Below are 57,671 nucleotides of genomic sequence, written 5' to 3'. Positions count from 1 at the left end.
TGGTGGTGACCCGCTGTTTCAGGTGGTCGGTCAGCCTGAGGGCCAGCGCCACGATGGTCAATGTGGGATTGATGTTGCTGCCGGTCGGAAAGACGGAGCTTCCGGCGATGTAAAGGTTGTCCATCCCGTGCACCCTGCATTGGCGATCGACGACCCCTCGCAGCTCGTCGTCCGCCATCCGGGTCGTGCCCATGTGGTGATAGCCGATCACCACGTCAGGGCTCCAGCTGTTCGCCCCCTCGGCGAGCCAGGACTCCATCCGGAACAGGCCCAGGCCCATCCGGGCCAGTTCCGCTCCCAGCAATTTGGTCTGGACATGAAGCGATCTCTTTTCCAGTTCGGACAGCCGCCAGTCCAGGACCATCTGCCGGCCGCCCAGGGCGTTGCGCTTGTCGGAGAGCATGATCCGGCTGTTCGGGTTCGGAGCCTGCTCCGCCTGGAAGGTGAACAGCACTTCGGTGACGCTTGCGGGCTTCGGCACGATCGGCAGGTCCGCGATCATGCGGCGATAGAGATTGTAGGCCACGATATCGGCATTCAATAGAAGCTCACCGACCGTTTCGAGCGGCCTGGACGGCACCTGCCCCGCCGCCACCGCCCTGCCCACCCGCTGGAGCATCGGCAGCGTATTCTCGGTGGTCGTGAAGCGGAGCTGGATCCGACTGTTCAGGACCTGCTCCCTCTCCATCGCCGTCTCCGTCAGGACGACCGATGGGAAGTAGAAATACTTGCCGCGGCGGCTGGTCCGAAGCGCGTCGATCAGCTTCATGGGATCGCTGGTGACGATGCTGCCCACACGATCCAGCGGATGGTCCATGAAATAGCGGCCAACCAAATCATGCCGATTGCCGATGCCGTTGGGCTGGACGCGATCGGAGTCCAGCATCAGCCGGGCATTCTCCATGCCGCCGCACGCCAGGACGACGAAGCGCGCCCGTGCCGTCGTCACGCGGCCTTTCAGGGAACGGAGTTCGACCGAGGTGATCACGCCGCCGGCCTCGTCCGTCCTCAACTCCGTGGCGTTGGCGTTGAAGACGACGCGGATGTTGGGAGCTTCGCGCAATTCAGCCCCGTAGGCCTCCCCGAAACGGATCGGCGGCCCGGCGATCTCCCAGAAATGATATTTCAGGCGGGATCCGTCGAAGGGGAGGGGAGGAACCCCCATGTTCTCCTGGATCCATTCGGTCGAGCGGCGCGGCGGCAGCCCGCAGAGCGGGCGTGCGCGATCGTAATAGGGATAAAGTTCCTCGATGCCGAAGGGCCATCCGCTGTCGGGTACCCAGGACCGCTGCCGGAAATCGATCGGCTCGAACTCCCCGCACCAATTGTCCCAGTGGTTTGACGATCCGCCGAAATAGCGCAACCGGCTCTGGTCCAGCGCGAAGTACGGGATGCCGATGCTCTCGCTGGCATAAAGCTCCTGGGTATCCCCGTCGAACTCCAGTTCCCCGCTTTCAAGCAGGAGAACCCGTACCGGGGTGCCGATCAGATCGCGGGCCATGCTGATGCCGGCGGGCCCGGCGCCGATGATGCAGATGTCGGCCTCAAGCTCGGCGTGCTCGTCCAGGCCGTTGATGTCGATGAACATTGCAGTCCCTACGCCAGTGACACGGCCGAACAGGTGAGGGCGATCGAGCGGGGCAGGACCCAGCCGTCCACCACCACGACATCGCCGTCTTGCAGATCCTGCCGGATGCATCGCGCTGTGTGGCCGAGCATGGCGTCCTGCCCCGCGCCCTCGAGGACGGCCAGCCAGGATCGGACCGCGGCCATTTCCTCGGGATGCAGTTCCAGAAAACGCCGCCCGAGGGCGCGCATGGCCTCGACGTCCCCGAAGGCCGATGAGAACGGGTCCGGCAACAAGGCGGCGACGGGCTTCACCGCCGCCAGGGGCAGCCCCGTGGCGCAGAAGGGCAGGGGAAGCAGGTACAGGAGGAAGGACCGGCGGCGCATCACGCGGTCTCCGCGCCGCGCCGGCGGACGGCGGGTTCCGGCCGGGCGGCATGCCGGCCCGCAATTCCCCCGGGATAGGCGTCCGGCTTGGCGGGGCGCGACAGCACGTACCAGTAGATCGCGACCACATTGAGGACCGGCACGAGCACGAGGAGGGAAAGCCAGCCTGGTCGTCCCGTCCGCCGGCAAAGCTTCCAGCAGGCGATCAGGGGCACCGCGATCAGCAGGGACAGCGTGGCGAGAAGGAGCGCCTGGAAGGCTTCGAACGACAACATCATCAGGAATTCCCACGGGATTGCGCTTTTCCGCCTAAGCCGATCCTGCGGAGCGGGCCGCGCGGCGCGGTTGCAGGAGGATCATGAGGAACACGACGAGGCCGAAATAGGGAACGACCAGCCACAGGGACAGTGCCGGCGGATATCCCCAGCGGCGGCACAGGAGCCAGCACGGAGGGATGATCAGCGGAACCATCACAAGCCATCCCAAAAGGACGAGCAGCATCAAGGCGATCAGGACAGACATGGCGGGCATTGTGGGCCAGGGATGAAACCATTTCCATAACTGTCTGCGTCATAACGCCCATGCATCATGCTGCGGCGCAACATCCGGCCGGCCGAAAGCCGGTGCGCCGGTGACTGGACCGTCTTCGCGGATATGGAGTATCAATGCATTCCGGACCGCGGGTTCCGGGCGCCTGCCGCACCGCTCCCAGGGGAGGGTTATCTTGACTCACTGGCCAGACCGTCGCGTCCTCGACCTTTTCGGCATCGAGCTTCCGATCATCCAGGCTCCCATGGCCGGGGCGACCACGCCGGAAATGGTGATCGCGGTCAGCGAGGCCGGCGGGCTGGGTTCGCTGCCTTGTGCTATGTACAGCGCCACCCAGGCGCGCGAGGCGCTGGACACGATCCGCCGGGCAACGTCGCGCCCGATCAACCTCAACTTTTTCTGCCACACGCCGCCGGCGGAGGATGGTGCCCGCGCCATGGCTTGGCGGGCGCGGCTGGCGCCGTACTATGTCGAACATGGCCTCGATCCCCAGGCACCGGTCCCGGTTTCCGACCGCGCGCCGTTCGACGGGGAGTTCTGTTCCCTGGTCGAGGAGTACAGGCCCGAAACCGTCAGCTTCCATTTCGGTCTTCCCGAGACGACGTTGCTGGAGCGGGTGAGGGCGACGGGCGCCCGGATCATCTCCTCCGCGACCACCGTCGCCGAGGCCCGATGGCTGGAGGAACGGGGCTGCGACGCCATCGTTGCCATGGGCATGGAAGCCGGCGGGCACCGCGGAACCTTCCTGGGAAAAGACCTCATGGCCGACATGGATCGCCAAGTCGGCACCTTCGCGCTGGTGCCCCAGGTCGCCGATGCCGTCCGGGTCCCGGTGATCGCGGCCGGCGGGATCATGGACGCGCGCGGGATCGTCGCCGCCTTCGCGCTGGGTGCCTCCGCCGTGCAGATCGGCACGGCTTACCTTTTCACGCCGGAGGCGAAGATCTCCGCCATGCACCGCGAGGCGCTCAGGACGGCGGCGGCCGATGACACCGTCGTCACCAACGTCTTCACCGGGCGCCCGGCACGCGGGATCGTCAATCGCATCGTCGCCGAGGTCGGGCCGCTGTCGCCGCTCGCACCGGATTTCCCGCTGGCCGGCGGAGCCCTGGTGCCCCTGAGGGGACTGACCGAGCCGGCCGGCTCGCCGGACTTCACCAACATGTGGGCAGGGCAGGGGGCACCGCTGGGCCGCGAAATGCCGTCCGGCGACCTGACGCTTCATCTTGCGGCGGAAGCCTCGAAGAAGGCGAGCTGGGAATGACGGGCGCCCGAAGGGATTAGCTCTCTGGGGGTCTTGCGGTGCGAGCCCAAGCAGTTTCAATTGGTTAGAAACCAATTGCCCGAAGCGAGCGGGTCTCCACCATGCACGGAATATCCCACAGTGACTGTAAAGCCATCGGGCTGGGCGGCCGTCCGCCTTCAGCCCCCCGTATCATGAATGTCTGATGCCCTGAGGCGCTTTGCCGGCAACCGCATCGCCATGGCGGGGCTGGTCCTGATCACCGTCATCGTCGGGGCTGCGCTGTCGGCGCCCCTGCTGGCCCCGTTCGATCCCAACGAGCAATTCTTCGAAGGACTGACCCTGGAAGGGGCGCCGCTGCCGCCCAACGGAACCTTCTGGCTGGGAACCGACCAGCTCGGCCGCGACCTGCTGTCCCGCCTGATCTACGGCGCGCGCACCTCCCTGGTGGTCGGCGTGTTGGCGAACGGGGTGGCCGTCCTGGTCGGCACGCTGCTGGGCGTCGTCGCCGGCTATGCGCGAGGGGTGGTCGGCGCCGCGCTCATGCGCTTCACCGACCTGATGATGGCGTTCCCCGCGCTGCTCCTGGCGATCGCGCTGGCGGCGATCTTCAGCCCGTCGCTGCTGATCGTGGCCCTGGTCATCGCCATGGTGAACTGGGTGCAGATCGCCCGCGTCATCTATACGGAGACGACGGCGCTGGCCGAGCGGGACTATATCGAGGCGTGCCGGGCGCTGGGTGCCGGCTGGCCGCGCATCCTGTTCCGCCACATCGTGCCGCATCTGGTCCCGACCGTGCTGGTCTATGCCACGCTCGGCATCGCCACGACGGTCCTGCTGGAAGCGACCCTGTCGTTCCTCGGCATCGGCGTCCGCCCGCCGGAGCCCTCCTGGGGCAACATCATCTACGAGAACCAGACCTATTTCGCCAACGCGCCCTGGCTGGTGTTCATCCCCGGCGCCGCGATCCTGCTGCTGGCGCTGGCCTTCAACCTTGTCGGCGACGGGCTGCGCGACGCGCTCGACCCGACCCAGCGGGGCCGGTGACCATGGCGGGATATCTTGCCCGGCGCGTCGTCCAGGCGGTGCTGATCCTCCTGGGCGTCACCTTCGTCACCTTCATCCTGCTTTACCTGCTGCCGGCCGACCCGGCGCGCCAGATCGCCGGGCGGTCGGCGACGGCGGCGACGGTGCAGTCGATCCGCCAGCAGCTCGGGCTCGACCTCCCGCTGTGGCAGCAATACCTGCGCTATCTCGGCAATCTGGCACAGGGCGACATGGGGCGTTCCTACATCCAGCGGACGGAAGTCGCTTCCCTGGTCTGGAGCCGGCTGCCCGCGACCCTGCTGCTGATGGCCGGCGCCATCGTCTGCGAACTTGTGATCGGGCTGACGGCGGGCATTCTGGCGGCGGTCAGGCGGGGGCGGCCGACCGACACGGCCATCATGGTGGCATCGTTCCTGGGCGTATCGGCACCCCAGTTCGTCGTGGGGATCCTGCTGCTCTACGTGTTCGCGGTCCAGCTCGGCTGGTTCCCGATCGGCGGCTACGGCACCTTCGCCCATCTGGTGCTGCCGTCGCTGACCCTGGGGATCCTGGGCGGCGGCTGGTACAGCAGGATGGCCCGAAGCTCCATGGTGGATGTGCTGCGCCAGGACTATATCCGGACCGCACGCGCCAAAGGGGCGGGAAGCCGCCGCATCGTCTTCATCCACGCGCTCCGCAACGCGGTACTGCCGCTGATCGCCATGATCGGCCTGGATATCGGCATCTTCATGAGCGGCGCGGTGGTCGTGGAATCCGTGTTCGGCTGGCCCGGCATCGGCCAGCTGACGTGGCAGGCGATCCAGCAGGTGGACATTCCCGTGATCATGGGCGTCACGCTGACCGCCGCCGTCTTCATCGTGCTCGGCAACCTGCTGGCGGACCTGATCGCGCCGCTCGCCGACCCGCGCATCAAGCTGCGCTGACCCCATGGCTCGAATGAAAAAATCACAAGACGAACAGCTACAGGAGGCTTTACGGACATGCGTACCCTGATGCTTGCCGGCGCCCTCGCGTCGTCCCTGCTGTGCGGAACCGCACTCACTCAGGCAGCCGGCGCCGCCGACATCAAGAACGGCGGCTCGATGGTCGTGACCTACAAGGACGACGTCGCGACGCTGGACCCGGCGATCGGTTACGACTGGCAGAACTGGTCGATGATCAAGGCCCTGTTCGACGGCCTGATGGATTACGAGCCCGGTACCACGACCCTGCGGCCCAACCTGGCCGAGAGCTACGAGATGTCGGCCGACGGCATGACCTACACCTTCAAGCTCCGGCAGGGGGTCAAGTTCCACAACGGGCGGGCGCTCGCCGCCGACGACATCAAGTATTCGATCGAGCGCACCGTCAACCCCGCGACCCAGAGCCCGGGCGCCGGCTTCTTCGGCTCGATCAAGGGCTTCGAGGAGGCGACGGCCGGCGACGGCAGCCTGTCCGGCATCACGGTGGTCGACCCGCAAACCGTCAGGATCGAGCTGTCGCGCCCCGACGCGACGTTCCTGCACGTGATGGCGATCAACTTCTCCTTCGCCGTCCCGAAGGAGGAGGTCGAGAAATCCGGCGCCGATTTCGGCAAGCAGCCGGTCGGCACGGGCGCCTTCAAGCTGGCGGAGTGGGTGCTGGGCCAGCGCGTCGTGTTCGAGCGCAACCCCGACTATTTCGAACAGGGGCTGCCGCACCTGGACCAGATCACCTTCGAGATCGGGCAGGAGCCGACCGTTGCCCTGCTCCGGCTGGAACGGGGCGAGGTGGACGTGCTGGGCGACGGCATCCCGCCGGCTCGCTTCCTGGAAGTCCGCGGCAACGCGAAGAACAAGGACCTGATCGCCGAGGGCGGCCAGCTCCATACCGGCTACGTCACGATGAACGTGACGATGAAGCCGTTCGACGACGTCCGGGTCCGCCGGGCCGTCAACATGGCGATCAACAAGGACCGCATCGTCCGGATCATCAACGGCCGCGCCGTTCCGGCGACCCAGCCGCTGCCGCCGACCATGCCCGGCTATGCCAAGGACTACCAGGGCTACGCTTTCGACCAGAACAAGGCCAAGGCGCTGCTGGCCGAGGCCGGGTTCCCCGACGGCTTCGATACCGAGATCCTGGCCAACAACACCGACCCCAACCCGCGCATCGTCCAGGCGATCCAGCAGGACCTCGCCGCGGTCGGCATCCGGGCGGCGGTCAAGACGCTGGCCCAGGCCAACGTGATCGCGGCCGGCGGGGAGCCGAAGGGCGCCCCCATGATCTGGTCCGGCGGCATGGCCTGGATCGCGGACTTCCCCGACCCGTCCAACTTCTACGGCCCGATCCTGGGCTGCGCCGGCGCGGTGCCGGGCGGCTGGAACTGGTCCTGGTACTGCAACAAGGACCTGGACGCCAAGGCTGCGGCGGCCGATGCCATGGTCGATCCCGCGAAGGAGGAGGAGCGCACCGCCGCCTGGCGCGACATCTACCTGAAGATCATGGAGGACGCCCCCTGGGCTCCCGTGTTCAACGAGCAGCGCTTCACCATGCACAGCGCCCGCATGGGCGGCCCGGATGCGATCTTCGTCGATCCCGTCCATATCCCGGTCAACTACGAGCAAGTGTACGCAACCGATGTCCAGTAACCACACCCATGCGCCCGGCCACACCATCCACCGTCACTGCCACCACCATGGCTGGGACAATTCCAACGCCCCGGTCCTGACCATCGCCCCGGGCGAGACCGTGGAGTTCGAGACGGTGGACAGCTCGGGCGGGCAGCTCGGCCCCGGCAGCGTGCTGGACGACCTGCTCCGGCTCGATTTCGGCAAGGTCAACCCGGTCACCGGCCCGGTCCATATCGACGGGGCGGAGCCGGGCGACGCGCTGAAGGTGACCCTGGTCTCCTTCAGGCCGTCGGGCTGGGGCTGGACCGCCAACATTCCCGGGTTCGGGCTGCTGGCCGACCAGTTCACCGAGGCCGCGCTGCACATCTGGAAGTACGATCCCGCCAGCATGGCGCCGGCCCTCTACGGACCCGGCGGCCGGGTGCCGCTGAAGCCCTTCACCGGCACGATCGGGCTGGCGCCGGCCGAGCCGGGGCTGCACAGCGTGGTTCCGCCGCGCAGGGTAGGGGGCAACCTGGACGTCCGCGACCTGTGCGCCGGCACCGAGCTGTACCTGCCGGTCGAGGTGGCGGGAGCCCTCTTCTCCGTCGGCGACACCCACGCGGCCCAGGGCGACGGCGAGGTCTGCGGCACCGCGATCGAGAGCCCGATGGACGTCACCCTGAAGTTCGAGCTGGTCAAGGGCGCCGACCTGGCCTTCCCGCGCTTCCGCACCCGCGGGCCGGTGACCCGCCACCTGGACGCGGAAGGGTACGAGGTGACCACCGGCGTCGGCCCCGACCTGATGGAAGGGGCGCGGGCCGCCGTGTCGGGCATGATCGACCTGCTGACCGCCCGGCACGGCATGTCGGCGGTGGAGGCCTACATGCTGTGCAGCGTCTGCGGCGACCTGCGCGTCAGCGAGATCGTGGACATGCCGAACTGGGTGGTGAGCTTCTACTTCCCGCGGGTGGTGCTGTCCTGACCACGTCCGAAACCAGGCCGCTGCTGGAGGTGCGGGACCTGACCGTCAGCTTCGGCGGGCGGGACCGGAGCGATGCCCGCGCCACCGTGCTGGACGGGGTCGGCTTCACCCTGAACGCCGGCTCGGTGGTCGGGCTGGTCGGGGAATCCGGCTGCGGCAAGAGCGTCACCGCCATGTCGATCCTGCGCCTGCTGCCCTCTCCGCCGAGCCGGGTGGAGCGGGGCAGCGTGCGGTTCGACGGCACCGACCTGCTGGCCCTGGACGAAGGCGCCATGCGCGACATGCGGGGCAACCGCATCGGCATGATCTTCCAGGAGCCGATGACCAGCCTCAACCCGACCTTCACCGTCGGCTGGCAGATCGACGAGGCGCTGCGCCTTCACACCGCCTTGAACCGGGCGGAGCGGCACCGGCGCTGCCTGGAACTGCTCCGCCTCGTCGGGATCGGGGCGCCGGAGCGGCGGCTCGCGCAGTTCCCGCACGAGCTGTCCGGCGGCCTGCGCCAGCGCATCATGATCGCCATGGCGCTGGCCTGCGAGCCGCGCCTGCTGGTGGCCGACGAGCCGACCACGGCGCTCGATGTGACGATCCAGGCGCAGATCCTCGATCTGCTCTCGGGCCTGCGCGAGCGGCTGGGCATGGCGATCCTGCTGATCACCCACGACCTGGGCGTGGTCGCGGAGCATTGCGACGAGGTCGTGGTGATGTATGCCGGCCGTGTGGTCGAAACGGCGCCGGTCCGACCGCTGTTCGCCCGTCCGCGCCACCCCTACACTGCGGGGCTGCTCGACTCCATGCCCAGGCTCGACGGCGGCCGGGGCGTCCTGCCGACCATCCCCGGCATGGTGCCCAGTCCCGGCAAACGCCCGCCGGGGTGCCCCTTCGCCGACCGCTGCCCCAACGTCCTGGACCGCTGCCGGGCCGAGATGCCTCCGCTGGTAGGCGGTCCGGACGGCCACGCCTTCGCCTGCTGGAACCCCGTTCCATGACGAACTCCCCCGACGACCTGCTGACGGTCGAGAACCTGACCAAGCATTTCCCGATCAAGGGCGGCGGCGTGATCCATGCCGTCAACGGCGTCAGCCTGAGCCAGCGCCGCGGCGAGACGATCGGCATCGTCGGCGAGTCCGGCTGCGGCAAGTCCACCCTGGCGCGGCTGTGCCTGCGGCTGGTGGAGCCTACCTCCGGCGCGATCCGGTTCGACGGCGAGGACATCGGGGCCTTGCCGGCGCGTGCGCTCCGGACCAGGCGCCGCGACATGCAGATCATCTTCCAGGACCCCTACGCCTCGCTCGACCCCCGAATGAGCGTCGGCGACATCATCCGGGAGCCGCTGGATATCCACGGCATCGGCAGCCGGGCCGAGCGCCGGGCAGAGGTCGCCCAGCTCCTGGAGAAGGTCGGGCTTCCGCCGGACGCCGCCCGGCGCTACCCGCACGAGTTCTCCGGCGGGCAGCGCCAGCGCATCGGCATCGCCCGGGCGATCGCGCTGAAGCCCAAGCTGGTCGTCGCGGACGAGCCGGTCTCCGCCCTGGACCTGTCGATCCAGTCCCAGGTGCTGAACCTGCTGGTGGCGCTGCGGGCGGAGATGAACCTGTCCTACCTGTTCATCTCCCACGACCTCGCCGTGATCCGCTACATCAGCGACCGGGTCGCGGTGATGTATCTGGGCCGGATCGTCGAGCTGGCCGACGTCGACGCGCTCTATGCCGAGCCGGCGCATCCCTACACCCGGGCGCTGCTGTCGGCGATCCCGCAACCGGACCCGGAGCGGCGTCGCGCCCGCACCGTCCTGGCCGGCGACCTGCCCAATCCGGAATCACCGCCGCCCGGCTGTCCCTTCCACCCGCGCTGCCCCGCCGCCATGGACCATTGCCGCAGCATCGAACCGGCGGAGCGGAACATCGGCACCCCGGACAGGCCGCATCTGGTGAGCTGCCATCTTTACGGGTGAAGCCACTGGCGTTGAAGGCGGTGCTACCGGGTGGTAGCATATGAACGACACGGACATCGGCTTTCGGGATTTTGACATGACGGTCAAGACATCGATTTCCTTGACGGATGAGCAGGAAGCATATGCCCGAAGCCTTGTGACCGCCGGTCGGTATTCCAGTCTCAGCGCGGTGCTTCAACAGGGACTCGAACTGCTCAGGCGCGACAACGAGGCGCGCGATGCGGAAATCACCGGCCTGCGGGCACTGATCGAGCGGCGCCATTCGGAAAGCTTCGTCTCTCTCGAGGAAAGCGAGCGGGACATCGACGCGATGCTTGACAACAGAAGACAAGATCGTGCGGATCTATGACGTCCGTCCGGCCAGGGGCGTCGTCCGCGACTTGGCGCTGATTGAAAGCTTCCTCTTCAAAACATTCCGGAACCTGGGGGATAGCCCCGAGGATGCCGGCGACCGTGCCGCCGCCCGCGTCAAAGCTGCCGCCGCCTATATGCGGACATTCGACAGAAACCCGCATCGGGGTACCGAGCATCCCGGAATATGGCCGGGCCTGCGCACTGTGACCAAAGAAAAGTTCATCTTCTACTTCGAGATCGACGAGGTCAGGTCGGAAGTCAGGATTCTTGCCGTCTTCTTCGGAGGAGAGGATCACACGCAGAGGATCATTGACCGGCTCCAATACTGAAGCGAGGCGCCTTCGTCTACCGCTGCTCCTGCGGCGGCCGGGCCAGCTTGGTCAGGGAGTCAAGGTTGCTGACCAGATGGTCCATGGCGAGCGACAGGGCGAACACCCGCTCCGCCTCGTCCGCCGGGAGGCTGCGGGTGGCGCCCTGCCGGCGGACCTCGGCCAGGGCGATTTCCAGCGCATGCCTCGCGTCCCGGACGGCGTCGATCCGGGGCAGGGGATCGCCCGACCGGATCGCTTGGGAGAGCTCCAGGAGATGGGCGCGGGCGGCTTCGGATAAACGGTACAGGGGGTCCGCCAGCGGTTCGCGCGGCCCGGAAGCCAGCGGGCCTCCGCCGGTCCGCTGCGCAAAGACGATGGTATGCCACAGATGCTGGGCGCACCTCACGATCCTGACGGGATCGTTGATCCGGTCGTGACTCCGCCGTCGGCGTTCGATCGGCCGGCGCGACTGCGACGCCGAGCTTTCGGCCGCCTGCAAGGCTCCCAGGATCTGGTCGTCCAGCTCCGCGATCCGCGACGGCTCCTTCTGCCGGCCAAGAAGCTCGTCGGTCACCTCCCCCAGCAGGTCGGCGCACAGGTCGAGGGCGCGCGAGACGTGCCGCGCCGACTGGCGATGGGCCGAGGCCGGAAACAGCAGGCGCGACGTGACGGTCGCGATCACCGCCCCCAGCACGATCTGGGTGGCCCGCCCCGCCGCGGTCGCCAGCACGTCGGCCTCGTCGGGAGGCGGCGCCAGGATCAGGATTGCCGCGGCGATCGCGCCGAACCTCAGCCCGGGCCAGATCCCGGCGATGAAGACCAGCGCCGTCCCCACGACGAAGAGCGCCACGGCCTGGGGCAGGGGGTGGCCGGAACGATCAGCACGGCCGCGACGCCGGTCTGGATCGCCATCCGCGTCGGGTCCCGGTAGCGCCCCAGCTTCTTCCGCATCGTCCGTCCGGTCTTGGTCCGAGTGTCGGGCGGATCAACCCGAAAGTCGTGGAATCGTTGCGGGACGGAAGGGGAGAAACGTCTTCAAGGCGGGGCTGGGGGACTGCATACTGAAGGCCCGGACAGCGGCAATAATCGAAGAGGCACGGCGATGACCCTTCAGGCGATCATCTTCGACGTCGACGGCACCCTCGCGGAAACCGAGGAGGAGCATCGCCGGGCCTTCAACGAGACCTTCGGCAGCTTCGGCCTGGACTGGCACTGGGACCGCCGGCTCTATGCCGAGTTGCTCAGGGTGACCGGCGGCAAGGAGCGCATCCGCGATTATGTCGGCCGCCACCGCCCGGCGGAGGCGGGCAGGGTGGAGCCGATCGTCGGCGAGATCCACAAGGCCAAGACCGACCGCTACGTCGCCAACCTCGCGGAGGGCGGCATAGCGCTCCGCCCCGGCGTGGCGCGGCTGATCCGGGAGGCGGCGGACGCCGGCCTGCGGCTCGCCATCGCGACCACCACCAGCCTGCCCAACGTGAAGATCCTGCTGAGGCAGGCGCTGGGGCCGGACGCCCTGGGCCTGTTCGAGGTGATCGCCGCCGGCGACATGGTGGCGGCCAAGAAGCCGGCGCCGGACGTCTACCTGCTGGCGCTCGACCGGCTCGGGCTTCCGGCGGAAGCCTGCGTCGCGATCGAGGACTCCTACAACGGCGTCATGGCGGCGCGGCGCGCCGGCATCCCGACGCTCGCCACCACCAGCGACTATACCCGCTTCGAGGACCTGCGCTACGCCATGGGCGTGCTGTCGGACCTGGGCGAGCCCGACGCGCCGTTCCTGCACCTCGGCGGCATCGGCGCCGGGGAGCGCTGCGTCACCGTCGAGATGCTGAGGCGCTACGGCCGAAGCACGACCTTGAGCGCCGGGTAGAGCGCCTTGTAGGAATCATAGACCGGCCGGTACGCCTCGTAGCGCTTCATGTCCGGCTCGACCGTCCGGACCACCTGGACCATGCGGCCCGCCGCCGTCGCGATATCGTCGTAATGGCCGGCCCCGACCGCGGCCAGCACGGCGCTGCCCAGCATGGGCGCGTTGGCGATGCGGGTCAGCTTGAGCGGCAGGCCGGACACGTCGGCGTGGATCTGGATCCACAGGTCCGAATTGGTCGCCCCGCCGCAGACCACCACGTCCTCCGGCTTGAAGCCGGCGGCGCCCATGGTCTCCAGGATCAATTCGGTGCCGAAGGCGACGCTCTCCATCATGGCGCGGAAGATGTGCGCCGGCCCGTGGCGCAGGGTCAGGCCGGTGATCGCCCCGCGCGAGGCGGAGTCCGTGTAGGGCGTCCGGTTGCCCTGGAAATGGTCCAGCACGACCAGACCTTCCGACCCGGGCGGCAGCTCCGCGGCCTCGGCGTTCAGGCGCTCATAGGTGATGCCGGAATCGATCAGGCGCTTGAACCAGGCGATCACCGACCCGGTGGAGGTCTGGCCGCCCTCGATCGCATGCAGGCCGGGGATCACCGCGTCGGGATATGTTCCCCAGAAGCCGGCGCCATGGACCTCCTCGCCCACGAAGCCCAGATGGTTGTGGGAGGAACCGGTGATCATGGCGAGCCGGTTCGGCTGGACCACGCCCAGTCCGATCATCCCGATGAACGCGTCCGATCCGCCCTGGGCGACCGGAAGGCCGGCGGGAAGTCCCAGATGCTCGGCGGCGGCCGGGGTCAGGCCGCCGATCACCTGGCCCAGCGGCAGCACCTCGCGCGGCCAGCGGTCGAGCAGGGCGGTCAGTCCGAGCTTGGACAGCAGGCCGGCGGCGTAGCCGGTCCGGCTGTCATAGTGCCAGCGGGTCGAGGCGCTGGTGATGTTGGCGACCATGCGGCCGGTCAGGTGGAAATTGATGTAGTCCTGGCAGTCGCAGACATAGTCGGCCTGCTCGAACAGGTCGGGCTGGTTCTCGGCCATCCAGAGCGACTTGGGGATCATCCACTCGGCCGAGACGGGGCCGCGGCCGGCATTGTTCACCTTCAGCGCCGGGTCGTCCAGCGCCGCGATGCGGGCAGCCTGGGGGGCGGCCCGCATGTCCATCCAGATGATCGCGGGGCGGAGCGAGCGGCCCCGGTCGTCCATCGCCACCACCGTGCAGCAGGTGGTGTCGGCGGCGAGGCCGACCACCTGGTCGGGACGGATGCCGGCCTTGCCGACCGCCTGGCGGACCGAGGCGCCGAGCGCCCGCCACCAATCCTCCGGACTCTGCTCGGCCCAGCTGGCCTGGGGAAACCGGGTCTCGATCGGCGTCACGCCCTCGGCGACCAGACCGCCGTCCAGGTCGAAGACGCCCGCCCGCATGCTCTCGGTGCCTGCGTCGATGCCGATCACGTAGATGTCTGCCATCACGCACCTGCTCTCGGGAAAAGGGGAGGGGAGGCGGGCAGCCTCAAGCCGCGACCGCCGAGTGCCGCGCCAGGTGCGGCAGCGCCAGCCCGGCCTCGTCGAACAGATGGCAGCACCGGCCCGACACGCCGATGCTCAGTTGTTCCCCCGCCTTCACCGGGGAATTGCCGTCGCCCTTGACCATCAGCTCGCTGCCCTCCGCGGTCCTGGTATAGGCGAAGGTCTCGCCGCCCAGATGCTCCACCACCAGGGTCTGGCCGACGATCCGGGCTTCCCCCTGGCCCTGGTCGGACAGATCCTCCGGCCGGAGGCCGAGGGTCAGCCTGGCCCCGGGTGCCACGCCGTCGGGCCTGACCGGCACCGTCAGCCGGTCGCCGCCGGGCAGGGTGACGGTCACGCCGCCGGCCGCGGCCGACGCGGCCTGGACCGGCAGGAAGTTCATCTGGGGCGACCCGATGAAGCCGGCGACGAAGCGGTTGACGGGGTGGCGGTAGAGCTCCAGCGGGCTGCCGACCTGCTCGATCCGCCCCTTGTTCAGCACCACGATCTTGTCGGCCAGGGTCATGGCCTCGACCTGGTCGTGGGTCACGTAGATCATGGTCGCCTTGAGGTCGGCGTGCAGCTTGGCGATCTCGATCCGCATCTGGACCCGCAGCGAGGCGTCCAGGTTGGACAGCGGCTCGTCGAACAGGAAGACGTCGGGCTCGTGGACGATGGCGCGGCCGATGGCGACGCGCTGGCGCTGGCCGCCCGACAGGGCCTTGGGCTTGCGGTCGAGCAGCGGCTCCAGCTGGAGGATGCGGGCGGCGTTGCGGACCCGGTTCTCGATCTCCGCCTTGGGTGCCTTCTGCATCTTCAGGCCGAAGGCGATGTTGTCGTAGACCGTCATGTGCGGGTAGAGCGCGTAGGACTGGAACACCATCGCGACCCCGCGGTCCGCCGGCTCCAGGTATGTCACGTCCCGGCCGCCGATGGAGATCCGCCCCCGGGTGATGTCCTCCAGCCCCGCGATGGTCCGCAGCAGCGTCGATTTCCCGCAGCCCGACGGGCCGACGAACACCACGAACTCGCGGTTCTCGATGTCCAGATCGATGTCGTGCAGGACCTTCACATCGCCGTACGCCTTCTCGACGCCGCTCAGCTTGACCTCGGTCACTTGCTCTCCCCTCCCCAAGTTTCTCGTTCTCGCACCGGTGCTCGTCCCCAACCCTGGCTAAGCCGAATAAATGTATTGTCGGAATTACAAAAGCTTGACACTCTTAGTTTCCTCACAATACGATATTTGTAAATTCATTCTTACAAAAGTCAAGGAGGAGACCCAGCATGCGCGCCGCGTACATCCACGGGATCCGGGATATCCGGGTGGGCGACAAGCCGACCCCCCGGCCCGCGGGCAACGAGGTTCTCCTGAGCGTCAGCGCCGTCGGCGTATGCGGCAGCGACCTGCATTACTACAAGGAAGGGGCGATCGGCTCCGCCCGGATCAGCCAGCCCTTCGTGCCGGGGCACGAGTTCGCCGCCCGCGTGATCGAGGACCGGCCGGACCTGGGCCTGAAGGCCGGCCAGCTGGTCGCGGTCGATCCGGCGAAGCCCTGCGGCCACTGCGAATGGTGCGAGCGCGGCCACGTCAACCTGTGCCCGAACGTCGAGTTCATGGGCGCGCCGCCGACCACCCACGGCGCCATGACCGAGCTGATCTCCGCCGCCCCCAGCCAGATCTTCCCGGTGCCGGACGATTTCACCGACATCCAGGCGGTCATGCTGGAGCCGCTGGGCGTCGCGATCCACGCCATGGACCTGGCCAAGATGAAGCGGGTGCTGGAGACCGTCGCGATCATCGGCAGCGGCCCGATCGGGCTGTGCCTGCTCCAGCTCGCCAAGCTGATGTGCAAGGACAAGGTCTACGCGATCGATCCCGTGGATTACCGCTCCAGCCTGGCGAAGAAGCTGGGAGCCGACGAGGTCGCCGACAGCCACGCGGCGATCGCCGACTGGACCGGCGGCCGGGGCGTCGACCTGGTGCTGGAGGCGACCAACTCGCCCATGGGCTTCCAGATCGCGGCCGAGTCCGCCCGGATCGGCGGCCGGGTCGTGCTGGTCGGCATTCCCGACGGCGACCAGTACGTCCCGCTCAGCGCGTCGCTGCTGCGGCGCAAGGGTCTGGACATCAAGATGTCGCGGCGCATGGGCCATGTCTACGAGCGCGCCATCAAGCTGGTCGCCGACGGCCGGGTGGACGTGGATACCATGGTGACCCATCGCTTCGCCCTCGAAAAGGCCGACGACGCCTTCAGCTATCCGGCCGAATTCCACGACGGCGCGGTGAAGACCATCATCCTGCCGAACCAGACCTGACCTGCGGATCAAACAGCATTCCATCAAAAACATCCTGGAGGGAACGTGATGAGGAAAAAGCTTGCGTGCGCCATCGCCTTCGCGGCGGCGCTCGTATCGTCCACCAGCGCCATGGCCTGGACGCTGGAACAGGCGGCGGAGCCCTACAAGGGCACCAGCATCAAGGCGATCTTCCTTGACCGGCCCGGCTACGCCGCCGCGATCAAGCTGCTGCCGGAGTTCGAGAAGAAGACCGGCATCAAGGTCAATTACGAGATCGTTCCCTACGAGAACAGCCGCGAGCGGCAGGTGCTCGACTTCACCGCGGGCGGCGAGATCGACGTGGTCCTGACCGACGTGGTCTGGATCGGCGAGTTCGCCGGCAACGGCTGGCTGGAGCCGATCAAGACCTTCACCGACGACGAGGACCTGGCGGACCCGAACCTGAAGCTGGACGGCTTCTTCCCGATCCTGCTGGAATCCTTCGGCACCTGGGGCGACGAGGTCTACGGCCTGCCGTTCGACAATTACTCGGGCCTGCTCTATTACAACAGGTGCATGCTCCAGGAGGCCGGATTCGACAAGCCGCCGGCGACCTGGGACGAGCTGCTGAACGTCTATGGTCCCAAGCTGACCGACCAGGCGAACCGGAAATACGCCTTCGCGCTCCAGTCCCGCCGGGGCGAGACCCAATCGGCCGACAGCTTCATGCGCGTGCTGTGGCCGTTCGGCGGCTCGCTGCTGGACGACCAGTTCAAGTCGAACCTGAACTCCCAGGAGTCGCAGGCCGGCCTGAAGTTCCGCCAGGACCTGATGAAGATCATGCCGCCGGGCATCGTCGACTATGACCATGCCGAGGCGGTCAACGCCCTGGCCCAGGGCAACGTCGCGATGATCACGGAATGGTCGGCCTTCTACAGCACGCTGGCCGACCCGACCAAGTCGCGCATCACCGACTGCCTCGCGGTCGCCACCGAGCCCGCCGGACCGGCCGGCCTGAAGCCGGCGCTGGGCGGCTTCTCGCTGGGCGTCAACGCGCAGTCGTCGGACGACAAGAAGGCGGCCGCCTGGCTGTTCATCCAGTGGGTGACATCCGAGGAGATGGCGAAGCCCTATGTGGAGGCCGGCGGCGTCAGCGGACGCACCTCGGTCTACAAGGATGCCGACATCCAGAAGCGCTATCCCTTCGTCCAGCCGATGGTGACGTCCTGGGACGGCGGCGTTCCCGACTTCCGCCCCCGCTTCGCCGAGTGGCCGGAAATCTCCGAGGTGGTCGCCGAGTGGGGCACCCGGATGATGCTGGGCAATGTCGGCATCGAGGAAGGCGCCCGGTCGATCGGCACCCGGGTCGAGGAGATCCTGGGCCAGGCCGGCTACTATGACGGCAGCAAGCCGCTGCGGAAGTAACAGGATGGGGCGGCGGGACGCCGCCCCTCCATCATCTATCGAGGGAGATCCGCGTCCATGCCCAGCGGAACCAAGCCGGCCGTGTTTCCCACGCTCTGGAACAACGGGCGGGCGGCCTTCGCCTTCCTGGCCCCGGCGGTGGTGGCGCTGGCGCTGATCGGGATCTTCCCGACGGTGTTCGCGCTGGTCAACTCGTTCCGGCGCTACAACCTGGCCCGCCCGCGCGACGCGACGCCCTTCGTCGGGTTCGACAACTACCTGACGGTCTTCTACGACCCGTCCTTCTGGGGCGCGCTGGGGCGGACCTTCACCTTCCTGGTCACCGTCGTGCCGATCCAGATCGCGCTGGGGCTGGCGATCGCCCTGCTGCTTCACAAGCCGGGCCTGTCCGGCTTCAAGCTGCTGGCGCGGCTGAGCCTGGTGATCCCGCTGGCGACCGCGCCGGCCGTGGTCGGGCTGATCGGAAGGCTGATCTTCAACCGCGATTTCGGTGTCGCCAACGCCCTGCTGACGCTGGTCGGGAGCGGCCCGGTCGAGTGGCTGGGCGACACCACCAACGCCTTCATCGCGGTGGCGCTGATGGACATCTGGCAGTGGACGCCGTTCTGCGCCCTTGTCCTGCTGGCCGGCCTGACCATGGTCCCGACCGAGATCGAGGAGGCGGCGAGGCTGGAGACCCGCAGCCGCTGGCAGATCGTCCGCTACGTCCAGCTGCCGTTCCTGCTGCCCAGCATCACGGTGATCCTGATCCTGCGGACGGCCGACATCCTGAAGATGTTCGACACCGTCTTCACCATGACCCGGGGCGGGCCGGGGGCCGCGACCGAGCTGGTCAGCGTCTATATCCAGCGGGTCGGCTTCCGGGTCTTCGACCAGGGGGTGGCGTCGGCGCAGGCGATCCTGCTGCTGATCCTGACCATCATCCTGGCCCGCCTCTACATCAAGTTCGTCTACCGGGAGATCTGACCCATGGCCGTGGCAACCGCCGACAGCGCCGTCCCGGCGACGTTCCAGCGAAGCAAGCCGAAGCGTATGGTGACCGCCTGGCACCTGGTCGGGCTGCTCGCGATCTTCCTGTTCGCCGTGTTCCCGTTCTACTGGATGGTGGCGACCAGCCTGAAGACCCAGGCTGAGGCCCTGGCGTCGCCGCCGATCTGGGTCTTCACGCCCCGGCTGGACAATTACTTCGAGGTGCTGTTCAACCGCGACGTCCTGTCCAGCCTGATCAACTCGATCATCATAGCGGTCTCCACGACGGTGCTGGCAGTGGGGCTGGGCACGCCGGCGGCCTATGCGCTGGCCCGGTTCGAGTTCAAGGCCAAGGGGGAGCTGTGGTTCTGGTTCATCACCAACCGCATGCTGAGCCCGATCGTCGTGGCGCTGCCGATCTTCCTGATGGCGCGGACCTTCGGCATGATCGACACGCATCTCGTGCTGATCCTGGTCTACCTGACCTTCAACCTGCCGATCGTGGTGTGGATCTGCACCGACCAGTTCCGCGGCGTTCCGAAGGACCTGGACGAGGCGGCCCGGCTGGCCGGCGCCTCGCGCTTCACCATCTTCTGGCGGATCGCCTTGCCGCTCGCCATGCCCGGCGTCGCCGTGTCGGCGATCTTCTCCTTCATCTTCTCGTGGAACGAACTGCTCTATGCCCTGGTCCTGACGCGCAACGCGGCGCGGACGGCCCCGGTGGCGGCGACCAGCTTCATGAGCGGCTACGACCTGCCGTGGGGCGAGATCATGGCGACCGGCACGCTGATCGTCCTGCCGGTCATCGTCTTCGCCCTGATGGTGTCCAAGCACCTCGTCCAGGGATTGACCATGGGAGCGGTGAAATAGGATGTACTGACAGGGGCCGGTGACAGTCCGACGATGGACGGTCCGACGATGCGGGAAGGAAAAGCCGTGCAGACCAGGAGCCTGGACGACGATGTGGCCACCAGCTCGGACGAGCAGCTGAACATCCGCATCGCGTGGTATTACTATATCACCGACATGACCCAGCAGCAGATCGCGGACCGCTTCGGCATCACGCGGGTGCGGGTCAACAAGGCCCTGGCGACCAGCCGGGAGACCGGCGTCGTCCAGATCCGGATCAATTCCAAGTTGGCCTCCTGCATCAAGCTGGAATACGAGCTGGAACAGCTCTACGGCCTGTCGCGGGTGACGGTCGTGCCGACTCCGGAGGACGACCGCTTCATCTTCCGCGTCCTGGGCGTCGGCGTGGCGCCCTATATCCACGACCAGGTGTTCGACGGCTGCACCCTGGCGGTCGGCTGGGGGCGGACGTTGCGGCAGGCGGTGCGCGAGACGCGCGGCCGGTCGCTGCCCAACATGACGGTGCTGTCGCTGCTGGGCGGCCTGCATTACGGCTCGGCCAACAACACGGCGGAGATCGCGTCGAGCTTCGCCAGCCTGTTCGGCGGCTCTTATTATTACCTGGCGGCCCCGGTCTATGCGAGTTCGGACGAGTACCGCGACATGATCCTGGCCGAGGCCTCGGTCCAGGACGTGCTGGGCAAGGCCCGCACCGCCGACATCGCCCTGGTCACCGTCGGCGACCTGACCAAGCGGTCGCTGATGATCGAGCTGGGGCTGGTCAGCCCGGAGGACGCCAAGACCCTGAAGGCCGCGGGTGCTGTCGGCGACCTGCTGGGCCACTATCTGAACAAGGACGGCGAGGAGGTCGACCACCCGCTGAACCGCCGGGTGATCGCGCTGGACCTGGAGGACCTGAAACGGGTCAGGAAGGTCGTCCTGGTGTCCGGCGGGCCGTACAAGGCCGACATCATCCGCGCCGTCCTGCTGCGCAACTTCGTCCACGAGCTCGTGATCGACGAGGCGACCGCCGAACGGCTGGTCAGCCGCCAACCCCGGAAATGACCCCCGAATTGACCCCGGAAACGACCCAGGAAATGATATGACCGAGAGCGTTGCAGCACTGGCTTCCCAAGCCTGCGCCGAGATCGCCGCGACCTTCCGGACGATCGACGAAACGGCGGTGGCGGAACTGGTCGAGGCGATCGCCGCCGCCCGGCGAATCGTCCTGCACGGCGTCGGCCGGGAAGGGCTGATGATGCGGGCGCTGACCATGCGCCTGTTCCACATGGGCCTGGACGCCCATCCCGTGGGCGACATGACGACGCCGGCGGTCGGCGCCGGCGATCTGCTGGTGGTCAGCGCGGGGCCGGGGGAGTTCGCGACGGTCAATGCCCTGATGGTCGTTGCGAAGGCGGCGGGCGCCCGGGTCGCGGTCGTCACCGCCCAGCCCGGAGGCGGTGCGGCGCGCGCCGCCGACCTGGTGATGTGCCTGCCGGCCCAGACCATGGCGAACGATTCCGGCCCCGCGGCCAGCGCGGTGCTGTCCATGGGAAGCGCCTTCGAGGGCGCGCAGTACGTGTTCTTCGAAGTGCTGGTCCTGCTGCTGCGCCAAAGGCTGGGCATCGGCGCGGAGGACATGCGCGCGCGGCACACCAACCTGGAGTGACGGAACCGGCGCGGTGTGCCGTAGGTCGGCCTTCGCCCGTCAGGGCGAACGCCGACGCCTCGCATCAACGCTCCGGCGATGGTGTCGGCGTCGGCCTTCGGCCGAGGCCGACCTACGGCGACCCGACCAAAGCTACTGCGCTGGTCCACCGGCCGGGCTGGGTCAACGAGGTCGAGGTCAGCGAGGTCGAGGTCATCAAGGCGGGTGCCCGGCGCGGGGCGAAGGGGGCCGGCTTGGGAGCTGTCTTCGATCGCGGCGCCGGGTCACTATTCGAGGTCACTATTTCAACGGCCGCGCCGGCCATGCGCCCGTCGTTCTCCTCGGCCGGGTCGAAGTCGTGCGCCTCCAGGTCGGCGTCGGGGTGCGGGGCGGCCGTGAACAGATGGGGGATGCGCTTGTCGAGCATGATGCCGCACAGCTTCAGGCGCAGCTCGACGGCGCGCAGCGCCAGGGCGCACTGCTTCTTCTCCATCGCGTCGGCGATGATCGCCTTGACCGTCTCTGCCGCTTCCTTCAACTCGACCTCGATCCCGGCGGAACGGGCCGCCCGGAGCTGATCGACGCGGATGCGGATCTCCGGCCGGGCCATCAGGTACGCCCCGCGCTGCTTGGCGCCTTTGGGCGAATAGCCGGCCCGGCGCGCGGCCTCGGCCCCGCCGACATTGGCGGCCATGGCCTGACAGAAAGCCTCGTGCCGGGCGGTGAGGCGGATCACGGGAGTTGCATCGGACATGGCGGCGGCCCTCGGCGGTAGATGGTGCCGGGGAGCTTACAGGAAAATGGGGAACAAATACAGAACAATGTGTCCTGGCCATTGGTAATTCACGTCCGTCCGCCACGTCGCTCGAACCGGTCATCGCCTTGTTGTCTTCGCATTTGAAGAGAAGATCCTGGAATTTACCCGAAACAACCCGAAGTTGGTTGATGCTGTTTCAAGTCAATAAGTTGTCCACAGATGAACGCAGATGGGCGCAGATAAGGCTTGGATAATCATTTCCGTCTGCAATCATCCGGCACCCGCGGTTCACGAGACGCGCACTCTCCGACAAGGTCTTGTCTCGATGAGAGCGTCTCTGTCTGTGGGGAGACTCCAGACTTTCATATGCCATCTTCCACCGTGGGTAGACAGTCCGCACATGATGGCGGCAAGATCATCCTAGCTAACTTGACTAACCTAGGCGGGCTGACTAGAGTGTCCCTCCTGTCAGGAGGGGCTGGAATGAAGCAAGTTACCATTCACGCTGCCAAGACCAACTTGTCCAAGCTCATCGAGGCGGCGCTGAGCGGCGAGGAAATCGTCATCGCCAAGGGCAGCAAGCCGGTTGTCCGGCTCGTTCCGGTCTCGCAAGGATCGTTCAAGATCGGTCTGCTCAAGGGTAAGCTTGGCACCGGTCCCGACTTTTTCGAGCCGATGGACGAGAGCGATCTCCATCTGTGGGAAGGGGGCCGGTGACGGCGATCCTCCTCGATACCCATGCCTGGGCCTGGAGCCTGGCCGGGGACGGACGCCTGACGAAGCCGGCCCTTGCCGCCATCGAGGCGGCTGACATGGTGCTGGTCAGCCCGATAACGTTCTTTGAAATCGCGCAGAAGGTCCGGCTCGGCAAATGGCCGGAGATGGAGCCCTTCGTCGGCCAATTGGCGGCACTGCTGGACGAACAGGGCGGATCGGTCGCAGGCTTCGATCCAGCGATCTGCATTGCGGCAGGCATGATGCCCTGGACTCACCGCGATCCGTTCGACCGATTGCTGGCAGCCACGGCAATGCACTACAACTTGCCTCTGGTGTCGGCCGACACGGTTTTTGACGGCATCGTGACACGCCTGTGGTAATCGGCGTTTCACGCTAACGCTGCCCCGCCCGGCCGATGGCGCGGAAGGACAGCCCGATGCCGACAATGATCAGTCCGGCGACGATCACGGAATCGTAACCCACCTCCTCGCCGAACATGTAGGCTTGGTAATCGAGCCGGAGGTTCAGGACCGCGACCTTCTGGCTGATACTGTCGGCGGTGGTGGGCAGGATCAGGAGCGGCAGCAGCGCGCCCCAGATAACCAATAGCTTCCCGAGAGTGCGCATTCATTGACTCCGTTCAGGCCGGGGCAACCGGGCAGGAGCGACGTTCGAGCAACGCCGAGCTTTCGAAATGCATAGGTTTTCCAGACATGGGAGATCGCTCCGCGCATCCGGCCGCAGGGGCGGGGAGGGCGCGATGCTGAAAAGAGCGAGTTGCGGGACGGCACCGAGCCATCCCGGGCGGGATCAGGTCAGGCCCGAGCGGGTCGGGAGCCGCGACGGCGGACGCGGTGGTCAGGCGGCCGGGCGCATCCGACGAAGTGGCGCTCCGCCGATCGGGACGCCGCGGAAAACCGCGACGCCCCCCTTCAACCCCGCCGCGGCGGTGGGAACCACCGCGGCCCATGACGGGAAATTTCGGCGCGGCAACGCGCCGGGCGTTGTGCTATGGAGTGCGTCAGCCATTGATACTCATCCTAAATGGGGGTTATCGATGGTCAGGCCGGATCGAGAGCTTCCACCTTCTCGGTTCGGCCGCCCTGCGGGTGCATGGGTGTGGCGAGACTGAGGGGGTTACTCCGAAAAGTCAAGAGTGTGTTCTTGAGCTCAATTTGGACAAGCTAGGGTGAGTAGAGGCACCGGATTGGCTACGCAGAACGTTCATCCGGATTCGTTTTGGATTCATGATACTGTACTTAATGTATACTTAACAGGACTTGATTTGAACGTGCCCGAGATTGACTATTGTGAATGTTCTGCCATTACGATCAAAGGTAGTTAAGGGCGGAGTATCATGATCCAAGCTGTCGATGATTATTTCGATTCTGATGCCTCAGAGTTCTTAGAGTATTGCTGGCCACGAGGGAAAAATTCTCGCAATTATGACCAGACAATTGTTTGGAAGAGCGAGAAATCAGCGGAGTGGAGGCTAGGCGATCGTAATAAAAGAATATCCATAGCTCACGATATTGTCGTAAAATGGGGCGGCATACCGAGGAATAAACCTGAAAATCTCGAACGGTACGTTGATCTTGCTGGCTTGGATGATCCGCCTTTACCAATCGAGAGAGTCACAACCTACTCAAAAATCTTCGCAATTGCCAATCCTGAAAAGTATGCGATTTATGACTCTCGCGTTGCAGCGGCACTCAATGCTGTACAAATAATCTTCAGCAAGCCGCACGGACCGGGAGTATTCTTCAATTATCCCCAAGGCCGGAACACAAAAATCTACGGAAAGAGTGGATTTACCAAAACATTTGGGAAAAAGCTTCTTGTGGATGAGGGAGGCTGGCAGTCTTTAGAGCGCGACAATACTTATCGAGAGTACCTTAAACTTATTAAAAGTTTAAGCGATAGGCGAGGTCACCCGCTTGTCCATTTTGAAATGACCCTTTTTGCTAATGCCGAGAAGCTGTGCGGGAAGGCCCGTGAACAATACAAAGGTGGCTGTTATCAGATTTGAAAAGGCACTGCGGCCCTACAGTGCTGCTCATTATATGCTACATGTATTGGCAAGAGTTTTGTTTCCATTTTGGCGAGCGTTTACCACAGTATTTTATCATGAATTGAAATGATTCTTGAATGGGCCTTCAATAACTAATCCATTCAGGGATTGACACTGGATCACATGACGGATGTTTCTTTCTTCGAGTATTGGAAATGCAGACATTCAAGCCGTCCAGTCGATGCGTTTAGTATCAAGCCTAAGTGTCGCGAACGAGATCAGTGAAAATATTGCTGATCGGCGTCACCATTGTTGCGGCGAGCCGTGATAATACGCTAGGATGCAGTGACCAATGAATATGCAGTGGTCAAAGCGGTAAGGTTAATTCTGATTCTTGGCGTAATGCGATGAAAATCAGTGAAAGTAAGCGAGAAGCACAAACTACGTTCTATGTTGGTTGTTTATTGGGCCTGCTTCCCCTATTAGCCCATCTACTTGTTGCAGCTTCCGTTGCGATTGAGGTCATAAAATTCGAAAATGCGATCGCGTTTGAGAATCAAAACTGGCTTGGCCACTTGATCTTCCTTGCCCTTGCTCTTGGATCGGGCTCGCTCTTGAACGTTTCCAAGGTCGAACGCAAATGGACAACGCACCTGAAGGTGAGCTTCTATCATCTCTTATCGGTAACGATCTTCCTATGGTTGCTCTTTGGCCTGATGGCAGTGTCTGGCGTTTCACAACATTGGGCTGCATGGCTAGCCGTTTGCACACTTGTTGTCGCGGGAACTATTTTTGCCTATAATGTTGATATGGCAATCGCCACTTTGAGTTCGGACGTGGGCAAGGGAGACGGGAGCAATGGAGCCTGATGTGTTGCTGGCCCTCGTGCCCGCCTTCTACTTTCTTGCCATGGCACTCTGGCAGGCTGCCAAGGTCCGTGAGGACATGCAGCGCAAAACCGGCAGTGGCGACAGGCTTCTGGACATAATCAGCTGGCCCGCCCGGCTTCTGCGTCGCTGAAGTCCCGATCCCCGTCTGTTTCAAGCTGCCACAGGCTGGCAGCCGGATTGTCGGCTGCCGCTTCGCTGTAGCCGACCTACGGGCTACGGCCTGACAGGCTGGATCGGCGGCCAACCCATCCGAAGCCTTGCCATCCCGCCCTTGGCCCCCGACACTCGGCGCCCTGTCAACTGAACGGGAGCCAACACCATGGTCCGCTACGATTTCACCGGCAAGCGCGCGCTGGTGACCGGGGCCGGGAAGGGGATCGGGCGGGAGGTGGCGTTGCTGCTCGCCGGGTGCGGGGCGGAGGTCATCGCCCTTGGCCGCACCGCCGCCGACCTGGAAGGGCTGGGCGTGCCGGTCGCGGTCGATCTGGCCGATGCGGAGGCGACGCGGGCCGCGGTCCGGACGGTGCTGCCGGTGGATCTGCTGGTCAACTGCGCCGGGATCGTCGAGCTGGAAAGCTTCCTTGATACCAGCACCGAGACGTTCGACCGCACCATCGCCGTCAATACCCGCGCGCCGCTGATCGTGGCGCAGGAGGTCGCGCGCGACCTTGTCCGGCGCGGGGTGCCGGGGGCGATCGTCAATGTGTCCAGCCTCGCCGCCGATGTCGGCACGCGCGACCACACGGCCTATTGCGCGTCGAAGGCGGCGCTCGACGCGGTCACGCGGGTAATGGCGCTGGAGCTGGGGCCGCACGGCATCCGGGTGAACAGCCTGAACCCGATCGTGACGCTGACCCCGATGGCGGACAAGGCGTGGAGCGATCCAGCCAAATCGGGGCCGATGCTGGCCCGCATCCCGCTGGGGCGGTTCGCCCGACCGGCGGAGGTGGCGGCCTCCGTCGCCTTCCTGCTGAGCGACGCCGCCGCCATGATCCACGGCACCTGCCTGACGGTGGACGGCGGGTTCAGCGCCGGTTGAGCTGGGCGAGGCGCGGGTAGAGGTCGCGCAGCCTCGGGTACAGGTCGGCGTAGAGGCCGAGCAGGTCGGCGTGGAAATCGGCCTCGGCGGGGTCGGGGTGGAACGCGGCGCCGGTGCGGGTCATGGCGGCGGCGGCTTCCTCGAAGCCGGGGTACCAGCCGGCCCCGACGGCGGCGGCGATGCCGGCGCCCAGGCTCGACGCTTCCGCCGTCTCGGCGCGGACGACGGGACGGCCGGTGATGTCGGCGATGATCCGGCACCACGGGTCGCTGGCGGAGCCGCCGCCGATCGCGACGAAGCTGTCCACCGGCTGGCTGGTCGCGGCCACGACGCGGTCGGTGGCGAAGGCCTGTTCCAGGGCGATTCCCTCCAGCAGCGCGCGGTAGATCTCCGCCCGGCCGTGGTCGGGGGAAAGGCCGAGCAGGCAGCCCCGGGCGTCCTGGTCCCAGTAGGGGTTCATCACGCCGTTCCAGTAGGGCAGCAGCAGAAGGCCGCGGCTGCCGGGGGGCACGGAAGCGGCCTCGGCCTCCAGCCGGCGGAAGATGCCGGGATCGGCGTCGGGGTCGAGGCCGAACATCTGCCGGATCAGGGAGTTCACCAGCAGCGTGCCGGACCGGAGCGAGGTCTCCAGGATATAGCCCTGGCGGTCGATCGCGCACAGAGTCCGGAACGCGGGGTCGATCCGCGGTTGCCGGTCGTAGACGCCGGACACGATCGCCGTGCCGAGGTTGAGATAGGCCGTGCCGGCCCCGGCCACACCCGTGCCGAGCCCTCCGGCCTGGCCGTCGCCGCCGCCGGCCACGACCGGGGTGCCGGCGCGCAGGCCGGTCTCGGCGGCCGCCTCCGGGGTGATCCGGCCGACGACGGTGCCGGGGGCCGCGGCCTGCGGGAAACGGCCGGGGTCCAGGGCGATCGGCAGGGCGCCGATCACCTCGTCCGCCCAGGCGTGGGAGGATATGTCGAAGGCGCCGAGCGGGTCGGCGCTGGCCCAGCTCGTCGTGAATTCCCCGGTCAGGCGGCGGACCAGCCAGGCGTGGGGATCGTAGACGTGGCTGACGCGGGCGAACAGGTCGGGCTCGGCCCGCGCCATCCAGGCGAGGCTGTAGACCGCCGGGGCGAAGTCCAGCGGCTTGCCGGTCAGGGCGTGCATCCGCTCGACGCCGACGCGGGTGGATAGGGCGGAGACCTCCGCCTTGCGGCGTTCGTCCAGCCACAGGATCGCGGGGCGGAGCGGCGCGTCGTCGGCGCCGGTGACCGCGACCGTCTCGCGCTGGTTGACCACGGCGACGGCGGCGACCGACGCGGCGGGGACGGTGGCGAGGGCTTGGCGGAGGGCGGTTTGGGCAGCCCGCCACCAGGCGTCGGGGTGCTGCTCGTAGGCGTTGGGTTCCGGGCGCTCCAGGCTCAGCGGGGCGCGGCCCTCGGCGACCGCGCGGCCGTCGCGGTCCCAGGCGATCGCCTTGCAGGTGGTGGTGCTGAGGTCTATGCCGATGACGGTGTCTTGCATGGTGCCTGGATGCCGGGTCAGGGGAGATCATGTCGGAGGGGCGGCGTCCCGCCGCCCGGGGTGCGCGGGACGCGCACCCTCCTCAGCCGTTCGGCGAGGGAGCAGGGGCGCTTCGGCGTTCCAGCTCCTCGCGGATCAGCTTCTTGGTGATCTTGCCGTAGCCGGACTTCGGCAGTTCCTCCCAGAAGACGACGCGCTTGGGCATCTTGTAGCGGGCGATCCTGCCGTCCAGCCAGCCCAGCAGCTCCGCCTCGCCGAGGGTGGAGCCGGGGCGGGGGACGCAGACGGCGACGCCGACCTCGCCCCACTGGGGATCGGGGACGCCGAGCACCGCGACCTCCGCCAGGTCGGGGTGCATCAGGATCTTCTCCTCGATCTCGCGCGGATAGATGTTCGACCCGCCCGAGATGTACATGTCGGACGCCCGTCCCGTGATGTAGAGGAAGCCCTGCTCGTCCATGTGGCCCAGGTCGCCGGTGCGGAACCAGCCGTCGCGGAACGATTTGGCGTTGGCGTCGGGGTTGTCGTGGTAGCCGGCGAAGACGGCGGGGCCGCAGACGCAGATCTCTCCCGTCTCGCCGGGGGCGAGCTCGCGGCCCGCGTCGTCCTGGATGGAGACCTGCATGCCCGTCCGCTCGAAGCCGCAGGTGCCGATCCGGGCGCCCTCGCCCTCCTCCAGGCTGTGCAGGCGGGGCGGCAGGACGGTGATGTTGCCGGTCACCTCGCCCAGCCCGAAATACTGGACCAGCACGGGGCCGAGCCTGTCCAGCGCGTGCTTCTGGTCGGCGCGGTACATCGGCGCGCCGGCATAGATCACGTAGCGCAGGCTGGAATGGTCGTATCGGTCCACCGACGGGTGCTCGGCCAGCATCTTCAGGATGGTCGGCACCGTGAACATGTTGGTGATCCGCCACCGCTCCACCATCGCCCAGGCCTGCTCGACGTCGAGCCGTTCGGAGGCCGGCAGCACCGTCTTGGCGGCCCTCGCGACCTGGACGAGCTGGTGGATGCCGGCGCCGTGGGAGAGGGGGGCTACCACCAGCGAGGCGTCCTGCTCGGTCGTTCCCGGCATCAGGTCGCACAGGTGGTTGGTCACCACGAAGGCCATCTGGCCGTGGGTCAGCACGGCGGCCTTGGGCCGGCCGGTGGTGCCGGAGGTGAAGAAGAACCAGCAGGGGTCGTCGCGGTCCACGGCGGCCGCGGCGGGCTTCTCGCCGTCGTGGCGGGCGACCAGCGCGTCGTAGTCGTCGCCGAAGTCGGACGGGCCGATCGAGACTATGCTCCGCAGGCCCGGCTGGGCGGCCCGGCAGGCCGCCGCGTGCTCCGGAAAAGCGGCGTGGCAGATCATCGCCGCGGCGCCGCCGGCCTTGGCCAGCCAGGCGACCTCGTCCGGGGTCTGGCGGTAGTTGGCCGGGACCCAGACGGCGCCGATCCGGAAGCAGGCGAACATGGATTCGAACATCTGGTTGCAGTTCTTCGACTGCACCAGCACCCGGTCGCCCTTGGCGACGCCCCGGTGGAGCAGGGCGGAGGCCATGGCGTCGACCCGCCGCTCCATCTCGCCCCAGGTCCAGGTGCGCTCGCCCCAGACGAAGCCCACCTCCGCCCCGTGGCGGCGCGCCGCCTGGGTCAGGAAGTGGGCGAGGTTCATCACCCGCGTGGTGACGGGCCTGTTGTCCGTCACTTCACCCGCTCCAGGATCGACACGTAGTTGGCGACGGCGGCGCCGCCCATGTTGAACACGCCGGCCAGGTCGGTGCCGGGAATCTGCATGCCTTCGGCCTCCCCCATGACCTGGAGGGCGGCCATCACGTGCATGGAGACGCCGGTGGCGCCGATCGGGTGGCCCTTGGCCTTCAGCCCGCCCGAGGGGTTGACCGGCAGCCTGCCGCCCTTGGCGGTGGTGCCGTCGCGGACCACGCGGTAGCCCTGGCCCGGCTCGGCGAGGCCCATGGCCTCGTACTCGATCATCTCCGCGATGGTGAAGCAGTCGTGGGTCTCGACCAGGCTGAGGTCGGACAGGGTCAGGCCGGCGTCCTCCAGCGCGCCGCGCCAGGCCCGGCGGGCGCCCTCGAAGGCGGTCGGGTCGCGGCGGCTGAGCGGCAGCATGTCGTTGACGTGGCGGCGCGCCCGGAAGGCGATCGCGCGCTCCAGGGTCTCGGCCGTCTCCGCGTCGGCGATCACCAGGGCGGCGGCGCCGTCGGACACCAGGGAGCAGTCGGTCCGGCGCAGCGGTGCGGCCACGTAGGGGTTCTTCTCCGACACGGCGTTGCAGAACTCGAACCCGAAATCCTTCCGCATGTGGGCGTAGGGGTTGGCCATGCCGTTGGAATGGTTCTTGGCCGCGATGCGGGCCAGCTCCTCCGACCGGTCGCCGTAGCGCTGGAAATAGCCCTGGGTGATCCGGCCGAAGATGCCGGCGAAACCGCCCTCGATGTCGGCTTCCTCCTTGTGGTAGCTGGCGCCCAGCAGGATGTCGCCGATCTTCGTTCCGGGGGTGGCGGTCATCTTCTCCGCGCCGACCACCAATGCTACGCGGCCCCGGCCGGACTCCACGAAGTCCAGCGCGGCGTAGAGGGCGGCGGAGCCGGTGGCGCAGGCGTTCTCCAGCCGGGTCGCCGGCACGTGGGCCAGCCGCTCGTCGGAGAGGGCCACCAGCGACGCCTGGAAGTCCTGCTTGGAGAAGCCGTTGTTCATGACGCCGACATAGATGCCGTCCACGGACTCCGCCGGGACGCCGGCATGGTCGAGCGCCGCCCCCGCGACCTGGGCCATCAGCGCCTCGGTGTCCGGGGCTTCCGCCTTGCCGAACACGGTGTGCGCCCAGCCTACGATCCTGCCGTTTCCTGCCATGGTCCCGTTTCCTCATTCCTGCGGCGCCCGGGTTATCGGGGCGTCGGTGCCGAAGCTTATTGAATTCAAAACGCACTTCAATATTCTTCGCGCCGGTAATGCAAATGGAAATCGGTTCCGGCGCGGGCCCGGGGGCTTCGGGCGACTGGGGGGAGAATCCTAAGGAATGACATGCGCGCGGTGATCGACTATTTCGAGGAAGGGCTGTGCGCCCTGATCTTCCTGGGCATGACAGGCCTGGGATTCGCCAACATCCTGGTCCGTTACCTGAGCAGCCGGTCGCTGGCCTCGACCGAGGAGCTGCTGATCAACGGTTTCCTGCTGCTGACCGTCCTGGGCGCCGCGATCGCCGCCAAGCGGGGCGACCATCTGGCGGTGACCGTCTTCCACGACCTGCTGCCGCGGGGCGGCAAGGTCGCGCTGACCATCCTGGCGACCGCGCTGGGCTGCGTGCTGCTGGCGGCGGCGGCCTGGTTCACGGCGGAGCTGGTGGCGAACCAGATGGCCACCGGCGTGCTGTCCTACGCGCTCCAGATCCCGGCCTGGTACTACACCGTCGCCGTCCCCGCCGCCTTCCTGCTGGTGATGGCGCGCTTCGTGCAGCAGGCGGCCAGGGCGGTGCGGGACCTGCGGTCGGAGGGGGCACCGGGGGGCGGTCATGGCTGATTTCCTTGGAGTGGGCGTCGGCACGCTGATGGTGATCGTCTTCTTCGTGCTGCTGTTCCTGAGGCTGCCGGTCGCCTTCGCGCTGGGCCTCTCCGCCATGGTCGCCATGTGGGAGCTGGGCTTCGGCCTGGACCTGGCGGGCGACCTGATCACGACCGGCATCACGAAATACTCGCTGCTGGCGGTGCCGTTCTTCATCCTGGCCGGGTCGCTGATGGGCGTGGTCGGCATCGCGGAGCGGATGATCCGGTTCTTCCGGGTGCTGATCGGCGGCCTGCCGGGCGGCATGGGCGTGGTCGGGACGGTGGTCTGCCTGTTCTGGGGGGCGGTCAGCGGATCGGGGCCGGCCTCGGTCGCGGCGATCGGCCCGCTGATCATCAAGAGCATGGCGGAGGACGGCTATCCCCGGCCCTTCGCCGCCGCCCTGGTCTGCACCGGCGCCGCCCTGTCGATCGTGATCCCGCCGTCGATCGGGCTGGTGATCTATGGAGTCATCGCCGAGACATCGATCTCCGACCTGTTCCTGGCCGCGATCGTTCCCGGCCTTCTGATGGGCGTGCTGATGCTGGCGGCCCTGCCGTTCGCGTCGCGCGGGCGCCCGCAGGAGGGCGGCCCGAGGGAAGGGAACGGCACCGTGGCGCTGCTGGAGCAGCCCTATGCCGGCCTGCCGTACTTCGCGCGGCTGGGGCGGGCCTTCGCGGACGCCTTCTGGGGGCTGCTGACGCCGGTGGTGATCCTGGGCGGCATCTATGGCGGCGTCTTCACGCCGACCGAGGCGGCGATCGTCGCGACCGTCTACGCCATGTTCGTCGGCGTCGCGATCTACCGCACGCTGACGCCCCGGGTGCTGTTCTCGGCCCTGGCGGAGGCCAGCGCCTCGTCCGCGGTGGTGATGCTGGTGGTGGCCTTCGCCAGCCTGTTCGGCTGGGTGGTCACGGTGGACGACATGGTCGGCCAGTATTCCTCCGTGCTGCTCGGGCTCAGCCACAATGAATGGGTGATCCTGCTGGTCATCGCGGTGATCCTGCTGATCGCCGGGATGTTCATGGACGCGATCACGATCATGTTCATCACCCTGCCGATCTTCCTGCCGGTGGTGAGGGAGCTGGGCTGGGACCCGGTCTGGTTCGGCGTGATCCTGATGGTCAACCTGTCGATCGGCCTGTTCACCCCGCCGGTCGGGATCAACCTGTTCGTCGCCGCCAACATCACCCGGCTGTCGCTGGAGCGCATCGCGATCGGCGCCATCCCCTTCCTGATCACCAGCGTGATCGGGCTGGCGATCCTGTCGATCTTCCCGTGGATCTCGCTGTTCGCCCTGCGGTGACCGGGCGTTTGAAAATCTTACCAAGGAGGAAACACACCATGAAGATCGCAACCGCCCTGAAGGGCATCGCCGTCGCCGCGGCCCTGGGGCTCGCCGCGATCGGGAGCGCGGAAGCCGACACCTTCCGCCTGTCGCACAACACGTCCGACGCCACCACCTGGCACAAGGGCGGCGAGCGCTTCGCCGAGCTGCTGAAGGAGAAGACGGGCGGCAAGCACACGGTCCGGCTGTTCGCCAACGCGACGCTGACCGGCGGCGACCAGATGAAGCAGGCCGAGATGGTCGGGCGCGGCGCCATCGACTTCGTCATGACCTCGGCGATCAACGTGACGCCGCTGGTGCCGGAGATGGCGGCCTTCTCGCTGCCTTACCTGTTCACCTCCTACGAGCAGGTGGACGCGGCCACGGGCGGCGAGCCGGGCGAGCGGATGGCCGGGATCCTGGACAAGCACGGCATCGTCGTCCTGGCCTGGGGCGAGAACGGCTTCCGCGAGGTCACCAACAACGTCCGCCCGATCAAATCGCCGGACGACATGAAGGGCCTGAAGATGCGGGTCGCCGGCCCGATGTATATCGACGTGATGAACGCGCTGGGCGCCAACCCGCAGCAGATGCAGTGGGTCGAGACCTTCTCCGCCCTCCAGCAGGGCGTGGTGGACGGGCAGGAGAACCCGATCGGCGCGGTGATCGTCCCGCAGCGGGTGTACGAGGTGCAGAAGTACCTGACCACCTGGCACTATTCCTACGACCCGATCTTCCTGGGGGTGTCGCGCAAGCGCTGGGATTCGTGGGATGACGACACCAAGGCCGGCGTGAAGAGCGCCGCCGAGGAGGCCATGGCGTTCCAGCGGACCCTGACGCGCGAGCAGACCGCCCAGGGCATCGAGCTGCTGCGCCAGAAGGGCATGGAGGTCTATGAGCCGACCGAGGAGGAGCTGGCGGCCTTCAAGGCGGCGACCCGCCCGGCCTTCGAGACCTGGGCGGCCAAGGTCGGCCCCGACCTCGCCAAGCTGTTCGAGACGGCGGCGGCGGGCGCGAACTGACGCCTTCGGCCGGACATCGGAAGGGGCTCCCGAAAAATCCGCACGAGGATCGGCCCTGGTCACGTAGACTGGGAAGCGGGACAACGGGACACCAAGGGAGCCTGATGACCACCGGCGGACCCGCAGCCGATCTGAACGCCGCCCCGCCGGAAAAGCGGGCAAGCCGGTCGGTCGCCGCCGCCCTTGCCCTGACGGCGCTGCTGCTTGTCCTTGTGCTCTCGCTGGCGGGGCAGTTCATCTGGCAGAGCCGGAAGGACGCGCGGGCGGCGGTGGAGGCGCGCGCCGCCAGCGCCGCCTATCTGGCGTCCACGCATATCCGCTGGCTGATCGAGGCCAACCTCCAGGCGCTGCGGCGGATCGACGAGGCCCTGGACGCCAGCCCGGACCTGCACGGCGGCGGCATCGTCCGCGGCCTGGACACGGAGGTCGGCGCGCTGCCGGGAGCCGTCCATGTCTGGGTGTTCGATGCGGACGGCGACGCGGTGCTGACCGACGAGCCGGAGTTGGCACCGGCCGGCATCGGCGACCGGGACTATTTCCAGGCCCTGAAGGCCGGGGCGGAATGGCACATCGGCCCCCTGGTGAACGGCCGGCGCACCGCCCGGAAGGTGTTCCCGATCGGCCGCAGGATCGAGCGCGGCGGCGAGTTCCTGGGAGCGGCGATCATCTATGTCCCGGCCGATCTGCTGGCGCAGTTCTGGCAGTCCATGGATCTCGGCCCCGGGTCCACGGTCGGGCTGCTGCGCGACGACGGCTGGCTGGTGGCGCGCTTCCCGGTGCCGGAGCGGACGCTGAACCTGGCCGGCTACGCGCTGTTCACCGAGCATCTGCCCAAGGCCGCGGAAGGATCCTACGAGACCCCCGCCTCCCCGGCGGACGGGCGTCCGCGGATCGTGGGTTACCGGCGGGTGGAGGGCCTGCCGCTGGTCACCGTGATCGGCATTCCGACCAGCGTCCTGACCGAGGATCTCCGCAGCCGGCTGGGCGAGATCGCGCTGATGGCCGCCTTCTTCGGGGGTGCGCTGCTGCTGGTGTCGCTGTGGGTGGTGAAGCTGCTGCGGCAGGAGGAACGGGCCCGCGACGCGCTGGCGGTCGCGCTGGAGGAAAACCGGATGCTGCTGCGCGAGGTCCACCACCGCGTGAAGAACAATCTCCAGACGGTCTCGTCCCTGATCCAGCTCCAGCCCGGCGATCCGCAGGGCAAGAGCGAGCTGATGCGCCGGATCGCGGCCATGACGGCGGTCCACGAGCATATCTACGGATCGGACCAGTTCGGCCAGGTCGATCTGGCCGACTATGTCCGAAGGCTCGTCGCGGGCCTGCACGACGGCTACGGGCCGGGGGTCGAGGTCCGGTGCGAGCTGGAGCCCGTGACGGTCGGCGCCGACCAGGCGCTGCCGCTGGGGCTGGTGGTCAACGAGGTGGTCTCCAATGCCTTCAAGCACGCCTTCCCCGACGGCCGGGCCGGACTGATCACCGTGACGCTCGCGCCGGAGGGCGCCGGCCACGCCGTCCTGCGGGTCCGGGACGACGGCGTCGGCTACCAGCCCGGCCGCAGGGTCGGCATGGGGAGCCGCCTGATCCAGGGACTGGTGCAGCAGATCGGGGGGGAGTGCGAGTTCCGGGACGACCACGGCACCGTCTTCGTCCTCCGGTTCCCGTCGGCCGACCTGCCGACGGCGCGCGCGGCCTGACGGTACGCCGCGGAAGGGGGCACCACCGAAGAAAAGGGGCGGGAACGGTCCTCGCCGGCGCTTTTCACGGAGCATTCACGCTCCCCATGACGGCGCGGTGACAGGCGGCGGGTAGCGTCGGTCCGGGAATAGGGACCGACCACCACAGGGATGCCCCATCATGAGCCTCAAGGACCTGCGCGGCGAGCCCGTGTCCGCTTCGGACCGCCGCACGCTCGACCGATTCGAACATGCGCTCGGACTGCTGAACGGCTATTTCGCCGACCCCCTGGCGGTCATCGACGAGGCGCTGGAGGAGAACCCCGGCTTCGTCATGGGCCATTGCCTGCGCGCGGCCCTGATGCTGATGGCCGCGGAGAAGTCGGCCGAACCGGAACTCCGCCGCAGCGTCGAGGCGGCGGAGGCGCTGGCCGGCTCCGCCAACGGCCGGGAGCGCGGCCACGTCGCGGCGCTCCGCTCCTGGCTGGACGGGGATTTCCACCGGGCGGGCGACCTGTACGGCGAGGTGCTGCTGGAGCATCCGCATGACCTGCTGGCGCTCCAGGTGGCCCATCAGGTGGATTTCTTCGTCGGCAACACCGCCCTGCTGCGCGACCGGCCGGCCCGCGTGCTGCCGCAGTGGGACGCCGCCATGCCGGGCTACGGCTACGTGCTCGGGATGCACGCCTTCGGGCTGGAGGAGAACAACATGTTCCGCCGGGCGGAGGAGGCGGGCCGCCACGCGGTGGAGCTGACGCCGCGCGACCCCTGGGCGATCCACGCCGTCGCCCACGTGATGGAGATGGAGGGCCGGCTGGGCGACGGCATCCGCTGGATGACCAAGCGGGTGGACGACTGGGCGCCCGACAACATGCTGGCGGTCCACAACTGGTGGCACCTGGCGCTCTACCATCTGGACCACGGGCAGCCGGAGAGGACCCTGGCGATCTACGACGAGCACATCCGGCCCCGGCCGGGCGGGCCGGCGATCGAGCTGGTGGACGCCACCTCCATGCTGTGGCGCCTGCACCTGCGCGGGATCGATGTGGGCGACCGCTGGGATGCCGTGGCCGACGCCTGGGAGCCGATGGCCGAGGACGGCTACTACGCCTTCAACGACATGCACGCCATGATGGCCTTCGCCGGGGCCGGCCGCGACCATGCCGCCCGCCGGCTGCTGGTGGTGCTGAACCGGCGCGCCGCCGGGACCGGCAGCAACGCCGCCATGACCCGCGAGGTCGGGCTGAAGGCCTGCGCCGCGATCCGGGCCTTCGCGGAGGGCTTCCACGACATCGCGATCGACCTGCTGACCCAGGCGCGGGCGGTATCCCACCGGTTCGGCGGCAGCAACGCCCAGCGCGACGTGATCACCCTGACCCTGATCGAGGCGGCGCTGCGCGGCGGGCGGGCGAAGCTGGCCCGGGCGCTGGCGGCGGAACGGACCGACCTGAAGCCGTCCAGCCCGTTCAACTGGGCGCTCGCCGCCCGCGCCCACCCCGGGGCCGGCGACGAAGCCGCGGCCGGGCGCGCGCGCCAGCGCATGGCCCGGCTCCAGGCCTGAGAACCTTCCTGAAAATTCGGAAACGGAGTGGAAACATGACCCGTTCGACCCTGCGGACCTCGCTCCGGGCCGGCCTTGTCACGGCCGCGATGCTGGCCCTGGCCGGTCCCGGCCATGCCCAGACGGGCACCCAGCACCAGGGCATGCACCACCAGCCGATGAAGGTGGAGACCAAGCCCTTCGTCCCGCCCGCGGGCGGCATGTCGCAGGACGTCCATGACGACCTTTCCGACGTGCCGCTGTGGCCGAACCTGGGCACGGTCACCTATCCGGTCACGACGGCCTCGCCCCTGGCGCAGCGCTATTTCGACCAGGGGCTCCGGCTGGCCTACGGCTTCAACCACGCCGAGGCGCGGCGCGCCTTCCGCATGGCCCAGCGGATCGACCCGGCCTGCACCCTGTGCTTCTGGGGCGAGGCGCTGGTGCTGGGGCCGAACATCAACGCGCCGATGGATGCCGGCGCCGTGGCCCCCGCGCTGGCCCGGGCGGAGCGGCTCGCCGCGAACGCCCGGCCGCACGAACAGGCGCTGATCCGGGCGCTGTCGCGGCGCTACGCCGCAGGGGGGACGGCAGACCGGGCAGCCCTCGACAAGGCTTATGCCGACGCCATGGCCGACGTCGCGCTGCGCTACCCCGAGGATACCGAGATCGCGGTCCTGACCGCCGAGGCGCTGATGAACCTGTCGCCCTGGGACTACTGGCAGGCCGGCGGGGCCGAGCCCAAGGGCCGGACGGCGGAGATCGTCGGGATGCTGGAATCCGTGATGGCGCGGAACCCGGACCATATCGGGGCGATCCACTACTACATCCACATGGTGGAGGCGTCGGACCGGCCGGAGCGGGCGGTGCCGGGGGCCGACCGGCTGGCGTCGTTCGACCTGGGGGCGGGGCATCTGGTCCATATGCCGTCGCACATCTATTACCGCATCGGCCGCTACCTGGACTCGCTGGAAGCGAACCGGCGCGCGGTCGCGGCCGACGAGGCCTATCTGGAGAGCATCGGCACCGGGGGGATCTATCCCTCGGCCTATTATCCGCACAACATCCATTTCCTGCTGGTCTCCGCCCAGATGGCCGGGGACGGGCCGACGGCGGTGGAGGCCGCCGAGAAGCTGCGGGCGACCGTGACCGACGAGGCGGCGCGCACCATCCCGTGGGTCCAGCCGATCATGGCGGCCCCCTATTTCGCCCATGCCCAGTTCAGCACCCCGGAAACGGTGATGGCGGTGCCGGCGCCCACGGACGAGTTCCCGTTCGTGAAGGCCATGTGGCACTACGCCCGCGGCGCCGCGCTGGCCTCGGCCGGTGACGCGGCGGGTGCGGCGGGCGAGGCCGAGGCGATCCTTGCGCTGCGGGAGACCGCGGAGATCGAGGGGCTGGAGTCCGCCGGGATCCCGGCATCGACCGTCCTGGAGATCTCGCGCCACGTGGTCCGCGCCAGGATCGCCCAGGCCCGCGGCGACCTGGACGGGGCCATCGCGGAGTTCGCCGCCGCGGCGGCGCTGGAGGGGCAACTTCCCTATATGGAACCGCCGTTCTGGTACTATCCGGTCCAGCAGTCCCTGGGGGCCGCCCTGCTCCGGGCCGGGCGGATCGACGAGGCCGAGCAGGCCTTCGCGGCGAGCCTGACGCGGTCGCGCAACAACGGCTGGGCCCTGTACGGCATGATGAAGGTCCACGAGGCGCGGGGCGACGAGGAGGCCGCGAAGCAGACCGCCGAAGTCCTCGGGCACGCCTGGGCGGGCGACCGCGCGCTCCTGGACCTGGAGCGGATGTAGGCCGGCCTCGGCCGAAGGCCGACGCCGACTCCATGGCCGGAGCGTCGGCATGGGGTGTCGGCGTTGGCCCTGCGGGCCAAGGCCGACCTACGAAAAGCTAGAATTCATTCAGCGCCCTCTCGATCCGGGGGGTGTGGCGGTCGAGGGCGGCGGCGCGGCAGGTCTTCAGGACGCGGGTGAGGTCCTGGCGCAGGCCGTCGCCGCGCTCGCCCCGGCCGAAGCGGGCGAGCAGGCGGCCGCGGGCGGTGAACAGGCCGCTCCAGGGCAGCGGTTCGGGGCTGGCATAGTCCTCCAGCCCGTCGGCGTAGCGGTCGGCGGCGTTCCAGTCCCCCATGTCGAGCGCCGTCTCGATCGCCTCGCGGTGGAAATACAGGTGGTTGTGGCTGACGCTCCCACGCGCCAGCATCGCCTCCCCCTCGGCCAGCAGGCGGCGGCGCTCGCCCGGCGCCTCGGTCGCCAGGGCGAGCAGGGCAAGGATGCTGGGGCCGAGATACCCTTCCCCCGTGCGCAGCGCGATCTCCAGCGCCTGCCGCAGCAGGTTCAGCCCCTCCTCCCGACGGCCGCGGTGGAGCGCCATGCGGCCAAGGCCCAGCAGGTTCTCGGCCTCGAAGCGCCAGGCGCCGAGCTGGGCGGCCAGGGCTTGGGCGCGAGCGAAATGGGGGCGGGCGGCCTCCTCGTCGCCCAGTTCGCCCAGTTCGCCCAGCATCTCCGTGGCGACGATATGGCCGATCAGTTCGGCCCGCCGGTGGCCGATCCGGACCGCGGCGTCGATCGAGTCCCGGGCGGTCGCGAGGGCGGCGCCGGGATCGTTCATGAAGAAGCGCGTGACCGCGTCCATGTAGAGGTTTTCCGCCTCGATCCGGGGCAGCGACCGCTCGCGCGCCCGGCGGATGCAGCGGGAGAAATAGCCGTGCGCGGTGATCATCCGGCCGCGCAGGTAGTAGGCGTCGCCGAGCCCGCTCATGGCGTGGAGTTCCAGGTCGGGCTCGTTCGAGCGCCGCGCCCAGTCCAGCGCGGCCTCGTGCTCGCGCAGGCAGCCGTCCAAATCGCCGCGCGGGAAGCACAGGTTGCCGCGCAGGTGGTGGATACGGAACCGCTCGGCCGCGAGGCCGGCGCGCATGGCCGCCGCCTCGGCATGCTCCAGCGCGTCGAGCGCACCGGAGAGGTCGTCCACCACGCGCATGCCCGACGCCAATCCGAGCCAGGCGCGGCAGCGTTCCGCGTCGGTCTCCGCCAGGTCGCGGGCCTGCCCGTAGGACCGGATCGACGGGGCGACGGACCCCAGCGCGTCCAGCACCTCCCCGTGCAGGCAGGCCAGCTCGTACCGTTCGGCGCGTCCGCAATCCAGCGCCAGCCCGCGCTCCACCAGCGACAGAGCGCGCTCGAACCTGAAGCCGGCGGCGTGGAACCGGGCGGCTTCCAGGAAGGCCGCGGCGGCGTTCGGGTCCTCCGCCTGGGCCAGGTGCTCGGCATGGAGGGCCGGGTCGCGCCCGGCGTACCACGCGGCGGCGCGGCGGTGCAGCTCGCAGCGGCGGGAGCGGAGCAGGCCGGAATGGACGGCTTCCTGGACCAGGGCATGGGCGAACAGGTAGCCGCCCCCATTTCCGCCATCAGGGGCCGCCGGGCGCACCAGCGCCTGGTCGAGCAGCGTCGCCATACCGTAGCCCGGGTCGTCCAGCAGCGTGCGCAGGGCGTCCAGGTCGAAGCGCTGGCCCAGCACCGAGGCCGCCTGGAGCGCCCGGCGGTCGGCCAGGGGCAGCGCGTCGGTGCGCGCCAGCACGATGCAGTGGATGGTGTCCGGCACGGTGCCGGCGGTGCCCCGGCTGCGCAGGAGCTGTTCCAGGAACAGGGGGTTGCCGCCCGACCGGGTGACGCAGCTTTCGGCGAAGGCCCGGTCGTCCGTCGCCATCGCGCGCGCCAGGGTCTGGGCCAGGCTCTGGACCTCCGCCGGGCGCAGGGGGCCGAGGTCGATGGTCATGATCGGCACCCCGCCGGCCGCGGCCCGCCAGGCGGCGTCGAGCGGATCGCCCTGGACCCGGGTCGTCAGCACCAGGATCAGCGGGCAGTCGGCCACCAGACCGGCGAGCATCGCGATGTAGGGTTGTACCTGAGCATCGGCCCAGTGGACGTCCTCGACCGTGAGGACCAGCGGCCGGTTGTCGGCCGCCGCCCGGACCAGCGCCGAGATAACGGCGCGGCGGCCGAGATCGCGGGTGCCGTGGTCCAGCGCGTCGTAGACGGAGCGCTGGTCGGGCGGCAGGGGCCGGTCGAGCAGGGGGGCGAGGTGGATCCCATGCTCCGGGCCGAGCGCGCCGGCCTCCGGCAGCCCGGCCAAGTCCCGGACCACCGCCTTGATCGCGTCCTGGCCCCGGCCGACGCCGAAATCGAGCACGCAGCCAGTGACGCAGCGCAGGCCCTGGGCGCCGGCCAGGGCCTGGAACTCCTCCACCAGCCGGGTCTTGCCGATGCCCGGTTCGCCCCGGACATGGATCACGGTGCCGCTGCCGGTCTCGCGGCAGGCGGCGAGCAGGCCGTTGAACTGGTGCAGCTCCGCCCGCCGCCCCACGAAGGGGCGGGAGGCCGCCGCCTTGCCGGTGCCGGCCGTGCGGAACGCGCGCACCCGCCAGGGCGGCCCGCCGCCTTCAAGGTCGCCGCCCTCCAGATCAAGGAACCCGTCCAGCGCCTCCCTCACCCCGTGGGAGACCAGGATGTCGCCGGGTCCCGCCAGGGTGGCGAGCCGGTTCCCCTCCTGCATGGCGGTGCCGGTCAGCACGAAGTCCGGCCCGCCGTCCACGACGACCAGCCCGCAGGAAACGCCGATGCCGGGAGGCTCCGCCGTGCCGTCCACCCCGGCGCGCAGGTCGAGCGCCGCGCGCAGCGCCCGCTCCGGATCGTTGCCGTGGGACCGGCGCGCGCCGAACGCCGCGATCACCGTGTTGCCGGCGTGGCGGTAGAGGTCGCCGCCATAGCTCCGGGCGATGCGCTCCACATGGCCGACCGCGTCGGCCGCCTGCCTGTGCAGCTCCTCCGGATCGGCGGTGTCGGACCCGGACAGGGCCGCGCAGAGGATGGCGGCGACGCGCAGCTCGGGGGCGGAGGGGAAGGGGCGGGGCGGCGCCTCGCCGGCTTCCGGGAGGGGTGCCGCGGCGGGGTTGGGCGGATCGGCCCGGCCGGTGCGGCGGCGCTCCCGGATCTCCCGCAGGAGCGCTTCGGTCTCATGTTCGGGCCGCACGCCCAACTCGCGCTCCAGGACGGAGCGGCAGGTCTGGTACTGCTTCAGGGCGGCGGCGTGGCGGCCCTGGCGGGCATAGAGCGTCATCAGGGCGCGGTGGGCCGGCTCGCGCAGGGGATCGAGCGCCAGCAGCCGCAGCGCGTGGCGGACCCCGGCCTCGGTGTCGCCGGATTCCAGGACGTGGTCGAGCAGGCGCCCCAGCACGCCCTGGACCTGCTCGCGCAGGTGCTGGCGCTCGACCTGGAGCCAGTCCTCGAAGGCGGGCGAGCGGGACGGGGCGCCGTCGAACAGGTCGCCGCGATAGAGTTCCGCCGCCCGCGCGAGCTGCGCGGGGGAGCCGTCGGCGACGGCGGCCCGGAACTCATCGACGTCGGTGGCGAGGGTTTCGGCCGGGACGGCGACGCAGTCGCCCTCCGCAGTCAGGACGGGCAGGCAGCGGCGGAGCAGGGCCAGCGCCTGGCGCAGGCTGCTGCGGGCGAGGGCGTCGGGGCTGTCCTCCCACAGCAGCGTCGCGAGCTTCTCGCGCGGGTGGGACTGGCCGGGGCGCAGGGCCAGGTACGCCAGCAAGGCCATCGGCTTGCGGGCGGTCAGGGGGATCGGCGATCCGGCTGGCGATAGAAGGTCGAACCCGCCGAGGAGATTGAGGCGATGGGTGCCCACGGGCTCCTCCTCGCGCACGATCATGAGGGACGACGACGAACGATCTTGCCACCCCGGCCCGCCGGCCACCAGGAAAAACGCCATCGGGAACCGCCCCGGCGCCCTCCTGTTGAGGTCGGTCCGAGCATCTGAACCAAGGAGTGGCCCCATGGCCGAGCAGGAAGACAAGTTCCACCGGGTCGGCGGCAACACGGACCCCAAGGCCAACCCGCCGAGCCCCGACGGCCCGGACGCCGTCCACAACCCGCCGGAAACCAACCGCGGCAACAAGCCGGGCCAGGTCTCCCAGGAAGCCGGCAAAACCGAGAAGCCCGAGCCCAGCACCGAGTCCGGCGCGCCGGGCTGAGAGAAGGGATTTGGCCACAGATGCACGCAGATGGACGCAGATAAGAAATCGATAAGTAATCGCGGTAGGGACGCCCGTTACCGGGCGCCCCCCGCACAGAACCGGACGTGCCCGATTAAGGCATCCGGCTCCCACCTTGGGTGTTTGACGCGAAAGCGGTTTCCGGGCCAGGGATGGATGATGCGCGGCCGTGGCAGCCAGTGATCGGCAAGGCGCGTGAGCTTTTCCCACGGTGTCTTGTCCTTCTGGCTGCGCCGGCGCAGCGCCCTCATCCACAGGACGCCGACATGGTAGCGCAGGTTGGCAAGGGCCCGGTAGTTGGTCGGGACGGCGAAGTAGGCGTAGAAGCCGCTCATCACCTGTCCCAGCCACCGGCCTTGCTCCGGGATGCCCTGGTGCCGGCGTCGCCGGAGTTCCTCCTTGATTTCCTTGAGCTTGGCCTGCTTGCGCTGGCGCCGGGTCTGGCGTTTCAGCAGGAAGCCGCCACGCCGGGACCGCCCACAGATGTGGGTGAAGCCCAGGAAGTCGAAGGTCTCCGGTTTGCCCGCGCCGCGCCTGGCCCGGTCGGCAGCTGCCTGCCGGCCGAACTCGATCAGGCGGGTCTTGTCGGCGTTCAGTTCCAGGGCGAACCGCGCCAGGCGCTCCCGCAGGTCCGCGAGGAACCGCTCGGCGTCCGACCGGTGCTCGAACCCGACGACGGTGTCGTCGGCGTAGCGCACCACGGCCATGGTCCCGGTCGCGTGGCGCTGGCGCCACTGCCGGACCCACAGGTCGTAGACGTAGTGGAGATAGACGTTGGCCAGCAGCGGCGATGCCACCGCCCCTTGCGGGCTGCCGGCCGTCGCCGGCTGCCGTTTCCCCGTCTCGTCCACCACGCCGACCGTCAGCCACTTGCGGATCAGCCGCAGGACGCGGGCATCGCCGATCCGGTGTTCCAGGAACCGCATCATCCACATGTGGTCGATGCTGTCGAAGAACGCCCGGATGTCTGCATCCAGGATCCAGTTCACCCGGCACTCGCCGATCGCCACCGCCAACGCGTCGAGCGCGTCGTGCTGCCCCCGTCCCGGCCGGAAGCCGTAGGAGAAGCCGAGGAAGTCTTCCTCGTAGATGGCGTTCAGCACCTCCACCAGCGCCCGCTGGACGATCTTGTCCTCCAGCGCCGCGATCCCGAGCGGCCGCATCCGGCCGTCCGGCTTGGGGATGAGATGCCGGCGTGACGGATGCGCCCGGTAGCGGCCGGAATGCACGCGGTCCTTCAGGTCCGCCAGCCGTTCCTCCAGCCCCTCCGCGTACTCCCGCCACGTCATTCCGTCCACACCCGGAGCCGCGTCCCGCTTCAATGCCCGATAGGCAAAGCGCAGCAGGTCGGTATCCACGTGCGTCAGAAGGGTGGTGAACCGCTCCTCCTTTCGCTCCCGTGCCGCTTGACGTATGCGCTCCAGCCCCGAGAGCACGGGTGCCCGGTCCTGAGCCCGGCCCGTGTGCGGCGGAGACGCATTCCCCTCGGCCCCACCCCTTCCCTCCACCGGCTCCGCGTCCGCGTTCGCCGGTTTCACAGGTACTATGGATGGGTCTGGAGCTTTAGCTAACGCCGAAGGCGATACCTCTTCGGCGCGTGCATCACCGGCTACGGCTCCTCGCCTTCCCGGTGCGGACCGCCAGGCCATCGGCCCGTGGTCACGCCGAAGATCTCCCGGTTCCCGCTCAAGGAGCGTCCGCACATGCCAGGGTCTCTGACCACGCCGGACCGCCGGGGTGCTCGCATGACGCGCCCCGCCGTATCGCCTTCCAGGCACAGAACCCTGTCGGCATCCGGGATCGAGATTCTTACGCGGCTCAATGGCTGGCCTATGCGCCCCCCTGTCAACGCTTCGCCGTCGGCCTCACGACCGCCGCCGCATGACTCGGGGCCGGTGTGGATCGCTACTCCTTCACCGTACAGGACTTTCACCCGCTACTCCTTGCCGGTCTCCCGGCGCTCTCTGTGTCCATCTGCGTGCAGCTGTGGATAGATAATGATCCCTGCCTTGGACGGTGCTGGGCCGGCAGGAAGGGATTTGGCCACAGATAACGGCGATTTCCTCAGATGATCCGGGCCGGATCTTTGTCCATCGCCGTAATCTGTGGCAAGAACCTGAATTACGTTTGCACCCCTCCCGCTATCCCGGCCGGCACCCGGCGGTCGATGGTGAAACGGGCGGTGCTCGGGTCGAAGCCTCGGCGGTCCATCTCGTCCATCGCTTCGCCCAGCATGTTGACGAGGTAGACCGCATCGTCATCGGCCAGCGGCGCGCCGTCGGCGTCGAACACGCGCATGTCCCCCAGCCCGGCGTCGAACCGGGCCTCGTACCTTCCTGATCGTGATATGATGCTTACCCCGTGCCGCCGGCCTGACGACGGAGGGAGCCCCCCGCCGTCAGGCCGGGCCTAGCAATCCCCACTCTTCGGCTCAGCAGCCACGTCTGGGTGGTGTGACGCGCGAATTCTGATCCGCATTCGGTTCCTTCGCTGCTATGATGCCCGCGTCGGTTGATCTTGAAGGCTTGGCATCGTCGCTGCCGGCCGGTACCGGGCGGGGCGGGCGATTGATCGGGACTACGATATCTTCTTCAGCTACGCCCACGCCGACCGCGACGCGGCGCTGCCTGTTATCAAGGCACTGAAGGCCCGGAACCTCCGTGTTTTCCATGACGAGACGGAGATCACGGACGGGGAGTCCATCCGGCGGCGGATCATGGAGGGACTCGGCCGCGCGCGGATGCTGGTCGCCTGGTACTCGGCCACATACCCGACCCGCCGCGCCTGCCAGTGGGAGCTGACCTCCGCCATCATCGCCGCCCAGCACGAGTTCCCCGACGGCAGGACGGTCGAGCGCCGCATCCTGGCGCTGAACCCGGAGGCGGGCGCCGGGCATCTCCAGCCGGCCGATATCCTGGCGAAGAAATATGTCGATGCGCGCGGCGCCCGGGCCGAGGCGCTGGCCGGCCGGGCCGCCGCCCTGCTGGAGGGTTTGGCCGGCAGCTTCGGCGAGGTCCAGGCGCTCGGCGGCCCGCTCTGGCACGGCGGCAACCCGCGCGCCGGGTCCAGCCGGTTCGTCGGCCGATTCCCCGACATGTGGCGGATCGACGAGCGCCTGTCGAAGAACCGGATCGCGCTGATCACCGGCGACAGCGTCGGGCTGGTCCAGGTGCAGGGCATGGGCGGCATCGGCAAGACCCTGCTGGCGGAGGAATACGCCCGGCGTTTCTGCGCCGCCTATCCCGGCGGCATCTTCTGGCTCGACGCTGGCAGGGGGCAGGACCTGGGGGCGCAGCGGCAGGGCATCGCCGAAAGCCTCGGCAGCGCGACCGCCGGCCTTGGGCCGGACGCGGTCGCGGGCTTGCTGAAGGGCAAGCTGGCCGAGCGGGAAACCTACCTGTGGATCGTGGACGACCTGCCCCCGGACGCCGGCACGGCCGACCTGAACGCCTGGAGCGCGCCAACCGCCAACGGCGCCACCCTGGTCACCACCCGCAGTACCGCGCTGGCCGGGTCCGGCTTCGTCCATCGGCTGGGATTGCTGTCGGACGACGAAGCCCATGAACTTCTGACCAGCCGCCGTGCCCCGCGTAACGATGTGGAGCGGGCGGCGGCGCGGGAGATCTTGGCCCTGTTGGGCAACCACGCCCTGGCGGTCGACGTGGCGGGTGCCGCCGTCGAGATGCTGGGCTACCAGGATTTCCACGACCTTTTGCGCGACCCCGCCGAGGATGCGACTGACTTGGCCGCCGAGTTGGCCGACAGCCTGCCGACCGGCCACGCCCAGCAGATCGCGGCCACCCTGCTGGCCAGCATCGACCGGCTTGACGCGGCCAGCTTACGCTTGCTGCACCTCGCCGCCCTGCTGGCCTCGGCACCAATTCCCAGGCCTCTAGTGGCAGACGTTTTCGCCCGTCTGTCCGGCGGCGGCAAAGCCGGCACGGCCGAGGCCGCCCGCGCCGTCAAGGCGGCGACGCGGGAAGCCCTGGCCGAACACATTCCGGGCGACGGGGAGGATGCCGGTGATGCCGTATCGGTCCATGTGCTGGTCAGCCGCACCCTGCGCTTCCACAAGGGTGAGCCGCCGCCCGCAATGCGCGACGCCGCCGTGGCGGCACTGATCGGGGCTATGGAGAAGGCCGGCGACATCCGCAACCATGCCGCCCTGCTGCCTCTGGTCCCCCACGCGAGAGCCCTGACCGGAGACCTGCCGGACGTTCCGACAGCCGCGCTCTTGTCGCGGCTCGGGCGTTTCAATTCTCAGCGGGGAGCTTACGCCGACGCGGAGGCGGACTTACACCGAACCTTCGGCGCAACGAAACACCTGCTCGGCGCCGAGCATCCCGACACCCTGACCAGCATGAGCAATCTGGCCGAAACGCTCCGGGCACAGGGCGACCACGGCGGCGCACGCGAGCTCCAGGAGCAAGTGCTGCTTCTCCGCCGCCGAATGCAGGGCGACGAGCATCCCGACACCCTGATCAGCATGAACAATTTGGCTGGAACGCTCGGGGCGCAGGGCGACTACGACGGCGCCCAGGCTCTCCAGGAGCAAGTGCTGATTCTCCGTCTCCAAGTGCTGGGAGACGAGCATCCCGACACCCTGACCAGTATGAACAATCTGGCCGCGACGTTATGGGCACAGGGCGACCACGGCGGCGCCCGCGAGCTCCAGGAGCAAGTGCTGCTTCTCCGCCGCCGAGTGCAGGGCGACGAGCATCCCGACACCCTAATCAGCATGAACAATTTGGCTGAAACGCTCCGGGCACAGGGCGAGTACGACAGCGCCCGGGCACTCCAGAAGCAGGTACTGCTTCTCCGTCGCCAAGTGCTGGGTGACGAGCATCCCGACACCCTGGCCAGTATGAACAATCTGGCTGCAACGCTCAGCGCGCAGGGCGACCTTCTCGGAGCGCGGACGTTGGTAGCCGAAGCCTTGCCCGTGGCGCTGAGGAAGTACGGTCCCGAGCCGCGCTTCTCGCGGGCCTTGATCGCTTGGGCAAAGTTTCTCGGCCTGCCGCTCCCGGCCCTGTCCTGGTCGGCCACCCGCACCCCTCATCCTCACCCTCCCTCATTTCGGGCGCGAGGGGACCATGCCCGGTGAAAAGCTTCTCACGGGACCGGTTTGGCCTGTTCGGGAGCAGTCGCATCCTTCAGCTCGGCGTTCCCTCGCCCGCGGAAGGGGGAGAGGGTCAGGGTGAGGGAGTGTGGGGCCTCTCACCCCGGCGCGGCGAAGCGGCGGGCGAGTGCCATCACCGGCTTGAGGGCGGCGTCGAGGGCGCGGCGCCCGGGGGACATCCAGGTCTGGCTCATGTGGTGGATGCCGTAGGAGCGGGAGGTGTCGGGGTCGATGGTGATGCGGCCGTTCACTTCCGCCGGGGTGCCGGGCTCGAAGTACCAGGAGGGGCAGACCAGGGTGTCGGCGTCGGCCTCCACGCCACTGCGCCGGACGCAGTCGGTGAACAGGCGGGGTCCCGTGCTGTGCGCCACGAACAGGGCGTCGGCATCGACCAGGAAATTCAGCGGCGAGCGCTTCGGGCGCCGGTGGTTGGACTTCAGCGCCTCGAACACCGTCTCCCAGAAGCGGTGGCCGGGCACGCTGCCGACGATGGCGTTGTTGTATCCCACGGTCCGCGACAGCAGCAGGCTTGGCCGTTCCACCAGCGTATCGATCGGCTTCAGGCTTTCGATGTCGCTGTCCACGTAGAGGCCGCCCAGCGTGTGCAGGATGAAGTAGCGCACCGCGTCGATGCGCTGGATGTTCAGCGGATAGCCGTCGTAGATCGGCAGGAACCAGGCGTGGTTTTCTGCCATGAAGGCGCGCATGGTGGTCTCGTTCCACAGGTGGAACGACCAGTCCGGGTGGTTGCGGCGCCAGCCGTCGCCGAAGGCGCGGAACTTGGCGGGCATCTGGTCCTCGCCCTGGTACCAGATCTGGTGGATGATGCGCGGGATGCTCATGAATAGCTCGCCCCGCCGTCCACCTGGATGACCCGGCCGGTGAAGAAGTCGCATTCCACGATGAAGCGCAGCGCCGCCCAGATCTCCTCCGGCCTGCCCATGCGGCCCAGGGGCACGTCGGCCACCATGCCGGCGCGCTCGTCGGGGTCCAGGGCCTGCGCCATGGGCGTGTCGATCAGCCCCGGCGCTATGGCGCCGACGCGGATGCCGTATTGCGCCAATTCCAGCGCCCAGGTCCGGGTGGCGGCGTCCAGGCCGGCCTTGGCGGCGGCGTAGTTGCCCTGGCCCGGGTTGCCGGCCCCGGTGATCGAGGAGATGTTGACCACCAAGCCGGGGCTGACGCCGTTCTCCAGCATCTGCGAGACAACCTCCCGCGCCATCACGTAGCAGCCGGTCAGATTGGTCTCGATCACCGACTTCCACTGAACGCTGGGCATCTTGCGGACGAAGCCGTCCTCCTCGCGCAGCGCCAGGACGCCGTCGCGCAGGATGCCGGCATTGTTGACCAGCAGGTTCGGCGTGCCGAGCCGGGCCGCCGTCTCGCCGAGGAAGCCGCGCACCGAGGCCTCCTGGGTCACGTCGAGCGCCATGGTCTCGACCCGGCCGGCGAGTCCCCGGGCCTCCTCCGCGAGGGTGCCCAGGCCGTCGGCCTGGATGTCGCCGGCCATCACCCGGGCGCCGGCGCGGGCCAGCTCCAGGGCGAAGCAGCGCCCCAGCCCCTGGGCGGCCCCGGTGACGACCGCGGTGACTGTGTCTATGCGCATGACCTATACTTTCATCACGGGGACTTGTTGCCGGCGGAGCGGGCCTGTCGCAGGGCTTCCTTCTGCTCCGGCGTCATGGCGAGCAGGCGGAGATAGGCCTGGGCCACTTTCAGGGCGCGGCCGGGCGCCGCCTCCCGCGACCGCAGCAAGGCGGCCTGGGCGGCGACGGTCGGCGCCTCCAGGAACTCGCGCAGGCGCAGCTCGGTCTGGAAAACCCGGCCCAGCTTGGCGTGGATCCGCATGGCGACCAGGGAATGGCCGCCGAGGTCGAAGAAATCGTCCTCGACGCCGATCTCCCCGCCGCCGAACGCCTCGGCCCACAGGCGGGCGACGGCGTCCTCCACCGGGTCGCGGGGCGCCAGCCGGGTGGCGGTCACCTCGACGGGGGCCTGGGCCAGGGCCTTGCGGTCGATCTTGCGGTTGGGCGTCAGCGGCAGCTCGGGCAGGATGCGCCAGACCGTCGGCACCATGTAGCCGGGCAGGCGGGCGAGAGACCGCTCGCGCAGGTCGGCGACCGCGAGATCGGGCGCGCCGTCCTCCGGGACGAGGTTGGCGACGAGGCGCGGTTCGCCCTGGGCGTCGCGGCCGATCACGACCACCGCCTCGGCGATGCCGGGCAGGGTGCGCAGGACGCTCTCGATCTCGCCCAGCTCGATGCGGAAACCCCGGATCTTGGCCTGGGTGTCGAGCCGGCCGAGGATGTCGAAATCGCCGTCAGGCCGCCGCACCGCCTTGTCGCCGGTCAGGTAGCAGCGGGCGCCGGGCAGGCCGGGGAAGCGGTTGGCCGCGAACCGGTCCGCCGTCAGGTCCGGGCGCTCCCAGTAGCCCTCGGCGAGGCCGTCGCCGCCGATCGCCAGCTCGCCCGGGGCATCGGCCGGAGCGGGGCGGCCGAAGGCGTCGACCACGCCGATCCAGGTGTTGCGCACGGGCGCGCCGACGACGCCGGCCTGAACAGCGTCGTCGATCCGGCGCGCCGCCGACCAGATCGTCGTCTCGGTCGGGCCGTAGACGTTCCACAGCGCGACGCCCCGGTCGAGCAGGGCCGCCGCCAAGTCGGCCGGGACCGCCTCCCCCCCGACCCAGCCGGCGAAGCCCTGCGGCGGGCGCCAGTCGGCGGCGAGCAGCAGGCGCCAGGTGGCGGGCGTCGCCTGGAGCACGGTGGCGCCCCGGGACGCGATCAGCTCCACGAGCGCGGCGCCGTCCACGGCGGTGGCGGCTCCGCACAGCACCAGCGTGGCGCCGGCGGCCAGCGGCAGGAACAGTTCCAGCGCCGCGATGTCGAACGACAGGGTGGTGACCGCGGCCAGCCGGTCGTCGCGGCCGAAGCCGGGCCGCTCCGCGAAGCTGTCGACCACGTTGGCGAGCGCCCGGCGGCCGACCGCGACGCCCTTGGGCCGCCCGGTCGAGCCGGAGGTGAAGATCACGTAGGCGAGGCGGTCGCCCTCGCGCGGGTCGGCGGGGACGGGCGCTTCGGGGCCGGCCAGCAGGTCTTCCACCGTCAGCACGGGCGCGGCGCCGGGCGGTGCTTCGGCGCGCAGGGCGCGGGTGGCGACGATGGCGGCGGGGCGGCCGTCCTCCACCATCATCGCCAGCCGTTCCGCCGGGAAGGCGGGGTCGAGCGGGATATAGGCGGCCCCCGCCAGATGCACGCCCAGGAGGGCCGGCAGCAGGTCGGCGCCCCGGTCCAGGAAGATGCCGACGCGGTCGTCCGGGCGGATGCCCGCCGCCGCGAGGCCGGACGCCACGCGGCGGGCGCGCTCGGCCAGCTCGCCATAGGTCAGGGTCGCGTCCTCGGCGATCACGGCGAAGCGGCCGGGTTCGGCCTCGGCGTGGTTCAGGATGCGGCGGTGGACGGGGGGTCCGACGGGGCCGGCGGAGCCGATGGCGGCGGGGTCCGGCGCGTCCGGCAGCAGGTCGGCGATCCGTTCCCGGGCGGGGTCGGCGAGCGCTTCGAGCAGGGCCGCCAGCTCGGCCAGGAGCGCGCCGGCGGCGCCGTCGTCCAGGCGGGCGCGGTCCCACATCAGCTCCAGCCGCAGGCCGTCGCCGGGGAGGACATAGAGGCTTAGCGGAAAATTGTTCTGTTCCCGCGCCGTGACGGCGCCGACCGCGAGGCCGGCGGAGGCGCGGACCTCGGAGGCGACGGGATAGTTCTCGTAGACCAGGATCGCCTCGAACAGCGGCTGCTGGCGGGGGCGCCCGCTCCAGGACTGGATATCCACCAGCCGGCTGTCCTGATGGGCCGCCAGATCGGCGAAGCCGGCCTGGAAGGCGGGAAGCCAGTCGGCGAGAGTCGCCGCCGGGTCGAGCGCCGCCCGCACCGGCAGCGTGTTGATGAACATGCCGACCATCCCCTCGGACCCGTCCAGGTCCAGCGGCCGGCCCGATACCGTGACGCCGTACAGCACGTCGAGCGTGCCGCCGTAGCGGCCGAGCAGCACCGCCCAGGCGGCGTTGACCAGCGTGCTCTGGGTGACGCCGTGGCGGCGGGCGGATTCGGCGAGGCGGCCGGCCGGGGCGGGGGGAAGGTCGAGGCTGCGCATCGCCATGCCGGTCCCGGCGCCGCGCCGGCGGCCCGCCGCGGGGAAGATCGCCTCGGGCGCGTCGGCCAGCCGCTCGCGCCAGAAATCCGCGGCCCCGGCGGGGTCGGCCTTCGCGAGGCGGGCGACATGGTCGCGGAAGCCGTGGTCGCCCGGCAGGTCGGGGGCGTCGCCCCGCGTGATGGCGGCCAGCGCCCGCATCACGCCCCGGAACACGATCGGCATGGACCAGCCGTCCAGCAGCAGGTGATGGTGGCTCCATACCACCTGCCAAGCGGTCTCCCCGGTCCGCGCCAGGGTGACCCGCATCAGCGGCGGCGTCGCGGGATCGAAGCCCCGCGCCCGGTCCTCGGCCAGGAAGCGGTCGAGGGCGGCGGCCTGCCCGGCCTCGCCCAGGGCGCGCCAGTCCAGCACCGCGACCGGCAGCTCGGCCCGGCGGGGGATGCGCTGGAGCGGCCGGGGCAGCCCCGCCCAGGCGAAGCCGGCGCGCAGGTTGGGATATGCTTCGAGCACCGCCTGCCAGGCCCGCGTCAGCCCCTCGGCGCCGAGGGGGGTGTCGAGCCGGGCGGTGACCTGCTGGACATAGACGCCGGAACCGGCGGCCTGCTCCACCGTGTGGAAGAGCATGCCTTCCTGGGCGGGGGTCAGGGGATAGATGTCGTCGATCTCGCCGTCGCCCAGGACCAGGGGAAGCGTCCCGGCGTCGAGCCCCGCCAGCGGGAAGTCGGACGGGGTCCAGGCGGCCCGCGCCGCCGCGCCGTCCAGGGCGACCAGCCGTTCCAGCGCCTGCGCGAAGCGGTCGGCCCAGGCTTCGACCCGGTCGGCGGCGTGCAGGGCGGGGACATGGATCCAGCGCAGGGTGAGCCGGCCGCCGACCACGGCGGCGACCAGTTCCAGCGCGTGGCGCCGGGGCGCGCTCGGGTCGATGGTGTCGCCGACCGCCTCCGGCGCCATGCCGATCGGGCCGGAGTCGCCGAAGGTGCCGTCCACCTGGCCCAGATAGTTGAAGGCGAAGGACGGCTCGGGCGCGGCGGCCAGCCGGGCGGCCACGGCCTCGTCGCCGTACCAGCGCAGCAGGCCGTGGCCGATGCCGTCGTCGGGGACCCGGCGCAGCCGTTCCTTGACGCGGGCCAGGGCCGCGGCGGGACCGCCGGCGCCGTCCACCGGCAGCCGGAACGGGTGGAGCGCCGTGAACCAGCCGACCGTTCCGGCGAGATCGACGCCGGGGACGAGGTCCTGGCGGCCGTGGGCTTCCAGCGCGATCCGCAGATCGCCCGGGGCGATATCGACGGCCAGCGCCTCGGCCAGGGCGGCCAGCAGGATCTCCTGTCCGTCGGCGCGCAGGCGGGCCGGCGCCGCCCGCAGCAGCAGGGCGGTGGTTTCGGCGTCGATCACGGTCTCAACCGTGCGGGCGTCGCCCTCCACGGCCGGGCCGGACGGGTCGGCCGGCAGGTCGGCGGCGGGGGCGGTCGCCTCCTCCAGCCAGAACGGGGCCTGCCCCGAGATCCGGGGAGAAGCCACCGCGGCGGCCAGCCCGCGCGCCCAGCGGCCGAACGCCGGCCTGGGCGGCGGCGGTTCGGTGACGAGGCCGGTCAATGCGAAGGCGAAATCATGGAGCAGAACCCGCCAGGAGACGCCGTCCACCACCAGATGGTGCGCGGCGATCAGCAGGCGCGGCCGTTCCGGCGTCGGAAGGATATAGAGCACCGCCCGCGCCAGCGGCCCCCCGGTCAGGTCCAGCGCGCGCTGGACCGCCGCTGCGTGCGCGGTCAGGGCGGCGGCGCCATCGACTTCGACCGTCTCGAACGGCACGGGGTCGTCGCGGTCGGCATAGGCCTGCTCCCAGCCGGCTTCGGTGCGGCGGAAGCGGAGGCGGAAGGCGTCGTGGCGGCCCAGGGCGGCCCGGACGGCCGAGGCGACCTGCCCGGGCGTCGCCGCCTGCCGGAGGCTGACCAGCACCGCGTGGTTCCAGTGCGACGGGTTGGGCGGGGGGTCGGCGAAGAACCAGCGTTGCGCCGGCGTCAGCGGGACAGGGCCGGCCAGCGGCTCGGCCGGCTCCTCCTCGGCGGCGGGGGCGAGCGGGACCGCGGTCCGCGCCATGTCGGCCAGCTTCGGGTGGCGGAAGACCTGCTGAAGGGTCAGTACCAGGCCGCGCGCCTTGGCCCGGGCGACGATCTGAAGGCTGAGGATGCTGTCGCCGCCGAGCGCGAAGAAATCATCCTCGGCCCCGACCCGCTCCACCGCCAGGACGGCCCGCCAGACCTCCGCCAGGGCGGTCTCGGCGCCGGAGGCGGGTGCCCGGAACGGCCGGCCGGCGTCGGAGTCCCGCGGGGCCTCGGCGGGGTCGGGCAGGGCGGAGCGGTCGATCTTGCCGCTCGCCAGCAGCGGCCAGGCATGGACCGGATGGTACAGCGCCGGCACCATGTAGTCCGGCAGGTTGGCGCGGGCATGGTCGGCCAGCGGCTGCTCCCAGCCGGAGTCGGACGCTTCCACATAGGCGACCAGCCGGGGCGAGCCGCCCGGGCCGGAGCGGACGGAGACGGCGGCGCGGCGGACCAGGGGGTGCCGTTCCAGCACGCGCTCGACCTCGTCCGGCTCGATCCGGTATCCCCGCAGCTTGGTCTGGCGGTCGACGCGGCCGAGATAGTCGAGCCCGCCGCCGGGGACCCTGCGGACCCGGTCGCCGGTGCGGTAGAGCCGAGCGCCGGGCGTTCCGGAAAACGGATCGGGGACGAAACGTTCGGCCGTCAGGTCCGGCGCTCCCCAGTAGCCCCGCGCCAGCCCGGCGCCGCCGACATAGAGCTCGCCCGGGACGCCGTCGGGAACGGGCATCAGGTCGCCGTCCAGGATATGCAGCAGGGTGCCGTCGCGGGGATCGCCCAGGGTGGCGGTGTCGCCGGCCTCGAACCCCTCGACCCGGCGGATCGAGCATTCGACCGTCGTCTCGGTCGGGCCGTAGAGATTGATCACCTCCACCGGCAGCAGCGCTTGCAGCCGTTCGACCAGCGTCATGGGCAACGCCTCGCCGCCGACGGCCACGCGCCGCAGGGTGCGGCAATCCGCCAAGGCGGGCTCGCGCAGCAGCAAGTCAAGCTGGGTCGGCACCAGATGGAGCAGCGTGACCCCGCCGGCCGCGATCTCCGCCGCCAGATAGGCCGGGTCGCGGTGGCCGTCGGCGCGGGCGAGCCGCAGGGTGGCGCCCGACATCAGGGCGGCCCACAGCTCATCCACCGAGGCGTCGAACACCACGGGCGTCTTCTGGAGCATGACGTCATCAGGCCGGACGGGATAGTCCCGCAGGAACCACGCCATATGGTCCGCCAGCGCCCGGTTCGGCACGGCGACGCCCTTGGGCTTGCCGGTGGAGCCGGAGGTGAAGATCAGGTAGGCAAGCGCGTCGGGGTGGTCCGCGACCTCCGGCGCGGTCGCGGGCAGGTCGGACAGCTCCAGCGCTTCCGCGGCGAGGTCGAGGGTAATGGTGCCGTCCGGCACGGCCACGCCGGCGGTGCCGCCCGCGGTGACCAGCACGGCCGGCCGGCAGGTCTCCAGCGCGGAGGCGAGGCGGGCCGGCGGCTGCGCCGGGTCCAGCGGGACATAGGCGCCGCCCGCCAGCAAGGTTCCCAGCATGGCGGAGACGAAGGCGAAGGACCGTTCCAGCAGCAGCGCGACAGGACGGTCCGGGCCTACTCCCAGGGCGCGCAGCCGGTGCGCCAGCCGGGCGGAGGAGGCAGCCAGCTCGCCATAGGTCCAGCGGTCGCCGCCGGCCACCACGGCGGTGCGGTCCGGCGACAGGCGCGCCTGTTCCAGCACGGCGCGGTGAACGGGGACGGCGGGGGCCTCGGCCGGGAAGTCGGGCGACGGGGGGAGGGGTTCGACCAGCGCCGCGTCGGCGAAGGGCTGGTCGGGGGCTTCGGCGAAGGCGCGGAGCGCCCCCTCCAGCAGGTCCGCGGCCGTCTCGGCGAAGCCGTCGGAGAACTGGGCGGCGTCGTAGCCGATGCCGACGCGCAGCGGCCCGCCGCCGGCATCGTCGCTGAAGCTGACGCTGAACGGGATGTCGATGTCGTCGAACGACCGGGTGTCCAGCAGCTCGATGTCGCGCAGGCCGGCGAGGCCCTGGTAGACGTGGAAATTGACGAAGTTGAACGACGTCTCGAACAGCGCCCTGCCGCCGGCGATCCGGCGCAGCTCGGCCATGGGAAGGCGGCGGTGGGGCAGCATCGCGGCTTCTCCCGCATGGGCGGCGCGGGCGAGGTCCAGCCAGCTCCAGCGCCGCTCGATCCGGAGGCGGAACGGCAGCGTGTTGAGGAACAGGCCGAGGACCCGCGTGCTGTCCCGGTCGTCGGGCCTGCCGTTGGACACCAGCCCGGTGACCACGTCGGACGAGCCGGCGAGCAGCGCCAGCACGCGCAGGTGCGCCGCCAGCAGCAGCGCCTTCAGCGGCAGCCGGCTTGTCCGGGCGACCTCGCGCAGCCGCTCCGTCAGTTCCGGGGGGAACGCGCGGTCGAGCCGGCCGGACGGGCGCGGGGCGTCGGCGGGCAGCCTCCGGCGCGGCAGGGCGGTGATCGGCAGGCCGGCCAGCGTCCTTTCCCAATAGCCCCGGATCGCGGGGTCGGCCAAGGCGCGGGTCTCCAGCGCCACGAAATCGCGGAAGCTGCCCGCCGGTGCGGCCGGCACCGCGCCGACGCCCCGGCCGAGGCGGTGCAGGTAGCGCTGCACCCATTCCGCCAGGAAGGTCGCTACGCTCCAGCCGTCCAGCACGGCGTGGTGGAAGCCCAGGCTGAGATGGACCACGTCGTCGGCCAAGCGGTGGACCGCGATCCGG

General features: G+C 69.1%; 48 protein-coding genes (2 of these 48 cut by a window edge). 30 read left to right on the top strand and 18 right to left on the bottom strand.

Translation table 11 applies throughout. The features are described from left to right. The 4 genes in view from IGS68_RS32010 to IGS68_RS31995 are tightly spaced (at most 31 nt apart) and all read right to left on the bottom strand, a layout consistent with a single transcriptional unit that may run on beyond the window. On the bottom strand, positions 1 to 1,588 hold the 5' portion of the coding sequence (locus tag IGS68_RS32010; protein ID WP_201083370.1) for an FAD-dependent oxidoreductase. 8 nt of this gene lie to the left of the window's left edge; the window shows 1,588 of its 1,596 coding nt (coding positions 1–1,588); the start codon lies at positions 1,586 to 1,588; the stop codon falls past the left edge of the window. 8 nt (positions 1,589 to 1,596) lie between these two features. After that, a complete protein-coding gene (locus IGS68_RS32005; protein ID WP_201083369.1) occupies positions 1,597 to 1,953 on the bottom strand; it encodes a hypothetical protein in 357 nt (118 codons plus the stop codon). After that, positions 1,953 to 2,231 carry a hypothetical protein gene (locus IGS68_RS32000; protein ID WP_201083367.1) on the bottom strand — a complete coding sequence of 93 codons (279 nt, stop codon included), beginning with the start codon at positions 2,229 to 2,231 and terminating at the stop codon, positions 1,953 to 1,955. The genes IGS68_RS32005 and IGS68_RS32000 overlap by 1 nt, the downstream gene beginning before the upstream one ends. 31 nt (positions 2,232 to 2,262) lie before the next feature. Further along, complete coding sequence (locus IGS68_RS31995; protein WP_201083365.1) at positions 2,263 to 2,424, bottom strand: hypothetical protein; 162 nt, start codon at positions 2,422 to 2,424, stop codon at positions 2,263 to 2,265. Between the two features lie 253 nt (positions 2,425 to 2,677). Here IGS68_RS31995 and IGS68_RS31990 point away from each other — a divergent pair, with 253 nt between their 5' ends. The 9 genes from IGS68_RS31990 to IGS68_RS31950 all read left to right on the top strand — a co-directional run bounded on the left by IGS68_RS31990 (position 2,678) and on the right by IGS68_RS31950 (position 10,984). Then, entirely contained in the window at positions 2,678 to 3,766 is a 1,089-nt protein-coding gene (locus tag IGS68_RS31990; protein ID WP_201083363.1) for an NAD(P)H-dependent flavin oxidoreductase, read from the top strand. A gap of 177 nt (positions 3,767 to 3,943) precedes the next feature. Beyond that, the gene (locus IGS68_RS31985; protein WP_201083361.1) at positions 3,944 to 4,792 is read left to right on the top strand and encodes an ABC transporter permease; all 849 of its coding nucleotides are present in this window, start codon (positions 3,944 to 3,946) and stop codon (positions 4,790 to 4,792) included. Between the two features lie 2 nt (positions 4,793 to 4,794). Next, positions 4,795 to 5,715, top strand: coding sequence for an ABC transporter permease (locus IGS68_RS31980; RefSeq protein ID WP_201083360.1), 921 nt, complete (start codon positions 4,795 to 4,797; stop codon positions 5,713 to 5,715). 57 nt (positions 5,716 to 5,772) lie between these two features. Then, positions 5,773 to 7,401 (top strand): ABC transporter substrate-binding protein, encoded by a 1,629-nt coding sequence (locus IGS68_RS31975; RefSeq protein WP_201083359.1) that lies wholly within the window; start codon positions 5,773 to 5,775, stop codon positions 7,399 to 7,401. Then, complete coding sequence (locus IGS68_RS31970) at positions 7,391 to 8,347, top strand: acetamidase/formamidase family protein (protein ID WP_201083358.1); 957 nt, start codon at positions 7,391 to 7,393, stop codon at positions 8,345 to 8,347. Before IGS68_RS31975 ends, IGS68_RS31970 begins: the two co-directional genes overlap by 11 nt. 29 nt (positions 8,348 to 8,376) lie before the next feature. Then, complete coding sequence (locus IGS68_RS31965) at positions 8,377 to 9,336, top strand: ABC transporter ATP-binding protein (protein ID WP_247881507.1); 960 nt, start codon at positions 8,377 to 8,379, stop codon at positions 9,334 to 9,336. Then, positions 9,333 to 10,301, top strand: coding sequence for an ABC transporter ATP-binding protein (locus tag IGS68_RS31960; protein ID WP_201083357.1), 969 nt, complete (start codon positions 9,333 to 9,335; stop codon positions 10,299 to 10,301). The genes IGS68_RS31965 and IGS68_RS31960 overlap by 4 nt, the downstream gene beginning before the upstream one ends. Positions 10,302 to 10,377: 76 nt before the next feature. Next, positions 10,378 to 10,650, top strand: a complete 273-nt coding sequence (locus tag IGS68_RS31955; protein ID WP_201083539.1) for a ribbon-helix-helix domain-containing protein — start codon at positions 10,378 to 10,380, stop codon at positions 10,648 to 10,650. Continuing rightward, a complete protein-coding gene (locus IGS68_RS31950; RefSeq protein WP_201083353.1) occupies positions 10,637 to 10,984 on the top strand; it encodes a hypothetical protein in 348 nt (115 codons plus the stop codon). The genes IGS68_RS31955 and IGS68_RS31950 overlap by 14 nt, the downstream gene beginning before the upstream one ends. A gap of 16 nt (positions 10,985 to 11,000) precedes the next feature. On the opposite strand, the gene IGS68_RS31945 is transcribed toward IGS68_RS31950, so the two are convergent. Next, entirely contained in the window at positions 11,001 to 11,816 is an 816-nt protein-coding gene (locus tag IGS68_RS31945) for an FUSC family protein (protein WP_201083350.1), read from the bottom strand. A gap of 252 nt (positions 11,817 to 12,068) precedes the next feature. Here IGS68_RS31945 and IGS68_RS31940 point away from each other — a divergent pair, with 252 nt between their 5' ends. After that, positions 12,069 to 12,836: an HAD family hydrolase gene (locus tag IGS68_RS31940; RefSeq protein ID WP_201083348.1), complete on the top strand. Its 768-nt coding sequence runs from the start codon at positions 12,069 to 12,071 to the stop codon at positions 12,834 to 12,836. Here IGS68_RS31940 and IGS68_RS31935 read toward each other — a convergent pair. Both IGS68_RS31935 and IGS68_RS31930 read right to left on the bottom strand, forming a co-directional pair. Next, a complete protein-coding gene (locus tag IGS68_RS31935; protein WP_201083346.1) occupies positions 12,803 to 14,299 on the bottom strand; it encodes an FGGY-family carbohydrate kinase in 1,497 nt (498 codons plus the stop codon). The two genes, IGS68_RS31940 and IGS68_RS31935, sit on opposite strands and share 34 nt — an antisense overlap. Before the next feature lie 43 nt (positions 14,300 to 14,342). Continuing rightward, complete coding sequence (locus tag IGS68_RS31930; RefSeq protein ID WP_201083344.1) at positions 14,343 to 15,455, bottom strand: ABC transporter ATP-binding protein; 1,113 nt, start codon at positions 15,453 to 15,455, stop codon at positions 14,343 to 14,345. A 167-nt stretch (positions 15,456 to 15,622) separates the two neighbouring features. Between IGS68_RS31930 and IGS68_RS31925 the strand changes: the two genes are divergently transcribed. The 6 genes from IGS68_RS31925 (at position 15,623) to IGS68_RS31900 (ending at position 21,527) form a co-directional block, all read left to right on the top strand. After that, positions 15,623 to 16,654 (top strand): zinc-dependent alcohol dehydrogenase, encoded by a 1,032-nt coding sequence (locus tag IGS68_RS31925; RefSeq protein WP_201083342.1) that lies wholly within the window; start codon positions 15,623 to 15,625, stop codon positions 16,652 to 16,654. A 48-nt stretch (positions 16,655 to 16,702) separates the two neighbouring features. Beyond that, positions 16,703 to 18,040, top strand: coding sequence for an ABC transporter substrate-binding protein (locus IGS68_RS31920; protein WP_201083340.1), 1,338 nt, complete (start codon positions 16,703 to 16,705; stop codon positions 18,038 to 18,040). A gap of 57 nt (positions 18,041 to 18,097) precedes the next feature. Further along, entirely contained in the window at positions 18,098 to 19,006 is a 909-nt protein-coding gene (locus IGS68_RS31915; RefSeq protein ID WP_201083338.1) for a carbohydrate ABC transporter permease, read from the top strand. A 66-nt stretch (positions 19,007 to 19,072) separates the two neighbouring features. After that, positions 19,073 to 19,879, top strand: a complete 807-nt coding sequence (locus tag IGS68_RS31910) for a carbohydrate ABC transporter permease (RefSeq protein ID WP_371822007.1) — start codon at positions 19,073 to 19,075, stop codon at positions 19,877 to 19,879. Between the two features lie 66 nt (positions 19,880 to 19,945). Continuing rightward, entirely contained in the window at positions 19,946 to 20,923 is a 978-nt protein-coding gene (locus IGS68_RS31905) for a sugar-binding transcriptional regulator (protein WP_201083333.1), read from the top strand. Between the two features lie 37 nt (positions 20,924 to 20,960). Beyond that, positions 20,961 to 21,527: an SIS domain-containing protein gene (locus IGS68_RS31900; RefSeq protein WP_201083331.1), complete on the top strand. Its 567-nt coding sequence runs from the start codon at positions 20,961 to 20,963 to the stop codon at positions 21,525 to 21,527. Positions 21,528 to 21,639: 112 nt separating this feature from the next. On the opposite strand, the gene IGS68_RS31895 is transcribed toward IGS68_RS31900, so the two are convergent. Beyond that, positions 21,640 to 22,260: a terminase small subunit gene (locus tag IGS68_RS31895; RefSeq protein WP_201083329.1), complete on the bottom strand. Its 621-nt coding sequence runs from the start codon at positions 22,258 to 22,260 to the stop codon at positions 21,640 to 21,642. Positions 22,261 to 22,746: 486 nt separating this feature from the next. Between IGS68_RS31895 and IGS68_RS31890 the strand changes: the two genes are divergently transcribed. Beyond that, entirely contained in the window at positions 22,747 to 22,980 is a 234-nt protein-coding gene (locus tag IGS68_RS31890; RefSeq protein ID WP_201083327.1) for a type II toxin-antitoxin system Phd/YefM family antitoxin, read from the top strand. Beyond that, the gene (locus IGS68_RS31885) at positions 22,977 to 23,360 is read left to right on the top strand and encodes a type II toxin-antitoxin system VapC family toxin (RefSeq protein ID WP_201083325.1); all 384 of its coding nucleotides are present in this window, start codon (positions 22,977 to 22,979) and stop codon (positions 23,358 to 23,360) included. Before IGS68_RS31890 ends, IGS68_RS31885 begins: the two co-directional genes overlap by 4 nt. A gap of 13 nt (positions 23,361 to 23,373) precedes the next feature. Here IGS68_RS31885 and IGS68_RS31880 read toward each other — a convergent pair whose 3' ends face one another. Beyond that, on the bottom strand, positions 23,374 to 23,607 hold the full coding sequence (locus IGS68_RS31880) for a hypothetical protein (protein ID WP_201083323.1): 234 nt from the start codon (positions 23,605 to 23,607) through the stop codon (positions 23,374 to 23,376). A gap of 730 nt (positions 23,608 to 24,337) precedes the next feature. On the opposite strand from IGS68_RS31880, the gene IGS68_RS31875 reads away from it, so the two are divergent. The 4 genes from IGS68_RS31875 (at position 24,338) to IGS68_RS31860 (ending at position 26,920) form a co-directional block, all read left to right on the top strand. Beyond that, the gene (locus tag IGS68_RS31875) at positions 24,338 to 25,009 is read left to right on the top strand and encodes a hypothetical protein (RefSeq protein ID WP_201083322.1); all 672 of its coding nucleotides are present in this window, start codon (positions 24,338 to 24,340) and stop codon (positions 25,007 to 25,009) included. A 389-nt stretch (positions 25,010 to 25,398) separates the two neighbouring features. After that, complete coding sequence (locus tag IGS68_RS31870; protein ID WP_201083321.1) at positions 25,399 to 25,860, top strand: hypothetical protein; 462 nt, start codon at positions 25,399 to 25,401, stop codon at positions 25,858 to 25,860. Further along, positions 25,850 to 26,011 (top strand): hypothetical protein, encoded by a 162-nt coding sequence (locus IGS68_RS31865; RefSeq protein ID WP_201083320.1) that lies wholly within the window; start codon positions 25,850 to 25,852, stop codon positions 26,009 to 26,011. Before IGS68_RS31870 ends, IGS68_RS31865 begins: the two co-directional genes overlap by 11 nt. 189 nt (positions 26,012 to 26,200) lie before the next feature. Further along, entirely contained in the window at positions 26,201 to 26,920 is a 720-nt protein-coding gene (locus IGS68_RS31860; RefSeq protein WP_201083319.1) for an SDR family oxidoreductase, read from the top strand. On the opposite strand, the gene IGS68_RS31855 is transcribed toward IGS68_RS31860, so the two are convergent. The 3 genes from IGS68_RS31855 to IGS68_RS31845 all read right to left on the bottom strand — a co-directional run bounded on the left by IGS68_RS31855 (position 26,907) and on the right by IGS68_RS31845 (position 31,280). Continuing rightward, a complete protein-coding gene (locus IGS68_RS31855; RefSeq protein WP_201083318.1) occupies positions 26,907 to 28,427 on the bottom strand; it encodes a xylulokinase in 1,521 nt (506 codons plus the stop codon). The two genes, IGS68_RS31860 and IGS68_RS31855, sit on opposite strands and share 14 nt — an antisense overlap. Before the next feature lie 82 nt (positions 28,428 to 28,509). Then, positions 28,510 to 30,111: an acyl-CoA synthetase gene (locus tag IGS68_RS31850; protein WP_305800094.1), complete on the bottom strand. Its 1,602-nt coding sequence runs from the start codon at positions 30,109 to 30,111 to the stop codon at positions 28,510 to 28,512. Next, on the bottom strand, positions 30,108 to 31,280 hold the full coding sequence (locus IGS68_RS31845; RefSeq protein WP_201083317.1) for an acetyl-CoA acetyltransferase: 1,173 nt from the start codon (positions 31,278 to 31,280) through the stop codon (positions 30,108 to 30,110). Before IGS68_RS31845 ends, IGS68_RS31850 begins: the two co-directional genes overlap by 4 nt. A gap of 171 nt (positions 31,281 to 31,451) precedes the next feature. On the opposite strand from IGS68_RS31845, the gene IGS68_RS31840 reads away from it, so the two are divergent. The 6 genes from IGS68_RS31840 (at position 31,452) to IGS68_RS36225 (ending at position 39,328) form a co-directional block, all read left to right on the top strand. Beyond that, entirely contained in the window at positions 31,452 to 31,946 is a 495-nt protein-coding gene (locus IGS68_RS31840; RefSeq protein ID WP_201083315.1) for a TRAP transporter small permease, read from the top strand. Then, a complete protein-coding gene (locus tag IGS68_RS31835; protein WP_201083314.1) occupies positions 31,939 to 33,273 on the top strand; it encodes a TRAP transporter large permease in 1,335 nt (444 codons plus the stop codon). The genes IGS68_RS31840 and IGS68_RS31835 overlap by 8 nt, the downstream gene beginning before the upstream one ends. A gap of 38 nt (positions 33,274 to 33,311) precedes the next feature. Continuing rightward, the gene (locus IGS68_RS31830; protein ID WP_201083313.1) at positions 33,312 to 34,316 is read left to right on the top strand and encodes a DctP family TRAP transporter solute-binding subunit; all 1,005 of its coding nucleotides are present in this window, start codon (positions 33,312 to 33,314) and stop codon (positions 34,314 to 34,316) included. Between the two features lie 104 nt (positions 34,317 to 34,420). Further along, the gene (locus IGS68_RS31825) at positions 34,421 to 36,010 is read left to right on the top strand and encodes a sensor histidine kinase (RefSeq protein ID WP_201083312.1); all 1,590 of its coding nucleotides are present in this window, start codon (positions 34,421 to 34,423) and stop codon (positions 36,008 to 36,010) included. Between the two features lie 160 nt (positions 36,011 to 36,170). After that, a complete protein-coding gene (locus IGS68_RS31820) occupies positions 36,171 to 37,550 on the top strand; it encodes a tetratricopeptide repeat protein (protein WP_247881506.1) in 1,380 nt (459 codons plus the stop codon). Positions 37,551 to 37,585: 35 nt separating this feature from the next. Further along, positions 37,586 to 39,328, top strand: coding sequence for a tetratricopeptide repeat protein (locus IGS68_RS36225; RefSeq protein WP_305800093.1), 1,743 nt, complete (start codon positions 37,586 to 37,588; stop codon positions 39,326 to 39,328). Positions 39,329 to 39,425: 97 nt separating this feature from the next. On the opposite strand, the gene IGS68_RS31810 is transcribed toward IGS68_RS36225, so the two are convergent. Continuing rightward, positions 39,426 to 43,304 (bottom strand): BTAD domain-containing putative transcriptional regulator, encoded by a 3,879-nt coding sequence (locus IGS68_RS31810; RefSeq protein WP_206379362.1) that lies wholly within the window; start codon positions 43,302 to 43,304, stop codon positions 39,426 to 39,428. 64 nt (positions 43,305 to 43,368) lie between these two features. Here IGS68_RS31810 and IGS68_RS31805 point away from each other — a divergent pair, with 64 nt between their 5' ends. Continuing rightward, complete coding sequence (locus IGS68_RS31805) at positions 43,369 to 43,566, top strand: hypothetical protein (protein WP_201083310.1); 198 nt, start codon at positions 43,369 to 43,371, stop codon at positions 43,564 to 43,566. A 77-nt stretch (positions 43,567 to 43,643) separates the two neighbouring features. Here the strand turns inward: IGS68_RS31805 and ltrA are convergent, their stop codons facing one another. Together ltrA and IGS68_RS31795 are read right to left on the bottom strand one after the other, a co-directional pair. After that, on the bottom strand, positions 43,644 to 45,125 hold the full coding sequence (ltrA, locus tag IGS68_RS31800) for a group II intron reverse transcriptase/maturase (RefSeq protein WP_247881505.1): 1,482 nt from the start codon (positions 45,123 to 45,125) through the stop codon (positions 43,644 to 43,646). A 583-nt stretch (positions 45,126 to 45,708) separates the two neighbouring features. Next, positions 45,709 to 45,885 (bottom strand): hypothetical protein, encoded by a 177-nt coding sequence (locus tag IGS68_RS31795; RefSeq protein WP_201083307.1) that lies wholly within the window; start codon positions 45,883 to 45,885, stop codon positions 45,709 to 45,711. Between the two features lie 232 nt (positions 45,886 to 46,117). On the opposite strand from IGS68_RS31795, the gene IGS68_RS31790 reads away from it, so the two are divergent. Beyond that, entirely contained in the window at positions 46,118 to 48,691 is a 2,574-nt protein-coding gene (locus IGS68_RS31790; protein WP_371822006.1) for a tetratricopeptide repeat protein, read from the top strand. A 113-nt stretch (positions 48,692 to 48,804) separates the two neighbouring features. On the opposite strand, the gene IGS68_RS31785 is transcribed toward IGS68_RS31790, so the two are convergent. The 3 genes in view from IGS68_RS31785 to IGS68_RS31775 are tightly spaced (at most 14 nt apart) and all read right to left on the bottom strand, a layout consistent with a single transcriptional unit that may run on beyond the window. Next, the gene (locus IGS68_RS31785) at positions 48,805 to 49,548 is read right to left on the bottom strand and encodes a glycosyltransferase family 32 protein (RefSeq protein ID WP_201083305.1); all 744 of its coding nucleotides are present in this window, start codon (positions 49,546 to 49,548) and stop codon (positions 48,805 to 48,807) included. Continuing rightward, positions 49,545 to 50,312, bottom strand: coding sequence for an SDR family oxidoreductase (locus IGS68_RS31780; RefSeq protein ID WP_201083304.1), 768 nt, complete (start codon positions 50,310 to 50,312; stop codon positions 49,545 to 49,547). Before IGS68_RS31780 ends, IGS68_RS31785 begins: the two co-directional genes overlap by 4 nt. A gap of 14 nt (positions 50,313 to 50,326) precedes the next feature. Next, positions 50,327 to 57,671, bottom strand: partial view of a non-ribosomal peptide synthetase gene (locus IGS68_RS31775; protein WP_201083303.1) — the 3' portion only. Its footprint extends 3,623 nt past the window's final position; only the last 7,345 of its 10,968 coding nucleotides appear in the window; the start codon falls outside the window, past its right edge; the stop codon is at positions 50,327 to 50,329.

It is taken from the genome of Skermanella sp. TT6 (assembly GCF_016653635.2).
GTDB classification, from domain to species: Bacteria; Pseudomonadota; Alphaproteobacteria; order Azospirillales; family Azospirillaceae; genus Skermanella; species Skermanella cutis.
This window is presented reverse-complemented; position numbering and strand designations above follow the sequence as displayed.

Coding starts and splice junctions, on each gene's coding strand:
- IGS68_RS31985 (WP_201083361.1), top strand. CDS start 3,944: ATGTCTGATGCCCTGAGGCGCTTTGCCGGCAACCGCATCGCCATGGCG.
- IGS68_RS31975 (WP_201083359.1), top strand. CDS start 5,773: ATGCGTACCCTGATGCTTGCCGGCGCCCTCGCGTCGTCCCTGCTGTGC.
- IGS68_RS36225 (WP_305800093.1), top strand. CDS start 37,586: ATGACCCGTTCGACCCTGCGGACCTCGCTCCGGGCCGGCCTTGTCACG.
- IGS68_RS31805 (WP_201083310.1), top strand. CDS start 43,369: ATGGCCGAGCAGGAAGACAAGTTCCACCGGGTCGGCGGCAACACGGAC.
- IGS68_RS31910 (WP_371822007.1), top strand. CDS start 19,073: ATGGTGACCGCCTGGCACCTGGTCGGGCTGCTCGCGATCTTCCTGTTC.
- IGS68_RS31925 (WP_201083342.1), top strand. CDS start 15,623: ATGCGCGCCGCGTACATCCACGGGATCCGGGATATCCGGGTGGGCGAC.
- IGS68_RS31830 (WP_201083313.1), top strand. CDS start 33,312: ATGAAGATCGCAACCGCCCTGAAGGGCATCGCCGTCGCCGCGGCCCTG.
- IGS68_RS31980 (WP_201083360.1), top strand. CDS start 4,795: ATGGCGGGATATCTTGCCCGGCGCGTCGTCCAGGCGGTGCTGATCCTC.
- IGS68_RS31825 (WP_201083312.1), top strand. CDS start 34,421: ATGACCACCGGCGGACCCGCAGCCGATCTGAACGCCGCCCCGCCGGAA.
- IGS68_RS31820 (WP_247881506.1), top strand. CDS start 36,171: ATGAGCCTCAAGGACCTGCGCGGCGAGCCCGTGTCCGCTTCGGACCGC.
- IGS68_RS31940 (WP_201083348.1), top strand. CDS start 12,069: ATGACCCTTCAGGCGATCATCTTCGACGTCGACGGCACCCTCGCGGAA.
- IGS68_RS31795 (WP_201083307.1), bottom strand. CDS start 45,885: ATGCGCGTGTTCGACGCCGACGGCGCGCCGCTGGCCGATGACGATGCG.
- IGS68_RS31890 (WP_201083327.1), top strand. CDS start 22,747: ATGAAGCAAGTTACCATTCACGCTGCCAAGACCAACTTGTCCAAGCTC.
- IGS68_RS31915 (WP_201083338.1), top strand. CDS start 18,098: ATGCCCAGCGGAACCAAGCCGGCCGTGTTTCCCACGCTCTGGAACAAC.
- IGS68_RS31900 (WP_201083331.1), top strand. CDS start 20,961: ATGACCGAGAGCGTTGCAGCACTGGCTTCCCAAGCCTGCGCCGAGATC.
- IGS68_RS31780 (WP_201083304.1), bottom strand. CDS start 50,312: ATGCGCATAGACACAGTCACCGCGGTCGTCACCGGGGCCGCCCAGGGG.
- IGS68_RS31920 (WP_201083340.1), top strand. CDS start 16,703: ATGAGGAAAAAGCTTGCGTGCGCCATCGCCTTCGCGGCGGCGCTCGTA.
- IGS68_RS31955 (WP_201083539.1), top strand. CDS start 10,378: ATGACGGTCAAGACATCGATTTCCTTGACGGATGAGCAGGAAGCATAT.
- IGS68_RS31895 (WP_201083329.1), bottom strand. CDS start 22,260: ATGTCCGATGCAACTCCCGTGATCCGCCTCACCGCCCGGCACGAGGCT.
- IGS68_RS31865 (WP_201083320.1), top strand. CDS start 25,850: ATGGAGCCTGATGTGTTGCTGGCCCTCGTGCCCGCCTTCTACTTTCTT.
- IGS68_RS31995 (WP_201083365.1), bottom strand. CDS start 2,424: ATGGTTCCGCTGATCATCCCTCCGTGCTGGCTCCTGTGCCGCCGCTGG.
- IGS68_RS31855 (WP_201083318.1), bottom strand. CDS start 28,427: ATGCAAGACACCGTCATCGGCATAGACCTCAGCACCACCACCTGCAAG.
- IGS68_RS31935 (WP_201083346.1), bottom strand. CDS start 14,299: ATGGCAGACATCTACGTGATCGGCATCGACGCAGGCACCGAGAGCATG.
- IGS68_RS31835 (WP_201083314.1), top strand. CDS start 31,939: ATGGCTGATTTCCTTGGAGTGGGCGTCGGCACGCTGATGGTGATCGTC.
- IGS68_RS32000 (WP_201083367.1), bottom strand. CDS start 2,231: ATGATGTTGTCGTTCGAAGCCTTCCAGGCGCTCCTTCTCGCCACGCTG.
- IGS68_RS31840 (WP_201083315.1), top strand. CDS start 31,452: ATGCGCGCGGTGATCGACTATTTCGAGGAAGGGCTGTGCGCCCTGATC.
- IGS68_RS31960 (WP_201083357.1), top strand. CDS start 9,333: ATGACGAACTCCCCCGACGACCTGCTGACGGTCGAGAACCTGACCAAG.
- IGS68_RS31785 (WP_201083305.1), bottom strand. CDS start 49,548: ATGAGCATCCCGCGCATCATCCACCAGATCTGGTACCAGGGCGAGGAC.
- IGS68_RS31870 (WP_201083321.1), top strand. CDS start 25,399: ATGAAAATCAGTGAAAGTAAGCGAGAAGCACAAACTACGTTCTATGTT.
- IGS68_RS31880 (WP_201083323.1), bottom strand. CDS start 23,607: ATGCGCACTCTCGGGAAGCTATTGGTTATCTGGGGCGCGCTGCTGCCG.
- IGS68_RS31875 (WP_201083322.1), top strand. CDS start 24,338: ATGATCCAAGCTGTCGATGATTATTTCGATTCTGATGCCTCAGAGTTC.
- IGS68_RS31810 (WP_206379362.1), bottom strand. CDS start 43,304: ATGGCGTTTTTCCTGGTGGCCGGCGGGCCGGGGTGGCAAGATCGTTCG.
- IGS68_RS31860 (WP_201083319.1), top strand. CDS start 26,201: ATGGTCCGCTACGATTTCACCGGCAAGCGCGCGCTGGTGACCGGGGCC.
- IGS68_RS32005 (WP_201083369.1), bottom strand. CDS start 1,953: ATGCGCCGCCGGTCCTTCCTCCTGTACCTGCTTCCCCTGCCCTTCTGC.
- IGS68_RS31845 (WP_201083317.1), bottom strand. CDS start 31,280: ATGGCAGGAAACGGCAGGATCGTAGGCTGGGCGCACACCGTGTTCGGC.
- IGS68_RS31970 (WP_201083358.1), top strand. CDS start 7,391: ATGTCCAGTAACCACACCCATGCGCCCGGCCACACCATCCACCGTCAC.